General features: G+C 71.5%; 47 protein-coding genes (2 of these 47 only partly in view). 20 read left to right on the top strand and 27 right to left on the bottom strand.

Annotated features, from left to right (window positions below):
• The 3 genes in view from ACIBQ8_RS38540 to ACIBQ8_RS38550 are tightly spaced (at most 50 nt apart) and all read right to left on the bottom strand, a layout consistent with a single transcriptional unit that may run on beyond the window.
• Positions 1-181, bottom strand: partial view of a phosphotransferase gene (locus ACIBQ8_RS38540; RefSeq protein WP_397194515.1) — the 5' end (the start) only. 788 nt of this gene lie to the left of the window's left edge; 181 of the gene's 969 nt are visible here — the first part of the coding sequence; its start codon is at positions 179-181; the stop codon falls past the left edge of the window.
• A gap of 9 nt (positions 182-190) precedes the next feature.
• Positions 191-841, bottom strand: a complete 651-nt coding sequence (locus ACIBQ8_RS38545) for an HAD family hydrolase (RefSeq protein ID WP_397194516.1) — start codon at positions 839-841, stop codon at positions 191-193.
• A 50-nt stretch (positions 842-891) separates the two neighbouring features.
• The gene (locus ACIBQ8_RS38550; RefSeq protein WP_397178091.1) at positions 892-2,427 is read right to left on the bottom strand and encodes a long-chain fatty acid--CoA ligase; all 1,536 of its coding nucleotides are present in this window, start codon (positions 2,425-2,427) and stop codon (positions 892-894) included.
• A 199-nt stretch (positions 2,428-2,626) separates the two neighbouring features.
• On the opposite strand from ACIBQ8_RS38550, the gene ACIBQ8_RS38555 reads away from it, so the two are divergent.
• A complete protein-coding gene (locus ACIBQ8_RS38555) occupies positions 2,627-4,171 on the top strand; it encodes a GMC family oxidoreductase (RefSeq protein ID WP_397194517.1) in 1,545 nt (514 codons plus the stop codon).
• A gap of 61 nt (positions 4,172-4,232) precedes the next feature.
• Positions 4,233-5,486: a cytochrome P450 gene (locus ACIBQ8_RS38560; RefSeq protein ID WP_397194518.1), complete on the top strand. Its 1,254-nt coding sequence runs from the start codon at positions 4,233-4,235 to the stop codon at positions 5,484-5,486.
• On the opposite strand, the gene ACIBQ8_RS38565 is transcribed toward ACIBQ8_RS38560, so the two are convergent.
• Complete coding sequence (locus tag ACIBQ8_RS38565) at positions 5,461-6,942, bottom strand: FAD-dependent oxidoreductase (RefSeq protein WP_397194519.1); 1,482 nt, start codon at positions 6,940-6,942, stop codon at positions 5,461-5,463. The genes ACIBQ8_RS38560 and ACIBQ8_RS38565 overlap by 26 nt on opposite strands.
• 50 nt (positions 6,943-6,992) lie before the next feature.
• Here ACIBQ8_RS38565 and ACIBQ8_RS38570 point away from each other — a divergent pair, with 50 nt between their 5' ends.
• A complete protein-coding gene (locus ACIBQ8_RS38570; RefSeq protein ID WP_397178087.1) occupies positions 6,993-7,679 on the top strand; it encodes a TetR/AcrR family transcriptional regulator C-terminal domain-containing protein in 687 nt (228 codons plus the stop codon).
• Here the strand turns inward: ACIBQ8_RS38570 and ACIBQ8_RS38575 are convergent.
• Positions 7,609-8,250 carry a TetR/AcrR family transcriptional regulator C-terminal domain-containing protein gene (locus ACIBQ8_RS38575; RefSeq protein ID WP_397178086.1) on the bottom strand — a complete coding sequence of 214 codons (642 nt, stop codon included), beginning with the start codon at positions 8,248-8,250 and terminating at the stop codon, positions 7,609-7,611. The two genes, ACIBQ8_RS38570 and ACIBQ8_RS38575, sit on opposite strands and share 71 nt — an antisense overlap.
• A 48-nt stretch (positions 8,251-8,298) precedes the next feature.
• Here ACIBQ8_RS38575 and ACIBQ8_RS38580 point away from each other — a divergent pair, with 48 nt between their 5' ends.
• Both ACIBQ8_RS38580 and ACIBQ8_RS38585 read left to right on the top strand, forming a co-directional pair.
• Entirely contained in the window at positions 8,299-8,703 is a 405-nt protein-coding gene (locus ACIBQ8_RS38580) for an ester cyclase (RefSeq protein WP_397178085.1), read from the top strand.
• A 150-nt stretch (positions 8,704-8,853) separates the two neighbouring features.
• Positions 8,854-9,711, top strand: coding sequence for an alpha/beta fold hydrolase (locus ACIBQ8_RS38585; RefSeq protein WP_397194520.1), 858 nt, complete (start codon positions 8,854-8,856; stop codon positions 9,709-9,711).
• Between the two features lie 114 nt (positions 9,712-9,825).
• Here ACIBQ8_RS38585 and ACIBQ8_RS38590 read toward each other — a convergent pair whose 3' ends face one another.
• Positions 9,826-10,944 carry an RNA methyltransferase gene (locus ACIBQ8_RS38590; protein ID WP_397194521.1) on the bottom strand — a complete coding sequence of 373 codons (1,119 nt, stop codon included), beginning with the start codon at positions 10,942-10,944 and terminating at the stop codon, positions 9,826-9,828.
• 229 nt (positions 10,945-11,173) lie between these two features.
• On the opposite strand from ACIBQ8_RS38590, the gene ACIBQ8_RS38595 reads away from it, so the two are divergent.
• The gene (locus ACIBQ8_RS38595) at positions 11,174-12,415 is read left to right on the top strand and encodes a cytochrome P450 (RefSeq protein ID WP_397178082.1); all 1,242 of its coding nucleotides are present in this window, start codon (positions 11,174-11,176) and stop codon (positions 12,413-12,415) included.
• A gap of 24 nt (positions 12,416-12,439) precedes the next feature.
• Here ACIBQ8_RS38595 and ACIBQ8_RS38600 read toward each other — a convergent pair whose 3' ends face one another.
• A complete protein-coding gene (locus ACIBQ8_RS38600; protein WP_397194522.1) occupies positions 12,440-14,107 on the bottom strand; it encodes a hypothetical protein in 1,668 nt (555 codons plus the stop codon).
• A gap of 504 nt (positions 14,108-14,611) precedes the next feature.
• Here ACIBQ8_RS38600 and leuS point away from each other — a divergent pair.
• Positions 14,612-17,092 carry a leucine--tRNA ligase gene (gene leuS / locus ACIBQ8_RS38605; RefSeq protein ID WP_397194523.1) on the top strand — a complete coding sequence of 827 codons (2,481 nt, stop codon included), beginning with the start codon at positions 14,612-14,614 and terminating at the stop codon, positions 17,090-17,092.
• A gap of 4 nt (positions 17,093-17,096) precedes the next feature.
• Here the strand turns inward: leuS and ACIBQ8_RS38610 are convergent, their stop codons facing one another.
• Together ACIBQ8_RS38610 and ACIBQ8_RS38615 are read right to left on the bottom strand one after the other, a co-directional pair.
• Positions 17,097-18,065, bottom strand: coding sequence for a TIGR03557 family F420-dependent LLM class oxidoreductase (locus tag ACIBQ8_RS38610; RefSeq protein WP_352357816.1), 969 nt, complete (start codon positions 18,063-18,065; stop codon positions 17,097-17,099).
• 49 nt (positions 18,066-18,114) lie between these two features.
• A complete protein-coding gene (locus ACIBQ8_RS38615; RefSeq protein ID WP_397178079.1) occupies positions 18,115-18,537 on the bottom strand; it encodes a hypothetical protein in 423 nt (140 codons plus the stop codon).
• Positions 18,538-18,693: 156 nt separating this feature from the next.
• On the opposite strand from ACIBQ8_RS38615, the gene ACIBQ8_RS38620 reads away from it, so the two are divergent.
• A complete protein-coding gene (locus ACIBQ8_RS38620; RefSeq protein ID WP_397194524.1) occupies positions 18,694-21,840 on the top strand; it encodes a PDZ domain-containing protein in 3,147 nt (1,048 codons plus the stop codon).
• A 114-nt stretch (positions 21,841-21,954) separates the two neighbouring features.
• Here the strand turns inward: ACIBQ8_RS38620 and ACIBQ8_RS38625 are convergent, their stop codons facing one another.
• A complete protein-coding gene (locus tag ACIBQ8_RS38625; RefSeq protein ID WP_397194525.1) occupies positions 21,955-23,082 on the bottom strand; it encodes a MalY/PatB family protein in 1,128 nt (375 codons plus the stop codon).
• 363 nt (positions 23,083-23,445) lie between these two features.
• Positions 23,446-24,153, bottom strand: a complete 708-nt coding sequence (gene lexA / locus ACIBQ8_RS38630) for a transcriptional repressor LexA (RefSeq protein WP_352357808.1) — start codon at positions 24,151-24,153, stop codon at positions 23,446-23,448.
• Between the two features lie 1,338 nt (positions 24,154-25,491).
• Here lexA and ACIBQ8_RS38635 point away from each other — a divergent pair.
• From ACIBQ8_RS38635 to ACIBQ8_RS38650, 4 genes are all read left to right on the top strand, one after another.
• Positions 25,492-25,743, top strand: a complete 252-nt coding sequence (locus ACIBQ8_RS38635) for a hypothetical protein (RefSeq protein ID WP_397178076.1) — start codon at positions 25,492-25,494, stop codon at positions 25,741-25,743.
• 121 nt (positions 25,744-25,864) lie between these two features.
• Positions 25,865-26,323, top strand: coding sequence for a hypothetical protein (locus ACIBQ8_RS38640; protein WP_397194526.1), 459 nt, complete (start codon positions 25,865-25,867; stop codon positions 26,321-26,323).
• Between the two features lie 1,011 nt (positions 26,324-27,334).
• Positions 27,335-27,790, top strand: a complete 456-nt coding sequence (gene nrdR, locus ACIBQ8_RS38645; RefSeq protein WP_103955744.1) for a transcriptional regulator NrdR — start codon at positions 27,335-27,337, stop codon at positions 27,788-27,790.
• Positions 27,787-30,606, top strand: coding sequence for a vitamin B12-dependent ribonucleotide reductase (locus ACIBQ8_RS38650; RefSeq protein ID WP_397194527.1), 2,820 nt, complete (start codon positions 27,787-27,789; stop codon positions 30,604-30,606). The genes nrdR and ACIBQ8_RS38650 overlap by 4 nt, the downstream gene beginning before the upstream one ends.
• Before the next feature lie 73 nt (positions 30,607-30,679).
• Here ACIBQ8_RS38650 and ACIBQ8_RS38655 read toward each other — a convergent pair whose 3' ends face one another.
• Positions 30,680-31,540, bottom strand: coding sequence for a glycerophosphodiester phosphodiesterase (locus ACIBQ8_RS38655; RefSeq protein WP_397194528.1), 861 nt, complete (start codon positions 31,538-31,540; stop codon positions 30,680-30,682).
• A 165-nt stretch (positions 31,541-31,705) separates the two neighbouring features.
• Positions 31,706-34,267, bottom strand: a complete 2,562-nt coding sequence (locus ACIBQ8_RS38660) for a glycosyl hydrolase family 18 protein (protein WP_397194529.1) — start codon at positions 34,265-34,267, stop codon at positions 31,706-31,708.
• 99 nt (positions 34,268-34,366) lie between these two features.
• On the opposite strand from ACIBQ8_RS38660, the gene ACIBQ8_RS38665 reads away from it, so the two are divergent.
• The gene (locus ACIBQ8_RS38665; protein WP_397194530.1) at positions 34,367-35,770 is read left to right on the top strand and encodes an MFS transporter; all 1,404 of its coding nucleotides are present in this window, start codon (positions 34,367-34,369) and stop codon (positions 35,768-35,770) included.
• Here the strand turns inward: ACIBQ8_RS38665 and ACIBQ8_RS38670 are convergent.
• From ACIBQ8_RS38670 to ACIBQ8_RS38680, 3 genes are read right to left on the bottom strand one after another with little or no spacing between them, the layout of a single operon-like run.
• Positions 35,718-36,203 (bottom strand): TIGR03618 family F420-dependent PPOX class oxidoreductase, encoded by a 486-nt coding sequence (locus tag ACIBQ8_RS38670; protein ID WP_397178070.1) that lies wholly within the window; start codon positions 36,201-36,203, stop codon positions 35,718-35,720. The genes ACIBQ8_RS38665 and ACIBQ8_RS38670 overlap by 53 nt on opposite strands.
• 29 nt (positions 36,204-36,232) lie before the next feature.
• Positions 36,233-36,631, bottom strand: a complete 399-nt coding sequence (locus ACIBQ8_RS38675) for an ester cyclase (RefSeq protein ID WP_397194531.1) — start codon at positions 36,629-36,631, stop codon at positions 36,233-36,235.
• A 29-nt stretch (positions 36,632-36,660) separates the two neighbouring features.
• Entirely contained in the window at positions 36,661-37,125 is a 465-nt protein-coding gene (locus ACIBQ8_RS38680; protein WP_397178068.1) for a hypothetical protein, read from the bottom strand.
• A gap of 117 nt (positions 37,126-37,242) precedes the next feature.
• On the opposite strand from ACIBQ8_RS38680, the gene ACIBQ8_RS38685 reads away from it, so the two are divergent.
• Entirely contained in the window at positions 37,243-38,448 is a 1,206-nt protein-coding gene (locus tag ACIBQ8_RS38685) for an amidohydrolase (RefSeq protein WP_397178067.1), read from the top strand.
• Between the two features lie 75 nt (positions 38,449-38,523).
• Entirely contained in the window at positions 38,524-39,609 is a 1,086-nt protein-coding gene (locus ACIBQ8_RS38690; RefSeq protein WP_397178066.1) for a PrsW family intramembrane metalloprotease, read from the top strand.
• 72 nt (positions 39,610-39,681) lie between these two features.
• On the opposite strand, the gene ACIBQ8_RS38695 is transcribed toward ACIBQ8_RS38690, so the two are convergent.
• Positions 39,682-41,016, bottom strand: a complete 1,335-nt coding sequence (locus tag ACIBQ8_RS38695; protein ID WP_397194532.1) for an MFS transporter — start codon at positions 41,014-41,016, stop codon at positions 39,682-39,684.
• Positions 41,017-41,071: 55 nt separating this feature from the next.
• Here ACIBQ8_RS38695 and ACIBQ8_RS38700 point away from each other — a divergent pair, with 55 nt between their 5' ends.
• Both ACIBQ8_RS38700 and ACIBQ8_RS38705 read left to right on the top strand, forming a co-directional pair.
• Positions 41,072-41,590 carry a winged helix-turn-helix transcriptional regulator gene (locus ACIBQ8_RS38700; protein WP_397178064.1) on the top strand — a complete coding sequence of 173 codons (519 nt, stop codon included), beginning with the start codon at positions 41,072-41,074 and terminating at the stop codon, positions 41,588-41,590.
• 34 nt (positions 41,591-41,624) lie between these two features.
• Entirely contained in the window at positions 41,625-42,245 is a 621-nt protein-coding gene (locus ACIBQ8_RS38705) for a pyridoxamine 5'-phosphate oxidase family protein (RefSeq protein WP_397194533.1), read from the top strand.
• A gap of 95 nt (positions 42,246-42,340) precedes the next feature.
• Here the strand turns inward: ACIBQ8_RS38705 and ACIBQ8_RS38710 are convergent, their stop codons facing one another.
• The 3 genes from ACIBQ8_RS38710 to ACIBQ8_RS38720 form a co-directional block, all read right to left on the bottom strand.
• On the bottom strand, positions 42,341-42,514 hold the full coding sequence (locus ACIBQ8_RS38710; protein WP_352357779.1) for a hypothetical protein: 174 nt from the start codon (positions 42,512-42,514) through the stop codon (positions 42,341-42,343).
• 297 nt (positions 42,515-42,811) lie between these two features.
• Positions 42,812-43,258, bottom strand: coding sequence for a carboxymuconolactone decarboxylase family protein (locus tag ACIBQ8_RS38715; RefSeq protein WP_397178062.1), 447 nt, complete (start codon positions 43,256-43,258; stop codon positions 42,812-42,814).
• An 86-nt stretch (positions 43,259-43,344) separates the two neighbouring features.
• The gene (locus ACIBQ8_RS38720; RefSeq protein WP_397178061.1) at positions 43,345-43,794 is read right to left on the bottom strand and encodes a hypothetical protein; all 450 of its coding nucleotides are present in this window, start codon (positions 43,792-43,794) and stop codon (positions 43,345-43,347) included.
• Between the two features lie 79 nt (positions 43,795-43,873).
• On the opposite strand from ACIBQ8_RS38720, the gene ACIBQ8_RS38725 reads away from it, so the two are divergent.
• Both ACIBQ8_RS38725 and ACIBQ8_RS38730 read left to right on the top strand, forming a co-directional pair.
• The gene (locus tag ACIBQ8_RS38725; protein WP_397194534.1) at positions 43,874-44,980 is read left to right on the top strand and encodes an MFS transporter; all 1,107 of its coding nucleotides are present in this window, start codon (positions 43,874-43,876) and stop codon (positions 44,978-44,980) included.
• 79 nt (positions 44,981-45,059) lie between these two features.
• Positions 45,060-45,311, top strand: coding sequence for a hypothetical protein (locus ACIBQ8_RS38730; protein ID WP_352326656.1), 252 nt, complete (start codon positions 45,060-45,062; stop codon positions 45,309-45,311).
• Between the two features lie 10 nt (positions 45,312-45,321).
• Here the strand turns inward: ACIBQ8_RS38730 and ACIBQ8_RS38735 are convergent, their stop codons facing one another.
• Positions 45,322-46,419, bottom strand: coding sequence for a winged helix DNA-binding domain-containing protein (locus tag ACIBQ8_RS38735; protein ID WP_397194535.1), 1,098 nt, complete (start codon positions 46,417-46,419; stop codon positions 45,322-45,324).
• A gap of 72 nt (positions 46,420-46,491) precedes the next feature.
• On the opposite strand from ACIBQ8_RS38735, the gene ACIBQ8_RS38740 reads away from it, so the two are divergent.
• Positions 46,492-47,124, top strand: a complete 633-nt coding sequence (locus tag ACIBQ8_RS38740; RefSeq protein WP_397194536.1) for a LysE family translocator — start codon at positions 46,492-46,494, stop codon at positions 47,122-47,124.
• A gap of 7 nt (positions 47,125-47,131) precedes the next feature.
• Here ACIBQ8_RS38740 and ACIBQ8_RS38745 read toward each other — a convergent pair whose 3' ends face one another.
• From ACIBQ8_RS38745 to ACIBQ8_RS38770, 6 genes are all read right to left on the bottom strand, one after another.
• On the bottom strand, positions 47,132-48,826 hold the full coding sequence (locus tag ACIBQ8_RS38745) for an ABC transporter family substrate-binding protein (protein ID WP_397178057.1): 1,695 nt from the start codon (positions 48,824-48,826) through the stop codon (positions 47,132-47,134).
• Between the two features lie 19 nt (positions 48,827-48,845).
• Positions 48,846-50,876 (bottom strand): dipeptide ABC transporter ATP-binding protein, encoded by a 2,031-nt coding sequence (locus tag ACIBQ8_RS38750; RefSeq protein ID WP_397194537.1) that lies wholly within the window; start codon positions 50,874-50,876, stop codon positions 48,846-48,848.
• A complete protein-coding gene (locus tag ACIBQ8_RS38755; protein WP_397194538.1) occupies positions 50,873-51,772 on the bottom strand; it encodes an ABC transporter permease in 900 nt (299 codons plus the stop codon). The genes ACIBQ8_RS38750 and ACIBQ8_RS38755 overlap by 4 nt, the downstream gene beginning before the upstream one ends.
• A complete protein-coding gene (locus ACIBQ8_RS38760) occupies positions 51,772-52,755 on the bottom strand; it encodes an ABC transporter permease (protein WP_397178054.1) in 984 nt (327 codons plus the stop codon). The genes ACIBQ8_RS38755 and ACIBQ8_RS38760 overlap by 1 nt, the downstream gene beginning before the upstream one ends.
• 83 nt (positions 52,756-52,838) lie before the next feature.
• Positions 52,839-55,187 (bottom strand): AAA family ATPase, encoded by a 2,349-nt coding sequence (locus tag ACIBQ8_RS38765; protein WP_397194539.1) that lies wholly within the window; start codon positions 55,185-55,187, stop codon positions 52,839-52,841.
• 64 nt (positions 55,188-55,251) lie between these two features.
• Positions 55,252-55,948, bottom strand: the 3' portion of a protein-coding gene (locus ACIBQ8_RS38770; RefSeq protein ID WP_397178052.1) for a haloalkane dehalogenase. 200 nt of this gene lie beyond the right edge of the window; only the last 697 of its 897 coding nucleotides appear in the window; its start codon lies beyond the right edge, outside the window — the gene reads right to left on this strand; it ends in the stop codon at positions 55,252-55,254.

The raw sequence follows: 55,948 nt of genomic DNA on the forward strand, positions 1-55,948 counted from the left end.
CACCCCCGTGGAGGAGGGTGGCGGCGGTGAGGAACCAGCGCCGTCCGTCGGCGCCGGTCGCGATCCAGTGGTGGTCGCCGAAGCCCACCGGCGCGTACGCCAGCTCGACGGCCTTGATCCCCCACGCCTCCAGGGCGGGCGCCAGCAGCGATTCGTCCAGATCCGCGGGTCTGTCACGCATCCGGTCACATTAGCGGCCGCTGCCGCCGCCGGGCATCCGGATTAACAGCTCCACGGCCGCGAGCACGTCGTTCACCGTGAGGTCCGCCGGGGGAGCCGCCGCGCCGGTCCCGCGGTCGATCCAGATCGTTCGCAGACCGGCCGCGCGTCCGCCCGCGATGTCCTTGTCGGGATCGTCGCCCACCATCCATCCGCCCGCCGGGACGGCTCCGCACCGGTCGGCGGCGATCCGGAACAGCCGCTCGCCGGGTTTGCACACGCCCTCCGCGCCGGAGATCGCCCACCCGTCCACCCGCTCGGCCAGCCCGGTACGCCGGATCTTGCCCGTCTGGTTGTCGGCCATCCCGTTCGTCACGATCCCGACCGCCCAGCCCGCCGCCCGCAGCCGGTCGAGCCCCGCCAGCACCTCGGCACGGCACTCCACCAGCCACGGCAGCCTGGCCCGGTAGGCCCGCCACAGCTCCTCGACGGGCTCGGTCAGCGCGAAGCGCTCACGTACGCGGGCGAAGAAGGCGTCCATCGGCACGGAGCCGTCGGCGTCCAGCCGTACCAGCCAGTCCGCGGCGTCCGGGCCCAGGCCGCGCCCCTCGGCGAACTCGGCCGCCCACAGCCGGAACGCGGCCAGCCGGTCGATCAGCGTGTTGTCCAGGTCGAACAGCACGAGCGGGCGGTCGTCGGGAAGGCGCGGGCCGGAGCCCGCGCCGCGGCCGGTCAGCGAAGCTCGCGCTTGAGGATCTTGCCCGTGGCCGTCATCGGCAGGGCGTCGCGGAACTCGACGATCCTCGGGTACTTGTAGGCCGCCATGTTCTCCTTGGCCCAGGCGATCAGCTCGTCCTCGGTGACCGACGAGCCGGGCGTGCGGATGACGTACGCCTTGACCTCCTCGCCGTGCGACTCGTGCGGGACGCCCACGACCGCCGCCAGCGACACCGCCTCGTGGGTCATGAGCACCTCCTCCAGCTCGCGCGGGTAGACGTTGAAGCCGCCCCGGATGATCATGTCCTTGGCCCGGTCGATGATGGCGTAGTAGCCGTCGGCGTCGCGGGTGGCGATGTCGCCGGTGCGGAACCAGCCGTCCTTGAGCACCTCGGCGGTCGCCTCGGGGCGGCCGTAGTAGCCCTTCATGACGTTGTGGCCGCGGATGGCGATCTCGCCGGGGCCCTCGCCCTCGACCGTCTTCCAGTCGCCCTCGATCAGCTTCATCTCCACGCCCCAGATGGGCGTGCCGATCGTGCCGGGCTTGGTGGGCCGTCCGAGCTGGTTGAAGCTGGCCACGGGGGAGGTCTCGGACAGGCCGTACCCCTCCAGGATGCCGATGCCGAAGGTCTGCTCGAAGTCCTTCAGCACCTCCACCGGCGAGGACGCGCCGCCGGCCACGGCCACCTTCAGGCTGCGCGGCACCTCGACGCCGTCGGCGTGGATCTTCGTGAGCATGCCCCAGTACATCGTCGGGACGCCGGCGAAGGTCGTCACGTTCTCCCTGCGCATGAGCTCCAGGGCCTCGCCCGGCTCGAAGCGCGGCATCAGCACGACCGTCGCGCCGCGCATGAAGGCGGTGTTCATGACGGTCGTCTGGCCGAAGGAGTGGAACAGCGGCAGCACCGCGAGGTAGGTGTCGCCGCCCTCGCTGCGCGGGAACATCCGGTCGCTGATCAGGGCGTTCATCAGCATGTTCTGGTGGCTGAGCTCGGCGCCCTTGGGCTGGCCGGTGGTGCCCGAGGTGTAGAGGATCACGGCGGTGTCCTCGGGGTCGGTCTGCACCGTCTCGAAGTCGGCCGGCACGCCGTTGAGCGCCGCCCACACCGTCTCGCCGTACGGGGACTCGGTGGCCAGCGGGGTGGCGGGCAGCACGAAGAAGTGCTCGCAGCCGTCCGCGGCCTCGAAGCCGGCCTTGCCGCGCTCGCCCAGCGGCAGCTCCGGCGAGCCCTCGAAGCAGAACAGCGCCTTGGCATCGCTGTCGTCGAGGTGGTAGGCGATCTCGCGGCCCTGCAGCAGCACGTTCAGCGGCACCACCGTGGCGCCGGCCTTGAGGATGCCGAAGTAGACGAACGGGAAGTACGGCAGGTTGGGACAGGCCAGCGCCACCTTGTCGCCCTTGCCGATGCCGCGCGACACCAGCAGGTTCGCCACCTGGCGGGCGACAGTGTCGATCATGCCGTACGGCAGGCGCATGTCGCCGAAGACGATCGCCGTGCCGTCGGGGTTGTTTCTGGCGCTGTCCTCCAGGACGACCGACAAGTTGAGCATGAACGCCTTCCTCCTCTGTACGCGCTTGCCCGCCATCTTGGCACCAGCCCATACCGACCGGTAGGGCGAATTTCATTCGGCCCTGCTGCGGCCCGCTGAACGCGGGCCGCAGTAGGTAACAGAGGTTACAGATGCATATGGACGCGCCAGCTCACCTGGAGTAAGCAAGTGACAGGTTACTTAGCCCCCTGGAGTGCTCATGCAGTACGACTACGTGATCGTCGGAGCGGGGTCCGCCGGGTGCGTGCTGGCCAACCGGCTGTCGGCGGACCCGTCGGTGTCGGTGGCGCTGGTCGAGGCGGGCGGGCATGACGACAAGCTGGAGATCCGCATGCCCGCGGGCTTCGCCAAGCTGTTCAAGACCGACTACGACTGGAACTTCACGACGGCCAAGCAGGGCGAGATGTCCGGCCGCGAGCTCTACTGGCCGCGCGGCCGGGTGATCGGCGGCTCGTCCTCGCTCAACGCGCAGATGTGGGTGCGCGGCTGCCAGGAGGACTACGACCAGTGGGGGGTGCCCGGCTGGACGTACGAGGAGGTCCTGCCGTACTTCACCAGGGCCGAGCAGCGCGTCGGCAGCAACCACGGCGGCGTCTACGGCACCTCCGGCCCGCTCTACGTCTCCGAGCTGCGCAGCCCCAACGTCACCACGGCGGCCTTCCTGCGGGCCTGCGAGGAGCTGGGCCTGACCCGGCTGGCGGAGCTGAACGGCCGCTCCAACGAGGGCTACTGCCCCACCCCCGTCACCCAGAACCGCGGCCGCAGGTGGAGCGCCGCGGACGCCTACCTGCGCCCGGCCGCCGCCCGGCCGAACCTCACCGTGCTCACCGGCGCGACCGTGGACCGCGTGGTGTTCGAGGGCAACCGGGCCGTCGGCATCGAGCACAGCGGCGGCACCCTGGTCAGAGCGGCCAAGGAGGTCGTCCTGTCGGCGGGGACGATCGGCTCGCCGTACCTGCTGATGCGCTCCGGGGTGGGCGCGGCCGACGAGCTGCGCGACGCGGGGGTGCCGCTCGTGCGCGAGCTGCCCGAGGTCGGCAAGAACCTCCAGGACCACCTCGCCTCCGGCGTGTACGTCGAGTGCAAGGAGCCGGTGACGCTGACCAAGGCCGAGTCCCTGGTGAACCTGCTGCGCTACATCGTGCTGCGCTCGGGCATGCTGACCACGAACGTCGGCGAGGCGGTCGCCTTCGTCAGGACCTCGGCCGAGGAGCCCGCCCCCGACATCGAGCTGGTCTTCGCCCCCGGCCCGTTCGTCGACCACGGGCTCACCCCGCCGACCGGCCACGGCCTGACCGTCGGGGTCGTGCTGCTGCAGCCGGAGAGCCGCGGCCGGGTCGGGCTGAGCGGGCGCGACGTGCTGATCGACCCCGGCTACCTGAGCGCGGAGGCCGACGTCAAGCGCCTGGTCGCCGGGCTGAAGACGGCCAAGCAGGTGTTCGCGACGAGCGCGATGAAGCGGTACGCGGGCGGCCCGATGGCGCCGTACTGGGGGCCGGAGAGCGACGAGGAGCTGGCCCAGTGGGTGCGCGAACGCGGCGAGACGCTCTATCACCCGGTCGGCACCTGCCGGATGGGCGTCGATGAGGGGTCGGTCGTGGACCCGTCGCTGCGGGTGCGCGGCCTCGACGGGCTCAGGGTGGTGGACGTGTCCGTCATGCCGACGCTCAACCGCGGCCACACGCACGCCCCGGCGATCATGATCGGCGAGAAGGGCTCAGAGCTGATCCTGGGGAGCCGGTAGCCGGGCGCCGCGACGCGGCGGACCTTGACGTAAGTGAGCACTTGCCCAAGGCTTGTACGGTATGACGCTCTCCGCGGATCGGGACATCTCGCAGATACCGTTCTGGGGGCTGCCGCAGGAAGACCGCATGGAGGCCTTCCGCCGCCTGCGCCGGCTCGAACGGCCCCTCTTCGTGCCGGAGCAGAGGGTGCCGTTCATCGGCGGCGGCCCCGGCTACCACGCCCTCGTCCGCCACGCCGACGTGACCGAGGCCAGCAGGAACGCGGCCGTCTTCAGCAGCGAGCCGTGCTCCAACAGCATCCCCGACATGCCGCGCTGGCTCAGCGTCTACTTCGGCTCGATGATCAACATGGACGACCCGCGCCACGCCCGCCTGCGCCGGATCGTCTCCAGGGCCTTCACCCCGCGCATCCTGTCCAAGATGGAGGAGGACCTGGCCAGGGCCGCCGCCGAGATCGTGGACGAGGCGATCGAGCAGGGTCCGGGGGACTTCGTGGCGCAGGTCGCCGCCCGGCTCCCGGTACGGGTCATCTGCGACATGATGGGGATTCCACCGAAATTTCATGACCTGGTGTTGCGGCGGACCAACGTCATCCTCGGCAACGCCGACCCCGAGTACACCGGCATCGACCCGAGCTTCAGCCGCGTCAACGTCGCCCGCGGCCTGGCCAAGCTGCTGCGCGCCGGCTACTCGCTGAACCGGATGGCCGCCCGCCTCGGCGACGAGCGCCGCAAGCGCCCGACCGGCGACCTGGTCAGCCTGCTCGTGGGCGGCGAGGAGCGGCTCAGCCCGCAGGAGCTGGGGTCGTTCTTCATCCTGCTGGTGGTGGCCGGCAGCGAGACCACCCGCAACGCCATCGCCTACGGGCTGAAGCTGTTCACCGACCATCCCGGCCAGCGGGAACTGCTGCTGGCCGACTTCGACGCGCGCGTCGGCCGGGCGTGCGACGAGATCGTGCGCTACGCGACCCCGGTGATCCAGTTCCGCCGCACGCTGACCCGGGACCACGAGATGAACGGCGTGCCGTACAAGAAGGGCGACAAGGTGCTGCTCTTCTACAACTCGGCCAACCGCGACGAGTCCGTCTTCACCGACCCGGACGTCTTCGACATCACCCGCGACCCCAACCCGCACGTCGGCTTCGGCGGCCCGGGGCCGCACTACTGCCTGGGCGCCCACCTGGCACGCCGGGAGATGAGCGTGATGTTCCGCGAGCTGTTCACCCGCCTGCCCGGCATCAGGACGACCGGCGAGCCCGACTTCCTGCTGTCGAACTTCATCAACGGCATCAAGCACCTGCCGTACACGTTCTGACCGCCTCGGCCAGGCCGTCGTCCGGGCCGCGCCAGGCCACGAACCCGTCGGGCCGCACCAGCACGGTCCCGTACGGCCAGCCGTCCACCACGTGCACCGGGACGCCCGGGTCGGGCACCGGCGCGCCGGTGAACACGCTGAAATCGGGCCCGACCAGGTCGAGGCTGGACCGCTCGCCGATCCACACGTGCGGCAGCCGCGAGCCGGGCGAGCCGTCGAGGCAGAGCGTCACGTCCTCGGTGGAGGGCAGGCCGTCGACCGCCGAGGCGCCGCCGTACCGGTAGCCGACGTGCACGATCGGGGCGTTCACCGCGCCCGCCGCCGCCCTGAGCCGGACGGCCTCGGGGCCGGAGTCGAAATGCATCCGCAGGTCACGCATCCGCAGCCGCGACTGCTCCAGCGCCAGCAGCGCGACCGGCCGCCGCTCGTCGTGGTAGGTGTCCAGCAGCGCGGGCGCCGACCGGCCGGCCAGCACGCGGGCCAGCTTCCAGGCCAGGTTGTGGGCGTCGGCGACGCCCGTGTTCAGCCCGAACGCGCCGGTCGGCGGCACGGCGTGCGCCGCGTCGCCGGCCAGGAAGACGCGCCCCTCGCCGAACCGGTCGGCCACCTGGCCGCGGGCCCGCCAGCCGAGCACGCTGACGATCTCGACCTTCAGCCCGGGGTCGCCGATCGCGGTCCTGATCAGGTCGGGGCTCGGTTCCTGGGCGGTGTGGAAGACCCATTCGCTCTCGCCGTCGATCGCCATGAGCATGCCGGGGGCGTCGGGGGTGGTGATCTCGGCGAGCGCGAAGCAGTACCCGTCGGTCAGGTGGCTCAGGTCGGCGTGGAACATGACGTTGTGCAGCTCGGGGCCGAGCGTGCCGGGGCCGGTCACGCCGATGCCGAGCGCCGCGCGCACCCCGCTGCGCACGCCGTCCGCGGCGATCACGTAGCGGGCGCGCAGGGTGCGGGTCCCGTCCGGGCGGGACACGACCGCGGTCACGCCGTCGGCGTCCTGCTCCAGGGAGAGCAGTTCGGTGTCGTACGCGACGTGCGCGCCGCGCTCGCGGGCGGCGTCGAGCAGCACCCGGTCCAGCCGGTTCTGCGGACATATGCCGCGCAGCCGGGCCGGGCTGTAGGCCGCCGTGTCGAACATCCGCGTCCGGGCGGGCAGGCCGGCCGCGATCGCGGCGAGGTCGGCGCCGGCCAACGTGTCAACGGTGATCTTGCCGAGGGTCGCGTTCGTCATGTCGATGGCCACCTCGTCCACCGCCCGTTCAAGACCGGCCTCGCGGAGCAGCTCGACCGTGCGCGGGCCGATGCCGGTGGCGCGGGGGTGCGCCCGCGGGCCGGGCTCGCGCTCGACGACCAGGGCGGGCACGCCGTGGCGGGCGAGGAACACGGCTCCGCTCAGCCCGACGCTGCCGCCGCCGACGATCACGACGTCGGCACCTTGTGGGAACACTGTTTCCGTCATGGGAACACTGTAACCACAGGCGTACGATGAAGGCCAGAGGGGGGAGCCGGATGTCACTGGTGTGGAGTCGCGAGCCGTACGCGCCGAAGCGTCACGCCCTGAGCGTCGAGGCGATCGTGCGGGCCGCGATCGCGGTGGCCGACGCCGAGGGCCTCGGCGCTGTGTCCATGCGCCGGGTGGCGAACGAGGTCAAGTCGGGCACCACCTCGCTCTACCGCTACCTGGAGAACCGCGACGAGCTGCTCGACCTCATGGTCGACGCGGTGTGGGGCGAGGGCGAGCCCGGCCCGCTCACCGGGGACTGGCGGGCCGATCTCGCCGGGGTGGCCCGCGACCAGCGCGCGGGCCTGCTGCGCCATCCGTGGCTGGCCGCGCTGATGACGAGCAGGCCGGTGCTCGGGCCCAACTCGCTGCGGCGGGTGGAGCACGCGCTGTCCGCGGCCCGGCCGCTGACCTCCGACATCACCCGGGCCGCCGCCGTGATCGGGGTGATCGGCGACTACGTGCTCGGCGCGGTGGCCAAGGAGCTGGCCGAGCAGGAGGCGCTGCGCCGTACCGGGCTGTCGGAGCAGGAGTGGCGGGTCTCGATCGGCCCCTACATCCGCCAGGTGATGGCCACCGGCGCCTACCCGGAGTTCAACCGCCGGGTGGTGGAGGCCGACGACCTCAGCTTCGCCGACCAGTTCGAGTTCGGGCTGGAGTGCCTCCTTCGGGGGCTCGCGGAGCGAACCCGCTGAGCAGCGCCGCCACGGCCAGGTCGAAGCGCTCCCGGTGGTCCTGCGGCGTGCCGAGGCCGTCGGCGACCGCCCGCGCCAGCACCGGATAGTCCGCCAGGTCCAGGTCGGGCTGCCGCGGGCTGTCCGGCCCCGCCTCGGCCAGGGTGTGCCCGATCACGAACGTCGACACCGCGTTGATGACGTGCAGCGCCTCCTTGGCGGTGAAGCCCGCCCGGGTCAGCGCGGCGGCGGCGCCTTCGACCATGCCCAGGGCTCCGGGCGTGGCCACCGGCCGGATCGCGACCACCGGCATCAGCGCGGGATGCCGTAGCAGCTCGGCCCTGATCGACTCGGCGAACGCCCGCATCCAGGCCCGCCAGTCGCCGGAGGGCTCGATCGTGACGCGGGAGAGCACCAGCTCGACCAGCCCGTCGAGGACCGCGTCCTTGTTCGGCACGTAGTAGTAGAGCGTCATCGCCTCGACGCCCAGCTCCTTGCCCAGCTTGCGCATGGACAGCCCGGCCGCGCCCTCGCGGTCGAGGAGTTCGAGCGCCGCCTCCAGCACCCGCTCCCTTGACATCCGCTCTCTCATACACCGTAAGATACTCCCGTCTTACACCGTAAGAGAGAGGGTCCGACCGTGATCGCCGACTTCTTCGCCGCCGTCAACGAACGCCGCCTCGACGATCTGGGCGCTTACCTGGCACCCGACGTCGTCGACCACAACAAGATCATTTTTGGCGAGCCGGACGAGCCCGGCGCCGCCTTCGAGGGCATCCGGATGCAGCTCGACGCGTTCGACCCGTTCCACATCGAGGTCGAGGAGGTCGTCGCCGAGGGGGACAAGCTGGTCGCCCGGATCCGCATGACCGGCACGCACTCCGGCACCCACCCGCGCATGCCCACGCCCACCGGGCGCAGCTTCGAGGTCGAGGCGATCTTCCTGGTCACCCTGCGGGAGGGGCGGATCAGCGAGATCCGCGCGGTCAGCGACCGGCTGGGCCTGTTCCTCCAGCTGGGCTGGGACTGGCCGGAGACCGACTGACTCGCCTGCCCGGCAGGACGGCGGGACGATCGTCACGGCGGTCAGGTCCACCACCGCGAGCACGATGGTCGGTGAGGCGGGAGCGAGGACCATGCCTGGTCCTCACGATGAAAGGGCCCCTTGCGCAGTGGTGCTCCCGGAAGGGGGCGAATGCTAGGTTTCGCAGTCATGGAGATCAGGACGATCCACGCCAACGGTGTGGAGTTCGCGTATCTGACCGTGGGGGAGGGGCCGCTGGCGTTGTGCCTGCACGGGTTCCCCGACACCGCGCACACCTGGCGGCACCTGATGCCCGAGCTGGCCGGACGCGGCTACCGCGCGGTCGCGCCGTTCAGCCGCGGCTACGCGCCCACCGAGATCCCGGCCGACGGCGCGTACGAGGAGGCGGCCCTGGTCGCCGACGTGCGCGCGCTGCACGAGGAGCTCGGCGGCGACGAGAACGCGGTGATCGTCGGGCACGACTGGGGGGCCTTCCCCGCCTACGCCCTGGCCGGGCGCTTCCGCCGGGCGGTCGCGCTCGCGGTGCCGCCGCCGGGTGCGCAGCTTCCCGGGCTGCTGGCGTACGAGCAGCTCAAGCGGTCGTTCTACATCTTCCTGTTCCAGACCGTGCTGGCCGAGCCGGCCGCCGCCGACCCGGCCTTCCTCGACCGGCTGTGGCGGGACTGGTCGCCCGGCCACGACCCGGCCGAGGACCTGGCGTTCGTCCGGCGCAGCCTGGGGGAGCCCGCCAACATGGCGGCGGCCATCGGGTACTACCGCGCCGCGCTCGGCACCACGCCCCCCTCGGGCCGCTACCCGGACGTCGACCCCGCCACCGCGGGCCCGGTCCTGTACCTGCACGGCGAGCGGGACGGGTGCATGGGCGCGGAGATGGCCAAGGACGCGGCCGGCAGCCTGCCGCCGGGGTCGCGGGTCGAGCTGGTGGCGGACGCGGGCCACTTCCTGCACCTGGAGCGACCCGCGGAGGTCAACCGCCTCATCCTCGACTGGCTCGGCCCCGCCACCTGACCGCATCGATCACGGTGAGCCGACCGGCTCGGCCCTCCTGACCAGGGCGATCACCGGGAGCCGGCCGGCTGCCGTCCTTCCTCCTGATTGCGGGGATCATCGGGTGGTGCCTCGTCAGATCCGGCCCCGCCGGCTGAGCACGGTGATCAGCGGGTGGCGGCCGGACAGGCTCACCCGGATCGCCTGCTCGACCGCGAACCCGCGTGGCGTGCCCGCCGGTGTCCCGCCGGCGCCGGGATCGTCGTGGAGCAGTGCGACGGCCAGGCCGCCGGGTTCCAGCACCCGCCGCACCTCCCGCCACAACGGGTCCAGGCCGGGCCCGAGCAGGCCGCGCGGCGGCACCTGACGTCCCCAGGGCGGGTTCACCAGCACCCGCCGCACGCTTCCGTCCGCCACCGGGAGCCGTCCGGCGTCGGCGAGCCCCCAGCGGAACGGGCCCGGCGCGCCCGGCGGAAGGGCGGCCCGCGCGTTCGCGGCGGCCGCGGCGACGGCGGCCGGGTCCCGATCGAACCCCACAAACCCGACAAATCCGGAAAGCCCCACGGATCCGGCGAAGCCGGTGGAGTCGGGGTGTGGTGGGAGTGTCAGGGCGTGGGCCTCGATGAGGGGGGTGCCCGCACCGCAGCAGGGGTCGAGCACGACGCCGTGGAAGCCCTCCGCGCCCACCCCGGCGAGCTGGGCCATCGCGGCGGCCAGCGGCGGGTGCAGCGTGCCCGGGATCGAGGCCGTCTTGTACGGCCTGCGGTGCAGCGGACGGTCACCGGCCCGCCGGGCGATGACCGCCTGGTCGCCCTCGATCGTCACCCGCCACGCCGTCGCCCCCGCGGGCGGCCGGCCGCCGTCGCGCCGGGAGTGGTAGCGCAGCCGCCAGGACCGGGCCAGCTCGGTCCCGACGGCGTCCTCGATCTCGTGCCTGGTGTAGTTGCGGCGTCCCACGAACGAGGCCGAGACCTCGACGTCGGGGCCGCCGGGCGGGCCGAGGTCGAGCCCGCGGGCCGCCCGCGCCAGCCGGGCGAGCGCGGAGCGGCCGTGGCCGACCCCGTCCACCACGGCCGCGGCCAGCAGTACGTCGTCCGCGGTGCGCAATCCCAGGAGCCCGGCGCCGGGCCGGACCTCGAACCACACCTCCCGATGGCGGACGCCGACGACGGCCCCGAGACGGGCACGCCGGATCTCCGCCGCGACCAGGGGTTCGGTGCCACGCACCGCCCTGGCCACCGCCAAGGTGAGCAACTGTCCTTCTCCCACGTAGCGACCCGGGACGGCGGCAGGCCGCCCCGCATCGCCGGCGGTGGGTCAGCCCACGGCCCGCCGGCGGATCGCTAGCCGAGCAGGAAGAAGAACGTCATGCGCGGCACCCTACAAAAGCCCCGACCGCACGGGCCACCGGTTTTCCCGGCAACCACGTACGGTGTACGTCGAACCCATTGACGTAAGTGGTCGCTTTCCCAATGATTGCCCTATGACCGTCCTGGACTTCGACCTTTCGGACCGGAACTTCTGGGCCAGGCCCATGAGCGAGCGCGAGGCGGCGTTCGACCGGTTGCGCGCCCGCGAGACGCCGGCCTTCTTCGAGGAGATGGAGATGGCCGTCGCGCCCAAGGGGCCCGGCTACTACGCGCTGGCCAGGCACGCCGACATCCTGGAGGCGAGCCGCAACCCCGAGGTCTTCTGCTCCGGCGACGGCGGCGCGACGAACATCCCCGACATGCCCGCCGAGTTCACCGAGTACTTCGGCTCCATGATCAACATGGACGACCCCCGGCACGCCCGGCTGCGCAGGATCGTCTCCCGCGCGTTCACCCCCAAGATGATCAAACAGTTCGAGTCGGACGTCGATGCCGCCGCCGTGCGCATCGTCGACGACCTGGTGGCCGCCGGTCCGGGCGGCGACTTCGTCACCGACGTGGCCGCGCGCCTTCCGCTCAAGATCATCTGCGACATGATGGGCATCCCCGAGCGCGACTACCGGTTCGTCTTCGACCGCTCGAACATCATCCTCGGCGGCTTCGACCCCGAGTACACCGGCGGCGACCTCGACCAGCTCGCCACCCGTCTGCTCACCGCCGGGATGGAGCTGCAGCAGCTCGTCCAGGACCTCGCCGCCCACCGCACCGCCAACCCCACCAACGACCTGACGTCCTCGCTGGTCAACGCCAACATCGACGGCGAGCGGCTGACGATGCAGGAGCTGGGGTCGTTCTTCATCCTGCTGGTGGTCGCGGGCAACGAGACGACCAGGAACGCCATCTCCTACGGCCTGCGCCTGCTCACCAAGAACCCCGACCAGCGCGCCCTGTGGCTGGAGGACGTCGAGGGCCGGGCCCCCGGAGCCGTGGAGGAGATCGTCCGGCTGGCCTCGCCGGTGAACTTCATGCGCCGCAAGGTCACCCGCGACCACGAGATGAACGGCCACCTCTACCGCGCCGGCGAGAAGGTGGTGCTGTTCTACTGGGCGGCGAACCGGGACGAGCGGGTGTTCGCCGACCCGTACCGCTTCGACATCACCCGCCACCCCAACCCGCACGTCGGCTTCGGCGGGCCGGGGCCGCACTTCTGCCTCGGCGCCCACCTGGCCCGGCGGGAGATCACGGTGATGTTCCGCGAGCTGCTGCGCCGGGTGCCGCACATCGAGGGCGGCAGGCCCGACCGCCTGCACTCCTCGTTCATCAACGGGATCAAGCACATGGAGTGCACGTTCTGAGCCGGGCGCGGCGGCGCCCGGGGCTCAGGACTGCGTGGTCAGCTTGAGCTGGTTCATCACGGTACGGATGTCCGGCAGGAGCTGCTTGCCCTCGTCCGGGATCGACACGAACACGATGGCGGGCACGCTGCCGCCGGTGTTGACCGCCATCGTGACGATCGTGGCCTTCTCCGTGCCGGCGGTCATGGCGTACGCGATGAGCCGGCCGGTGGAGGCGCCCACCTTGATCGGCTGCTGGGCGATCTTCCTGACCTTGTTGCCGTCGGGGTAGAAGTCCTTGCGGGCCTGGAGCACCATGCGCCGGATGACCGGCTCCAGGTCGTCCTCCTGGTAGAGGGAGGACAGGTTCGCCGGCAGCGGGCCCGACATGACCTGGGCGTACTTGTCGGGCGCGACCTCCGTGTACTGGCGGGTGTCGTAGCCGAACGTGGACTTGACCGTGGCCCGCTGGTCGAGCTGCCAGCTGCCGCCCAGGCGGGGCAGCGAGACCCCGGCCGCCGCGTCCTCGACCCGGCCGGTCACCGGGGACGCCTTGCCCGGGTACTTGGGCAGGGCGGGGATCGTGGTGGAGCGCTTGCCCGTGCCCGCCTTGGTGGGGCCGGCCGAGGCCGCCGGGGAGGCGGCGGTCTTGCCCTCAGGGGGGTCCTCGCCGGCCAGCGGGCCCGCGAGGAAGGCCCACAGCAGCGCCGCGATCAAGGCGATCACGACCGAGCCGCCGAGCGCGTAGATCCAGATGGGCTTGCCCGGCTCGTCGTCCAGGGAGTCGTGGTCGCCGCCCTGGTACTCGTCGCCGAAGACGTTGTTCCAGAGCTCCTGCTGACGGTCGGGGGGCGGGGTGCGCGAGCCGCTGATCTGGCCGGCCGTCACGAAGCGGCGGTCGGGGTCGGAGGGGTCGCGGTTCAGGTTCGAGCCGGGGCGCGGCTGGTCGGGGTGGCCGTCGCCGGGCAGGCCCGGTCCGGCAGGGGGCGCGCCGACGTGGGCCGCCGCGAGCGGGCCCGGGGGCGTCGCGGGGTCGCCCACCATGGTGTCGGCCTGCCGGCCGCCGTACATGACGGTGTGCTCGTCGGCCGGGGCGCCGGGCCCGCCGGGCCCGTCGAGCGGCGACGGCGCGGGCTGGACGGGGGCGTCGAGCGGGCCGGACGCGCGGCCCAGCGTGACCGTGCGGTCCAGCGGGTCGGCGGCGGACGCCGACGGGGCGGGGGCCGGGGCAGGGCTGTTGGGCCAGGGCGCCGGCGTGGACAGGTTGGACCACGCGCCGGGGGACGGCGTCGGCGGCTGCGACCAGGCGGGCACCGGGTCCTGCGGCTGGACCGGCTGCTGCTGCTCCGGCCAGGAGACGGGGACCTCCTGGCGGGTGGCCTCGGGCCGGCCCTGCTCCTGCCGGGGCGCCTCGGGCCAGCCCTGCTCCTGCCGGGGCGGGTCGGGCCAGGACGGCCGCGCCGGCTCCGGCCAGGACGCGTCGCCGCCGCGCTGCCGCCCGCGGGGCTCGTCGTGAGAGGAGCCGCGGGACGAGCCGTCGCGAGCGGAGCCGTTGCGCGGGACGTCGGGCCAGGAGGCGTCGGGACGCGGCGGCTCGGGCCAGGACGGCGCCTGCGGGGCCTCGGGCCAGGACGGCTGGGCCGGGGCGGCCTCCGGCCACGACATCGGCACGCCGGAGGACTCCTGCCCGCTGGACGGCCAGGAGGAAGGCACGTCGTTGCGGACCTCCGGCCAGGACGGTGGCAGGTGCGACGCTCCGGAGCTCGCGGAATTCTCCGTTGCCATTGCTGCCGGCCCTCCCGAGGTTGTGTCCGGATGTGCCGCTATATCCGGATTTGACGTACCAGGCATGATCTCATGGGATTTTCCAGGAGATACGGCTGGTTTCGCAGCGAAACGAGCGAAGCCGTGCGGATCGGTTGGCGGATCCTGCAGTGGCAGGTCGCCCTCCGGTCGATCTGGCTCAGCTGGGTACACCACGCGACGACAGTATTCTAATGGGACATATGAGGTCACAACGGATACATCACCATCAGGTCTCGCTGGACCTGAAGGGTCTATTGTGCCTGCGCCGGTCGCCGGAGTATCTGCATTCCGTCGAAGACGTGCGCTAGGCTTGACACATGCGTTCCGCGACCCTGCTTCTTAGCGGGCCGCGACGGCCCTGAGAGGTCTCGCCGTCGCGGCTACCCCTCGTTGTGCACGAGGGGTTTTCTTATGGGTCCGAGTCAAGCCAGAAGGACAGTAGCCGTGAGTGAGTACGACCCGCAGGCGCTGCAGGCCAAGTGGCAGCAGCGATGGGAGGAACAGGAGCCCTACCGGGCCGGCGAGGACGCGACCGACTCCCGGGAGCGGCGCTACATGCTCGACATGTTCCCCTACCCGTCGGGCGACCTCCACATGGGCCACGGCGAGGTGTTCGCCATCGGCGACGTCGTCGCGCGCTACTGGATGCAGCAGGGCTACAACGTCCTGCACCCGATCGGCTGGGACTCCTTCGGCCTGCCCGCCGAGAACGCCGCGATCAAGCGCAACGCCCATCCCGCCGAGTGGACCTACGCCAACATCGAGACGCAGGCCCACTCCTTCCGGCGCTACGGCATCTCCTTCGACTGGTCGCGCCGCCTGCACACCAGCGACCCGGAGTACTACCGCTGGAACCAGTGGCTGTTCAACCGCTTCTTCGAGCGCGGCCTGGCCTACCGCAAGGGCGGCCTGGTCAACTGGTGCCCGAACGACCAGACGGTGCTGGCCAACGAGCAGGTCGTGGCCGGCAAGTGCGAGCGCTGCGGCGCCGACGTCATCCGCCGCGAGCTGACGCAGTGGTACTTCAAGATCACTGACTACGCCCAGCGCCTGCTGGACGACATGGAGCAGCTCGACGGCTGGCCCGAGCGCCTGCTGACCATGCAGCGCAACTGGATCGGCCGCTCCGAGGGCGCCGACGTGCTGTTCGAGATCGAGGGCCGCGACGAGCCGGTCCACGTCTACACCACGCGCCCCGACACCCTGTACGGCGCCACGTTCTTCGTGGTCGCGGTCGACGCCGCGCTGGCCGACGAGATCGTCACCGACGAGCAGCGCCCGGCGTTCGAGGCCTACCGCGCCGAGGTCGCCAAGCTGAGCGACATCGAGCGCCTGTCCACCGACAAGGAGAAGACCGGCGTCTTCCTGGGCCGCCACGCGGTCAACCCGGTCAGCGGCGAGCGCATCCCGGTCTGGGCGGCCGACTACGTGCTGTCCGACTACGGCCACGGCGCGATCATGGCGGTGCCCGCCCACGACCAGCGCGACCTCGACTTCGCCAGGAAGTTCGAGCTGCCGGTCAGGGTCGTCGTCCACACCGGTCTGGCCGACCCCGGCGAGACCGGCGAGGCCACGCCCGGCGAGGGCACGCTGGTCAACTCCGGCCCCCTCGACGGGCTGACCAAGACCGAGGCCATCGCCAAGATCATCGAGATCCTGGAGGTCGAGGGCCGGGGCGCCGGCGCGGTCAACTTCCGGCTGCGCGACTGGCTGCTGTCCCGTCAGCGCTTCTGGGGCACGCCGATCCCGATCATCCACTGCGCCGACTGCGGCGAGGTGCCCGTCCCCGACGAGCAGCTGCCCGTCACGCTGCCCGACCTGCGCGGCGAGGCGCTGGCGCCCAAGGGCGTCTCCCCGCTGGCCAGCGCCACCGAGTGGGTCAACGTCGAGTGCCCCAAGTGCGGCGGTCCGGCCAAACGCGACACCGACACGATGGACACGTTCGTCGACTCGTCCTGGTACTTCCTGCGGTACACCTCGCCCGGCTACACCGACGGGCCGTTCGACCCCGAGCAGGTGCGCAAGTGGGGCCCGATCGACCAGTACGTCGGCGGCATCGAGCACGCCGTGCTCCACCTGCTGTACTCGCGCTTCTTCACCAAGGTCCTGCACGACATGGGCATGGTGAGCTTCACCGAGCCGTTCCTGCGCATGCTCAACCAGGGGCAGGTGATCAACGGCGGCAAGGCGATGTCGAAGTCCCTGGGCAACGGCATCGACCTGGGCCAGCAGATCGACGCCTACGGCGTCGACGCCGTGCGCCTGACGATGATCTTCGCCGGTCCGCCGGAGGACGACATCGACTGGGCCGACGTCTCGCCGGCCGCCTCGCAGAAGTTCCTGGCCCGCGCGCTGCGCGTGATGTCGGAGGCGACCGCCGAGCCCGGCGTGCCGTTCGAGGGCGGCGACGCCGAGCTGCGCAAGGTCACCCACCGCACGATCGACGAGGTCACCAAGCTGGTCGAGTCGCAGCGCTTCAACGTCGCGGTGGCCCGCATGATGGAGCTGACCTCGGCCGCCCGCAAGGCCATCGACTCCGGTCCCGGCGCGGCCGACCCGGCGGTGCGCGAGGCCGCCGAGTCGCTGGCCGTCATGCTGTCGCTGGTGGCGCCCTACGTCGCCGAGGAGGGCTGGGAGCGCCTGGGCCGCACCGGTCCGGTCGCCTTCGCCGGCTGGCCCGTCGCCGACCCCGCGCTGCTGGTGCGGGAGTCGGTCACGTGCGTGGTGCAGGTGGCGGGCAAGGTGCGCGACCGGCTGGAGGTCGCCCCCGACATCTCCGAGGACGAGCTGCGGGCCCTGGCCCTGGCCTCCGACAAGGTGACCGCCTACCTCCAGGGCACGCCGCGCAAGGTGATCGTGCGCGCGCCCAAGCTGGTCAACATCGTCCCGTAGGCGGCTAGATCCGGCGCAGGGCCGGCAGGAGCTCCTTCTCCGCCCAGTCGAAGAACGGCTCCTGCTGGTCGTGCCCGATCTGCACGAGCGCCACGTGCGTGTACCCGGCGTCGGCGAACTTCTTGACGCCCTGCACGACCGCGTCCAGGTCGTCGCCGCAGGGCACGCTCTCGGCGACGTCCTCGGGGCGTACCGAGCCGGCCGCGGCGGCGAAGTTCACCGGGCCGGGCAGCTCGGCCATGACCTTCCAGCCGCCGACGCCCGACCAGCGCCACAGCCGGTGGGCCCGCTCCTTGGCGGCCTCGGGGTCGGTGTCGTAGGCGATGGGGAGCTGGCCGTAGACCGGCTTGCCCTGCCCGCCCGCGGCGTGGAACTGCTGCACCACCTCGGGCATCGGGTCGTTGATGACCAGCACGTCGCCCAGCTCCGCGGCGATCTCGGCCGACCGGCCGCCGGAGGCGGCGATGCCGATCGGCACCTGCTCGTCCGGCAGGTCGTAGAGCTTGGCGGAGTCGACGTCGAAGAACTCGCCCTGGTAGGTGACGTACTCGCCGCTGAACAGCTCCTTGATGATCTGCACGGCCTCGGCGAACATCCGGTGCCTGGTGTCCACCGGCGGCCAGCCCTCGCCGACGACGTGCTCGTTGAGGTTCTCGCCGGCGCCCAGGCCCAGGGTGAACCTGCCCTCGCTCAGCACCCCCATCGTGGCCGCCTTCTGCGCCACCACGGCCGGGTGGTAGCGCATGATGGGGCAGGTCACGTACGTCATGAGCGGCAGCCGCTCGGTCACCTGCGCCGCCGCGCCCAGCACCGACCAGCAGTACGGCGAGTGGCCCATCTCCTCGATCCACGGGAAGTAGTGGTCGGAGATGACCGCGTAGTCGAAGCCGACGCGCTCGGCGGTGGCGGCGTAGTCCACCAGTTCGCGGGCCGGCGTCTGCTCGGACATCAAGGTGTAGCCGATTTGTACCATGTGGTCGGGCTACCCAGGTTTGTCCGGATTAGGGTCGGGCGTCCGGAGATCAATCGTCACTGCGGAGCTCCTCGATCACCAGCCCCAGGCCGATGGCCAGCAGCCAGAGGTCCTTGGACAGGCCGATGCCCTGCTGGGTCGGGCGCAGGCTGCCCTCCTCGCGCATGCCCGGCGTCCTGAGATAGAGCCCGAGCAGGCCCGCGGCGAACGCGGTCAGCCCCGCGCCGGCCAGCAGCGACGGCACGAACGGCAGGACGAGCGCGGCCCCGAGGGCGAGCTCGCCCTTCGACAGCAACCGGGTGAAGGCCACCGGGTCCTGGCCGCGCAGGAACGGGTACGTGCCCGCGGCCATGCCGTGCAGGCCGGCCGCCGTCTGCTCGTCGGCCTTGCTCTTGCCGATCCCGGAGTTGAGGATGATGGCGGCGGCGGCCAGGCGGCCAGGGAGCTGGTGCGGCCGGACGAAAATTCGCATGATTCCTCACAGTGTGTGATTTGTGGGCGTTTGGCTCCTTCCCTGCCGCTCTCCGCACATCCGGGACATCGGACGGTCTTGGCTGTTCGCGGACGGTGGACCCCGCTGTGAGAGAAAATCTTTAGCTGGTTTGGTGTCTCGCATTAGTGTCTAGCTGTGACATATGGCGCATACCTGAGATATCCACATCTGTCCGGTGACCTGGTCACCTTCGTCGCCGACGACGATGTCTGGCTCGCCCCCGTCGCCGGCGGCCGGGCCTGGCGCTTCACCGCCGACCGCGTGCCGGTCTCCTCCCCGCGGTTCTCGCCCGACGGCTCGCGCATCGCGTGGACCAGCGGCAAGGAAGGCGCCCCCGAGGTGTTCGCGGCCGAGCTCGACGGCGCGGAAGGCACCCGGCTGACGCACTGGGGCAACGCCATGACCGGCGTCCGCGGCTGGACCGCGGACGGGGCCGTGCTCGCGGTCAGCTCCACCGGGGAGGCGTCGCGCACCCGGCTGTGGGCGTACGCCGTCCCGCTCGACGGGGGGCCGGCCGGGCGGCTGCCGTACGGGTGGGTCAGCGACGCGGCCGTCAGCGGCGCGAAGGTGGCCACGGTGTCGCCGGTCTGGCGCGAGCCGTCCCAGTGGAAGCGCTACCGGGGCGGCACGGCGGCCAAGATCTGGGTCGACGCCGACGGCGACGGGGAGTTCGTCAGGCTGTTCGCCGACAGCCCCGCCCAGTACTGGGCGGTGAACTGGGTCGGCGACCGGATCGTCTACCTGTCCGACGCGGACGGCGTGGGGAACCTCTACTCGGCCCTTCCCGACGGGTCCGACGTGCGCCGGCACACCAGCCACGACGAGTTCTACGCCCGTCACGCCACGAGCGACGGCGAGCGGGTGATCTACAGCCACGCGGGGGACCTGTGGCTGCTGGAGAGCCTGGACGCCGAGCCGTACAAGCTGGAGGTGAAGCTCGGCGGCCCGCGGCCGGGACGCGCGCGCCGGCCCGCGCCCACGCGCGTCGGCGGCTTCTCCCCGGACGCGACCGGGCGGGCCAGCGCGGTCGAGATCCGCGGCACCGCGCACTGGGTGACCCACCGCGACGGTCCCGCCGGCGCGCTCCGGGTGGAACCCGGCGTGCGGGTCCGCCTGCCGCGCGCCCTCGGCGCCGACGGCCGGGCCGTGTGGGTCTCCGACTCCGGCGGCGAGGACGGCCTGGAGATCGGCGTCCCCGGCGGCGAGATCAGGAGCCTGGCCGGCGGGCAGCTCGGCAGGGTGCTCGAACTGACCGCCGCCCCCGACGGCAAGCACGCGGCCGTGGCCACGCACGACGGGCGGCTGCTGGTCGTGGACCTCGAATCGGGCGACCTGCGGGAGCTCGACCGCACCACCCAGGGCGACATCAGCGGGGTCTCCTTCTCGCCGGACTCCGGCTGGCTGGCCTGGGTGCACCCCGACCACGAGCCGCTGTCGCAGATCAAGATGGGCCGCGTGGACGGCACGTCGGTGATCGACGTGACGCCGCTGCGCTTCTCCGACTACGACCCGGTGTTCACCAAGGACGGCAAGCACCTGGCCTTCCTGTCGGTGCGCACGTTCGACCCGGTGTACGACGCGCACGTGTTCGACCTGTCGTTCCCGGCGGGCTGCCGGCCGTACATCGTGCCGCTGCAGGCCGCCACGCCGTCGCCGTTCGACCCCTCGTTGCAGGGACGCGGGTTCAACGGGGAGGACGACAAGCCCGGCAAGGACGACAAGAAGGACGACGCGCCGCCGCGTACCGAGGTGGACCCGGAGGCGCTGGCCTCCCGCGTGGTGCCCGTACCCGTGCCGGCGGGCCGCTACGGCAACCTCAGGACCGCCAAGGACGCGCTTCTCTGGCTCCGCCACCCCCTGACGGGCCAGCTCGGCGACGGCACCGAGCCGGTGAGCGAGACCGTGCTCGAACGCTACGACCTCAAGAAGCGCGCCAAGGCCGAGCTGGGCAAGGAGGTGCGGGCCTTCGAGGTCAGCGGCGACGGCACCAGGCTCGTCACCAACGGCAAGAACGGCCTCCAGACGCGGGCGGCCGGCGAGGGCGACGAGGTCGTCACGATCGACCTCGACCGGATCACCGTCCAGATCGATCCGGTCGCCGAATGGCGCCAGGGCTACCGCGAGGCCGGGCGGCTCATGCGCGACCACTTCTGGCGCGAGGACATGGGCGGCGTCGACTGGCAGGCCACGCTCGACCGGTACGAGCCGCTGGTCGACCGCCTCGGCTGCCACTCCGAGCTGATCGACCTGCTGTGGGAGGTGCAGGGCGAGCTGGGCACCTCGCACGCCTACGCCAGGGGCCACGACGGCGTCAGCGACCCGCGCCGCCGCCAGGGCCTGCTCGGCGCCGACCTGGCCAAGGACGAGGACGGGACCTGGCGCGTCGAGCGCATCCTGCCGGGCGAGACCTCCGACCACGCGGCCCGCTCGCCGCTGCTCGCGCCCGGCGTCGCGATCCGTCCCGGCGACGCGATCGTGGCGGTGGGCGGGCGTCCGGTCGATCCGGTACGCGGCCCGCTCGCGCTGCTGTCCGGCACCGCCGACCGGCCCGTGGAGCTGACCGTGCGGCCCGCGGCCGGCGGCTCGACGCGCCGGGTCGTCGTCACCCCGCTCGCCGACGACAGCCAGCTCCGCTACCACGACTGGGTGGAGAGCCGGCGGGCCTTCGTCCGCGAGTCGTCCGGCGGGCGGCTCGGTTACCTGCACGTCCCGGACATGGTGGCCTCGGGGTGGGCGCAGTTCCACCGCGACCTGCGTACCGAGATGGCCTTCGACGGGCTGGTCGTGGACGTGCGCGAGAACGGCGGCGGGCACCTGTCCGAGCTGGTGCTGGAGAAGCTGTCGCGCAAGGTCACCGGCTGGGCGCGGGCCCGCGGCTACGAGCCGATGCGCTACCCCGAGGACTCGCCCCGCGGGCCCATCGTGGCCGTCGCCGACGAGTTCGCCGGGTCCGACGGCGACATCGTCAGCGCCGGGATCAAGAACCGCGCCCTCGGCCCGCTCGTCGGCACCAGGACCTGGGGCGGCGTCATCGGCATCGACTCGCGCTACTCCCTGGTGGACGGGACCGTGGTGACCCAGCCGCGGTACGCGTTCTGGCTGGAGGGGCCGGGCTGGGGCGTGGAGAACCACGGCGTCGATCCGGACGTCGAGGTCGTGATCACGCCGCAGGACCGGGTGGCGGGCCGCGACCCGCAGCTGGCGAAGGCCGTCGAGCTGGCGCTCGCCGCGCTGGAGGAACGTCCGGCCGCCACCCCGCCGGAACTGCCGCCGCTGACCTGATCGCGCTGAAGGGGCGGCCCATCGGGGCCGCCCCTTCGGTCCGGCGTTCAGCCCGGCCTTCAGGCCGCCGTTCCGTCCGGCGGGGCCTCGGAGCCCGTCGGGTCGGCCGCCCTCTCAGCTCAGCCTGGTGAGGATCTCCGAGAGCACAGGTTCCGTCGTCGCGAAGTTCAGCCGTACGTAGTCCGCGCCGCCCGGCCCGAACGACGCGCCGTCGTTGAGCCGCACCCGGGCCTCCCGCTCGATGACCTCGGCCATGCCCGGCTGCCCGGTGTGCAGCCACGCCAGGTAGGTGGCCTGGGGCATCCGGTACCCGAACCGGTCCGGCAGCCGCTCGGCGATCAGCCGGCGGTTGCGGTCGAGCAGCGCCCGCGTCCGGTCCAGCCAGGCGTCGCCGTGCCGCCAGGCCGCGACCGTGGCCTCCACCCCGAACAGGTGCGTCGACCCGAAGAGGAACGGCGGCTGCGCGGCCAGGGCCGCGCGCACCCCGGCGTGCCCGATGTGGGCGACCGAGCAGCGGATGCCGCCCAGGTTGAACGCCTTCGTGGCGGAGGTGAGGGTGACCGTGCGCTCGGGCAGGATCGTCGCGAAGGGGATGTGCCGGTGGGGCTCGTAGGCGAGGTCGGCGTGGATCTCGTCGGCCAGCACCAGCAGGTCGTGGCGCTCGGCCTGCTCGGCCAGCGCCTCCAGCTCGGCGTGGGTGAACACGCGGCCCGTCGGGTTCTGCGGGTTGACCAGCAGGAGCACCCGGCAGCCGGACAGGTCGGGCACCTCGAACCGCCACGCGTCGCCGTCCGGTTCGAGCTGGATGGGGACGAGCGGACGTTCCATGACATCGAGGGTCGTCAGGAACGGGTGGTAGGCCGGGGTGTGCAGCGCGATGCCGTCCCCCGGCTTGGTCCAGAGGTGCAGCAGCACCTGGAGGGCCTGGTTGATGTCGCTGAACGTGTGGACGTGCGAGGGGTCGGCCGTCCAGCCGTGGCGGGCGGCCATGCGCTCGGCGAACGCCTCGGCCAGGGGGCCGGCCTGCGGCTTGTCCAGCCAAGTCGGGTAGCCGAGGTCGCCGGCGGCGCGACGGGTCAGGGCCTCGATCACCTCGGGGGCGGTGGACAGGTCCATGTCGGCGATCCAGGCGGGGATGACACCGGGGGCGGTGATTGCCCATTTGAGACCGTCATGCGTCTCTTTGAGGTCCTTCATCTCTTTGGAGGCGGGGGTCTCTTTTGGGGCATTCGTGTCGGTCACGGGCACAGTTTAGGAGTGCGCGGTGTGGCGGTATGAGGGGGCCTTACGCCGGTTCGTGCGGACAGTGGGCGTTGCGAAGGCGTCGAACCGGGGATGGGACGTCCGGGTCGGGGCGGTGCGCGGGGCCGGCCGCGTTCTGTTCCGGGGCCCGAAGGAACGTCCCGGGAGAAGGGTGAACCGACGCCGCCCCCCACGCGAGGCCGATAAGGGCCTCGACGTCGGAGGGCGGCGTTCGGTGCGTGCGACGTGCGAGGAATCGCCACATGGCGCCGGCGATCACAGCTCCCCGTGCGAGGGGGGCCGGATCGCGGGAAGTCGAACGGCGGCCGCGGCCTCTTAAAGGGCGGCCGACCGGCGGATGGACTAGAGGCGGCGGAGGACGGCCACCACCTTGCCCAGAACGCTGGCCTCGTCACCGGGGATGGGCTCGTAGTTCGAGTTGTGAGGCACCAGCCACACGTGCCCGTCCTTGCGCTTGAAAGTCTTGACCGTGGCCTCGCCCTCGATCATGGCGGCCACGATGTCACCGCTCTCGGCGACCGGCTGCTGGCGGACGACCACCCAGTCGCCGTCGGCGATGGCGGCCTCGATCATCGAGTCACCGGCCACCTGGAGCAGGAAGAGCGTGCCCTCGCCGACGAGCTGCTTGGGAAGGGCGAAGACGTCCTCCACGCTCTCCTCGGCCAGGATCGGGCCACCGGCGGCGATGCGGCCCACGAGCGGGACGTAGGCGGCGGTCGGCCGGCTCACCGGGGCCTCGTCGTCGGTGGCGTCGGGGTCGACCCACAGCACGGGCTCGCCGGGCAGGCGCACCTCCAGCGCGCGCGGCCGGTGCGGGTCGCGGCGCAGGTATCCCTTGCGCTGCAGGGCGGTCAACTGGTGCGACACGCTGGACGTGCTCGTCAGCTGCACGGCCTCGCCGATCTCGCGCATCGAGGGCGGGTAGCCGCGCTGCTGAACCGAATCGCGGATCACTTCGAGGATCTTGCGCTGCCTGGGTGTCAGGCCCAGGGAGTCGCGCCGGCGCACCGCGAGGTCTGTGACCCCGTTAGCGTCTTCCCGCTCGCTCATGCTCTTCCTCCTCGCCTGGCGGCGGCCCGCCTCACCGGCGAACCTCCCGGTCCGTGGTCTTGATGTCGCACACAGCGACCGTATCGCTGTTGAAGATCATCTTCAAACAATTGTTCGAGTCTTCCTCGAAATTGTCGCCAGCGTGGTGTACAACATCGTACGGGAGTTCGATCGACACCGTGTTCGATTTGCTGATCTTATTTTGGCCGTTTCCTCGGGCCAGACGGCGGGAGGCCAATCGTGCGAACGACCCCGAGCACCGACCCGACCAGCGAAGACGCCAACCGGCTCACCCTCATCGCCGACGCCACCCGGGGCGGCGGCCGACGTGGAGACGACCCCCAAACCGGCTCCGGCCGCCGTGAGAATCAGGGAAGACGACCGGCTCCCGATTCGAACACCCGGCGACGCCGCGTGGGCGGCCCCGGGGGTGCCGCCCATGGCTCGGGCCGCCCCCGGCTGTGGCTGGTTCCCTCCCCGCGTCCGGACGAGGACACGGAGGCTGAACGGACGCTGTCCCAGGAGCGCGGTGGACAGTCTCTCACCGACGACACCCGCGCCGCTCGCCGCCGGGTCGAAGGCACACAGGGCATGCCCGGCACGGACGTGACCAAGCCTCCCGCCCGCCCACCCGAGCCCTCCACCCGGCGCCGCCGGCCACCCGAAGCGGCCGGACAACGTCCGGAGGAACTGGGAAGCCGACGTCCGGCGGAGGGGTCGGGTATGCGCGGCGAGGAGGAGGCGTCAGGAGGCCGAGGTTTGGCGGAGGCGTCGGGGAGGCGAGGTCAGGGAGGCCGTGCGGCGCGACCGGCGGGCCGGAGCTCGGCGATCCCGCCGGAAGGAGAGCGGGAGCGCAGGGCGGAGACCCGAGCGGACCGCCCTTGGGAACGACGGCGTCCAGGGGAGGCCACGAGCCGGCCTGAGCTTCGCAGGCGGCGCTCCGGTGAGCCCACGGCCTCGCCCGAGACGCGAAGGCGGCGCTTGGGCGACTCGCCCGAGCAGCCCGAGACAGAGGGGCGACGCCGCAAGAGGGGCGAGCGGCTGGGCGGGCAGGGGCGGCGCTCGGGACGGACGGCGGAGCGGTTGATTGCACGGGGGTCGCGCTCCGGGGAGGCCATGGGCCGGGATCGGGGGCAAGTGGTGAGCGGGCCGGGGGGCTCGCGGCGCCGGGGGGCGCGGAGGAACGGGGGTTCTGGTGACGATGAGGCTCGCAGGGGGCGGGAGATGTTGGGACGTGTTGTGGGGGCGGAAAGTGCTCCGGCCGGTGACGGTGCGGGGCTTGTGCGGAGTCGTCGTACGTCGCGGCGACGGCGGGGGCGGGGTGCCGGGGTGGCTTCTGTGGGGACTGGCGTAAAGGCTCCGGCTCCTCCGGTGCGGCTGACCCGCCGGGGGCGGATCGTGCTGCTGGTGGTGGTGATGGTGTCGCTGTCCCTGGGCGGCTTCTGGCTCGGGACGCGGGCGGCCGGGCACGCGGCTGCGGGCGTCGGGGTGTCCGGCGATTCCACGGTGGGCGCCGAGGTGCCTGGCCGCGCGGCCGTCAGTGCCGGGCTGCCCGGCCGGGCGAGCTCGCCGTGGGCGGCGGTCGGCTGAGGGAGCAGTCGCGCCGAAGGACACCTGGCCGAGCGGTCGCTCAACAGGCACTCCACAGGTTCTCAACATCGGCCTGGCTACCTTCGCGGTGTCCAGTACGACGAGCACCAAGGAGAACTCGATGCGAACGTTCAACACGATGGTCGTCGGTGCGGCGGTCGCCGCCGCGGCTCTGACGGCGGGCGCCCCTGCGCAGGCCTCCGTCCAGACCGGCGCCCAGACCTCCGCCGCCACCGTCACCACGGCTGGCGCGGCGGCCGGCTCGGCGACGATGTCCTGCCGTGAGGTGCGTGTGTACCGTCCGGAGATGCGCAAGGGACACGTGGCCGCGACGGGCTGGGCGATTGGCTGCTCCAGCAACCAGCGCGTCAAGATCATGCTGCAGCGCAAGCGCTGGTGGGGCTGGCAGAACATCTCCAGCGCCTCCTGGTACGGGGCCGGCAAGAGGACGTTGTACAAGGGCTGCAAGCGGGGGGACACCTTCACCTACCGCCTGCAGGGCCAGGTCAGCTACTACGCGGGAAGCAAGTACGTCGTCCACAACGGCTGGAGCCCCACGATGCGCGCGAAGTGCCCGTGACGCGCTCGGTCCGCCACCGCGTGGGGTGACCATCCAGAGCGTCAGTGACGCTCGGCGATCTTGAGGCGTAGGGGGGCGCATGGAGACGGCCACCGCGCGATCATTCGGAGTCCGTGAAGACACCCGAAGATCGTGCGGTGGCCGCTGCCGCAGCGCTGCCCCTGGCGGCTGGTTGGGTACTTTCAACGAACTGGCCTCCTGTCGCCATTAGGCAACTGCTCGACACTGCCTCTACAAGCCGCGCGGCGGCGCCGGTGCGGCGGCTCAGGGGCACCGGGCGATGGGTGGTCGGCGAGGGGCAGATCCCAACCGTGATCGTGATGTGGCGCGCGCATTGGAGTGCTGAGAAGCGGGGCCTCTGGGGACAGGGGTTGGCTCAAAGGGGTGAGCCGTCTGGGGGGGCCAAAGGGAGCAGGACCCAGTGGGCGAGGGGTTAGGGCGAACTCAAGGATGCGGGCCGTCCGGTGGCGACGGGGTCGGATCGGGTCAAAGGAGCAGGACCTAGAGGGTGGGGGCAAGGGGGCGCCAGGGCGAGGCGCTGCGTTCCGCGCGCGTCGGCGCCCTGCGTTCCGCGCGCGTCGGTGAGAAGGGGGGCTGCTGCGGGGTTCTGGGGTGAGTTGTGGGGGTAGGGGAGGGGGCTTCGGGGGTGGTGGGAGGTGGGGGGAGGCCGTGGGCTCCGGTACCTTTGTGGGGCCTGTTTGGGCTGGTCGCCGTCGGGGGCGACGGGGCCGGTCGGGTGAGGCGCGCGAGGGGCCGGCCGGGGCGACACGCCCGGGGCCCGTGTGACTGAGGGGCTGATCAGCGACTTCAGCTCCACGGTGTTGCTCAACTTGCGTTCATGGTCGCGCGCTTCTACGGTTGGACCACAACATCTAGTAGTTACACCGATGTCGGTTCACCACACCTTGTGTTTCCGTGACCGCACCATGGCGAGCCGTGGGGCGTGCGCGAGCGTACCGCGGCGAGGGTTTTACGCGTGTGGTGGGCCGGGCGGGTCGAGGAGGCGAAGCCGTGCACTGTCCGTTCTGTCGCCACCCTGACACCAGGGTCATCGACAGCCGGTCCACGGACGACGGCGCGGCCATCAGGCGCCGCCGCACCTGTCCCGAGTGCGGGCGCAGGTTCACCACGCAGGAGACCGTCCTGCTGATGGTGAGCAAGCGTAGCGGGGTGACGGAGCCGTTCTCGCGGGACAAGGTCGTCGCGGGCGTGCGGCGGGCCTGTCAGGGCAGGCCGGTCAGCGAGGACTCGCTGGCGCAGCTCGGGCAGCGGGTAGAGGAGGCCATCCGGGCCAAGGGCGCGGCCGAGCTGCCGTCGAACGAGGTGGGCCTGGCGATCCTCGGCCCGCTCCGGGAGCTCGACGAGGTGGCCTACCTGCGATTCGCGTCGGTTTATCGCGGTTTCGAGAGCCTGGCGGACTTCGAGGCCGAGATCTCACAGTTGAAGGCGGAGAAGGGGGAGTCATGACGGACACGGCCAGCGGTTCAGTGGCGCGCGGGGGTAAGCGGCCGCGTAAGGGGCTGAGGATGAAGCGGATCTTCACGAAGCCCGGCGTGCACCCGTATGACGAGGTCCAGTGGGAGCGCCGTGACGTCGTGATGACGAACTGGCGCGACGGCTCGATCAACTTCGAGCAGCGGGGTGTCGAGTTCCCCGAGTTCTGGTCGGTGAACGCGGCCAACATCGTGACGACCAAGTACTTCCGCGGCGCGGTCGGCACGCCGCAGCGCGAGTGGAGCCTCAAGCAGCTCGTCGACCGGGTGGTCGGCGTCTACACCCGCACGGGCGTCGAGCACGGCTACTTCGCCAGCGACGAGGACGCCGAGATCTTCGACCACGAGCTCAAGCACGCGCTGGTCCACCAGGTCTTCGCGTTCAACTCGCCGGTCTGGTTCAACGTGGGCACCGCCTCGCCGCAGCAGGTCAGCGCCTGTTTCATCCTCTCCGTGGACGACCAGATGGAGTCGATCCTGGAGTGGTACAAGGAAGAGGGCGTGATCTTCAAGGGCGGTTCGGGGTCGGGCGTCAACCTGTCCCGCATCCGTTCGTCCAAGGAACTGCTCTCCAGCGGCGGCACGGCCAGCGGGCCGGTCAGCTTCATGCGCGGCGCGGACGCCTCGGCGGGCACGATCAAGTCGGGCGGCGCGACGCGCCGGGCGGCCAAGATGGTCGTGCTCGACGTCGACCACCCCGACATCGAGGAGTTCATCGAGACCAAGGCGCGCGAAGAGGACAAGATCCGCGCCCTGCGTGACGCCGGTTTCGACATGGACCTGGGCGGCAAGGACATCGTCTCCGTCCAGTACCAGAACGCCAACAACTCGGTGCGGGTCTCCGACGAGTTCATGCGCGCGGTGGAGAAGGGCGACCAGTTCGGCCTGCGCGCCCGCCTGACCGGCGAGGTCATCGAGAAGATCGAGGCCAAGGACCTCTTCCGCAAGATGGCCAAGGCCGCCTGGGAGTGCGCCGACCCGGGTGTGCAGTACGACGACACGATCAACGACTGGCACACCACGCCGGAGACCGGCCGGATCACCGCCAGCAACCCGTGCTCGGAGTACGTGCACCTGGACAACTCCTCGTGCAACCTGGCCAGCATCAACCTGCTGAAGTTCCTGAAGGACGACAACACCTTCAACGTCGCCGACTTCGTCAAGCTGACCGAGCTGATCATCACCGCGATGGACATCTCGATCACCTTCGCCGACTTCCCGACCGAGCGCATCGGCGAGACCACGCGGGCCTACCGCCAGCTCGGCATCGGCTACGCCAACCTGGGCGCGCTGCTCATGGCCACGGGCCACGCCTACGACTCCGACGGCGGCCGCGCTGTGGCCGGGGCGATCACGTCGCTGATGACCGGTGTGTCCTACCGGCGCAGCGCCGAGCTGGCCGGGGTGGTGGGCGCGTACGACGGCTATGCCCGCAACGCCGAGCCGCACAAGCGGGTCATGCGCAAGCACGCCGCCGCCAACGACAACCTGCGCACGGTCGGCACCATGGACGCGAAGATCCACGCCGAGGCGTCGCGCCAGTGGTCGGAGTGCCTGAAGGTCGGCGAGAAGAACGGCTACCGCAACGCCCAGGCCAGCCTGCTCGCCCCCACGGGCACCATCGGCCTGATGATGGACTGCGACACCACCGGCATCGAGCCCGACCTCGCGCTGGTCAAGTTCAAGAAGCTGGTCGGCGGCGGCTCGATGCAGATCGTCAACCAGACGATCCCGCGGGCGCTCAGGCAGCTCGGCTACCAGCAGGAGCAGATCGAGGCCATCGTCGAGTACATCGCCGAGCACGGCCACGTCGTCGACGCCCCCGGCCTGCGCACCGAGCACTACGAGGTGTTCGACTGCGCGATGGGCGAGCGGGCCATCGCGCCCATGGGCCACGTGCGGATGATGGCGGCGACCCAGCCGTTCCTGTCCGGCGCGATCTCCAAGACGGTCAACCTGCCGGAGTCGGCCACGATCGACGACATCGAGCAGGTCTACCTGGAGGGCTGGAAGCTCGGCCTGAAGGCGCTGGCCGTCTACCGCGACAACTGCAAGGTCGGCCAGCCGCTGTCGGCCGGCAACGGCGCCAAGAAGGACGAGCCGAAGGCCGTCGAGGCCGAGCCCGAGGTCAAGGTCATCGAGGTCAACCGGCCGACCCGGCGGCGCATGCCCAACCAGCGTCCCAGCATGACCACCCGCTTCACCGTGGGCGGCGCCAAGGGCTACATGACCGCTTCGTCCTACCCTGACGACGGGCTCGGCGAGGTCTTCCTCAAGATGTCCAAGCAGGGCTCGACGCTGGCGGGCGTCATGGACGCCTTCTCGGTGGCGATCTCCATCGGCCTCCAGTACGGGGTGCCGCTGGAGACGTACATGAGCAAGTTCGTGAACATGCGGTTCGAGCCGGCAGGCATGACGGACGACCCGGACATCCGGATGGCCACGTCGGTGATGGACTACATCTTCCGCCGCCTGGCCCTCGACCACCTGCCCTACGACGAGCGGGCGGCGCTGGGCATCTTCTCGGCGGCCGAGCGCGCCGCGCAGCAGCGCGGCGAGGACCCGGCGGCGCTGCCGGAGGCGGTCGACCGGGAGGCGCTGGCCCAGTCGGCGCCCATCGAGAAGCCCAAGGAGGAGCCGAAGGAGGAGCCGGTCCGGGAGCTGACGCTGGAGAGCCACCAGCGCTTCACCGCCGACGCGCCGCTCTGCATGACCTGCGGCACCAAGATGCGGCCGGCCGGAAGCTGCTACGTGTGCGAGGGCTGCGGCTCGACCAGCGGCTGCAGCTGATCGTCCGCTTGGTTCGACGCTGAACTGAGATGAGGGGGCCCGGGAACGGGCCCCCTCATCGGCGTTCCGGGGGTCAGGCTCCGGTCAGCAGGTCGCGCAGGACGTCGGGTTTGTCGGTGATGATGCCGTCCACCTGGTACGTCACCAGGCGTTGCATGACGTCGGGGCTGTCGACCGTCCAGGCGAAGACCTTCATGCCGTGCTCGTGGGCCAGCTTCACGTACGAAGGCGTGAGCGCGGCGTACGGCGGGTTGACGTGGTCGGCGAACCGGGCCAGGCCGGGCAGCGCGGCGGCGCCCGGCGTGCCGAGCAGCCCGATCGGCACGCCGGGCAGCAGCCGGTGGAAGGCGCGCATCGAGTCCCAGTCGAACGACTGCACCACCAGCCGCCCCGGCGCGAGCCAGGAGGGCTCGGCGCGCAGCGCGCGGACGATGCGGGCCTCGATGCCCGGGTAGAGCTTCGGCTCCTTGACCTCCAGCAGCATCCCGGCGCGGGATCCGGCCGTCGCGCGCAGCGCCTCCTGAAGGGTCGGCACCCGCTCGCCGGTGTACTCCCGGTCGAACCAGGAGCCCGCGTCCAGCCTGCGGATCTGCGCGAGCGTGAGGTCGCGCACCCGCCAGGGCGCCAGGCCCGGCAGGGCGCGCTCGGCGTCGGTGGTGCGGGCGAGGGTGGTGTCGTGCATCAGGACCAGCTCGTGGTCCTTGGTCTCCTGGACGTCCAGCTCGAACAGGTCGGCCCCCTGGCGGGCGGCGAGCTGGAAGGCTGCGACGGTGTTCTCCGGCGCGTACGCCGACGCGCCCCGATGGGCGACGTTGAGCACCGCGCCGACCGCAGTGTCGACGGCAGTGTCGACCGCAGTGTCGACGGCGGCGGCGGGCGGGGAGGCCAGGGGGAGGAGGGCGAGGGGCAGGAACAGGGCGAGTCGCCGCAACATGGATCTCCTCGGTGGGGGAGAGACCGACAACCCCGACCATGACCAGCAAGGATGACCGTGAGTTGAGGGCAGAGTAACGCAGCGGTGCCCAACCGATGAGACTTCGACACGCGGACATGCGTGAGGGCGGGCCGCCCGCGGCGGCCCGCCCTCAGCTGACACCGGCTACTTCAGTCCGGCGTCCAGCGCGGTGGTGAGGACGCCCGGGTCGCCGGACATCTCCCAGATCATCGCGCCCAGCAGGCCCTTGCTCTTCAGCCAGGCCGTCTTCTTGCCGATCGACCAGGCGTCGTCGAACGTCCACCACTGCCCGTTGTTGCCGGTGTAGCAGTAGGTGGCGACGGCGGCCTCGTCGTGCCGGACCGTGCAGCCGGGCACCATGGCCAGCAGGTTGCTGTAGCCGCGGGTGCCCGCCTCCTCCTGGAACTGGCCGGGAGCCGCGCCGTGCGCGTCCTGCCACTCGCCGGCCTTGCCGCCGTCGGTCACCTGCTGCCAGCCGCGGCCGTAGTAGGCCAGGCCGATGGTCAGCTTGCGGGGGTTGACGCCGGCCTGGAGGTAGACGTCCACGGCCTTCTCGACGCTGAAGTCCGGGTTGTACGGACTGTCCGCGTCGAGGTACAGGTTGCCCTGGTGGCCGGTGCGGTTCGGCTCCCAGGAGTTGTCGCTGCCCGCGCCGTGGAAGTCGTAGCCCTGGATGTTGAAGATGTCCAGCGACTTGGCGACCTCGGGCAGGTCCCAGCCGGCGGCGATCTTGGCCGGGTCGGCCGGGGTGAACGCCGTGAGCTGGTACCGCTTGCCGGTCGTCGTCGTCAGCGCGTCGAGCTGGCGGCGGAACTCGGCGATCAGCAGCGTGTTGTTGGCCTTGTCGTTCTGGCCGATGTGGTTGCCCGCGTGCCCTTCGGCGCCCGGCCACTCCCAGTCGAGGTCGATGCCGTCGAAGATGCCCGCGGCCGTGCCCGGACCGCCCTTGCCGTTGTAGTCGGGCAGGTTGCCCTTGATGTAGGTGTCGATGCAGGAGGCGACGAACTTCTTGCGGGAGGCGTCGGTCGCCGCCACGTCGGAGAAGTACTTGGAGTACGTCCAGCCGCCGAGCGAGATCAGCACCTTGAGGTTCGGATACTTCGCCTTGAGCTTCTTGAGCTGGTTGAAGTTGCCCTGGAGCTTCTCCCAGCCGGTGTCGGCGACCCCGTCGACCGACTGGGCGGAGCTGAACGGCCTGCCGTAGTCGGCCTCGGCGTCACCGGCGCCGTCGCCCTGGCTCGGGTCCTGCGGGTCGGACGTGGTGCCCTTGGTGACGCCCTGCAGGCAGGTCAGGTTCTTGGGGTCGATGTTGGCGAAGGCGTAGTTGATGTGGGTCAGCTTCGCCGCGGCCCCGGTGGTGTCCAGGTTGCGGACGAAGTACTGGCGGCCGTAGATGCCCCACTGGACGAAGTAGCCGACGCGGGCGTACCCGGTCTCGACGATGTCCGACGTCGTCACCTTCACCGGGGCGGAGGCGGCGGAGAGGTTGTCGTACAGGTCGCGGGCCTTGACCGTGAAGGAGTACTCGGTCGAGGGGGACAGGCCGGAGACGACCGCCGTCGTGCCCGTGACGGTCGTGGCCAGGGTCGAGCCGGTGAAGACGTCGTAGTTGGCCACGCCGGTGTTGTCGGTGGAGGCCGTCCAGGACAGCGTGACGCTGCTGGACGTCTTGGCCGTGCTGCGCAGGCCCGACGGCACCGACGGCGCCTGGGAGTCGTCGGCCGGGTTGCGGGTGGTCACCTTCATCGGCGCCGAGGCGGCCGACAGGGTGCCCTTGCGGTCCTTGGCCTTGACGGTGAACGTGTACTCGGTGTTCGGCGTCAGGCCGGAGACCGTGCCGGAGGTCTCGGTGACCGAGGCGGCCAGGGCGGAGCCGTTGTAGATCTCGTACCCGACGATGGGCAGGCTGCCCTGGGTGGCGGCGTCCCAGGCGAGCGAGACGGTCTTGGTGGTCTTGACCGGCGAGCGCAGGTTCCCGGGGGCGCCGGGCGGCGCGTCGGGGGTGCCGTCACAGTTGACGTCGTTGATCCGGCAGCTCGTCGGCTCGGCGTTGGCCGTGCTCACCGTGAAGCTCGGGCTGTAGGGCTCGGTGGTCGCGCCCGCGTTCACGGTGGTGTTGTAGTGGACGGGGGTCAGGGTGACGGTCCGCCCGCTCTGGGTGAGTGAGCCGTTCTGGGCGTTGCTCGCGGTGACGCCCGCGGGCAGCTCGAACACGATCGACCAGCCGTTCAGCGCGGTGGTGCTGTTGTTGGCGACGATGAACTTGGCCGAGGTGCCGCTGACGTCGTAGGTGGCGCTGACCGGCGGCTTCGTGGGCGGGTCGCCGCCGGTGCCGTCGCAGTTGGCGCCGTTGATCAGGCAACTCGTCGGCTGGACGGCCGAGCTCAGCGTCACCTTGGGGCTGTAGGGTTCGGTGTTCTTCCCCGCCTGCACGGTGTTGATGTAGAAAGCGGGGGTGAGCGTCACCTTGGTGCCGTTCTGGCGGATGGTGGCGTTCTGGGGGTTGCTCGCGGTGACCCCGGACGGCAGCTCGAAGACGATCGACCAGCCGCTGACGGCGGTCGTGCCCGGGTTGCTCACCAGGAAGGTGCCGGTGTTCCCGGAGAGGGAGAACGTGGCGATGAGGCGGCTCGCAGCCTGTGCGGGAAGGGTGCACATGCCGATGATCACGAGAACGGCGATCAGGGGGGTGACTAATCGGCGCACGTCAAGGACCTTTCTTTAAAGAAAGTTTCCTAACAATTACGCGGATCGTAAGCCCCTCCCACTCAACTTGCAAGAGCCTGTCTGATCTAGCCTGACAAGATGCGAGGGGTGCTGCCGGTCCTGCTGTCGGCGTGGTTCATGGCCCAGTTCGACTTCTTCGTGGTCAACGTGGCCGCGCCGGCCATCGAGCACGACCTGAGCGCCGGTCCGGCGGCCCTGGAGCTGATCGTGGCCGGGTACGCGTTCACGTACGCGGCCGGCATGATCACCGGCGGCCGGCTCGGCGACCGTCACGGCTACCGGCGGCTGTTCGTCCTCGGCGTGGCCGGGTTCACCGTCGCCTCGGTGTTGTGCGGCCTCGCGCCCGGCGCCGCCTGGCTGGTCGCCGCCCGCCTGCTCCAGGGCCTGGCGGGAGCCGTCATGGTGCCCCAGGTGCTGGCCATGATCTCGGCCGTCTACCCGCCGGAGCGCCGCGGCCGCGCCCTCGGCTGGTACGGCGCCGCCGGCGGCCTCGGCTCCATCGCCGGCCAGGTGCTCGGCGGCCTGCTGCTCACCGCCGACGTGTTCGGCCTCGGCTGGCGGGTGATCTTCCTGATCAACCTGCCGGTCGGCCTGGTCGTCGTGCCGCTGGCCCGGTGGCTGCTGCCCGAGGCCGACCGGCGCGAGCCCGTCGCGTTCGATCTGCCGGGCGCGGCGGGGCTGGCCGCCGGGCTGGCGCTGCTGCTGGTGCCGCTCGGCCTCGGCAACAGCCTGGGCTGGCCCGCCTGGACGTGGGCCGCCATGGCCGCGAGCGCGCCGGTGTTCGCGCTGACCTGGTGGTGGCAGCGGACGCTGGCCGCCAGGGGCGGGCAGCCGGTGCTCGACCTCGGCCTGCTCAAGGTCCACTCCTACCTGGCGGGCGTCGGGGCGATCGTCGCGTTCATGGCGTACTTCGCCTCGTTCATGTTCACGCTGACGCTGCTGCTGCAGAACGGGCTCGGGCTCACCGCGTTCCAGGCGGGCCTGGCCTTCGCGCCGATGGGCGTGCTGTTCACCGTGACCTCGCTGCTGGGCACCCGCCTGGTCGGCCGGTACGGGCTGGTAGTCGTCATGATCGGCGGCCTGGTCACCGCCCTGGGGCTGGCGCTGCTGGTGGCCGGGGCCGGGTGGGGGCTGCCGTACGTCATGGTCGCGCTCGTGCTCGTGGGCTCGGGCAACGGACTGGTCCTGCCGCGGCTCATCGGTGCGGCGCTGGTGGAGGTCGCGCCGTACCAGGCCGGCATCGGGTCGGGCGTGCTCAGCACGGCGCAGCAGTTCGCCGGCGCGGGCGGCGTCGCGGTGATCGGGGCGGTCTACTTCGCGGTCGCCGAGGGCGGCCACCACGCGCGGGCCATGCGCTGGTCGGCCGCCATCGATCTGGCGCTGATCCTGCTGGTGGTGGCGATGGTGGCCTACAACCGGCGGCGCGCGATCAGGAAGGCGCCGGGAGCAGGGCCCCGTAGAGCCGTCTCGCCCGGATCCTGACCACCAGCCGGCGGTCGGCGACCATCCGGTGCAGGAACGCCAGCTCGCCCGCGGCGTCACCGAAGGACGGCTGCATGGCCAGCAGCTCCAGCCCCACCTCGTCACCCGGCCGGTCGCTCACGGGGGACAGCTCGGCCTCGCCCTCGGCGACGGCGTAGGAGCCGAAGTCGTCGCTGGTGACGTAGAGCGCGCAGCGGGGATCCTGGTGCAGGCGGCGCGCGGTGAGCCGGTCGGCGACGGTCGAGATGCGCACCACCCGCCGCGGCGGGTCCCAGGTGTAGACGACCGTGGACAACTGCGGACGGCCGCCGCCGCCGTTGGTGGCGAGCGCGCCGAAGCGCTGGCCGGCGAGCAGCGCTGACAGGTCCTCCTCGGGCAGCTCCAGCGGCTGTGCGCCCATCGCCCCCATCGACCCCATGGCCTCCTGTGACATCCTTCGACCCCCGTCGTGATGCGAAGATGTCAGCCTATCCCGAGTTGTCGGGACAACGACTGGACGTCGGAGATCACCCAGTATTCGGAGAATCGTCCGTCCGTGGCACGCAGGAGGTCGTGCCCGGAGAAGGAGACGGGGGTGCCCGTCGGGGCGCTCGCGCCGGGCAGGCCGCCCCGGTAGGCGCCGGTGAACGTCCAGCGGGCGGCGACCAGGTCGCCGTCGACGGCCGGGCCCACGTCGAGCGTGAGCCGGACGTCGTCGAACGGCTCGTGGCCCTGCCGGATCGCCTCGATCAGCCCGTCGGGGCCGTGCACGTCCGCGCCGGGCCAGTGGCCGACGAACCCGGGGGTCACCAGGTCGTGCGCCAGGGGGAGGTCGCCGTTCCACAGTTCGAGCAGCCAGCGCTCGTACAGTTCGGTCAGCATGGCGGCACGACTACCCGCGCGGGAGGCCGCTAGCCGCAGTTGCCCCAGCTGGTACGGCCGCCGCCGGCGATGGACCCGTCGGTGCCCTGGATCGTGCCCCAGAACTTCACGCAGGCGCCCTTGGCCCAGTACTTGACCGGCCCGGCGTACTGCCCGAACTTGCCGGCGTCGATGCGCATGATCGGGTCCTCCTTCTCGTCCTTGTGCGGCTTGGGCATGACGGTGAGCCTGGCGCTCATCTGCGTCTTCGAGCCGATGAAGCTGGACTTGATGGTGACCACGCAGTTCTGGCCGGTGCCGCGGTTGTACAGGAGGTAGACGGTGCCGTAGCGCTTGCCGCCCTGGGTCTTGACGGGCTTCGCGCCGCCGGAGACGAGCCCGAAGCCCGATCCGCAGACGCCCTGCGGGGTGCTCGCGGCCGTGGCGTTCGCCGGGGTCGCCAGAACGCCGCTGAGACCGATCGCCGCCGTCAGAAGGATTGCCTTTGCGGGCATGCGCACCAGTACGTCCCTTTCGATTGGCCTTGACTGAAGATCTCGACAAGCATGCCCGAAATCTGGTTATCGGTCCAGGCTTTACGGGGGAAAGCGTGGCACCGGTAGGTTGCCGTCATGACTCTCGCCATCATCAACGGATATGTCGTACCGGTCGACGGAGATCCCATCGAGGGCGGCGCCGTCCTGGTCGAGGACGGGAAGATCGTCGCCGTGGGGCGGGACGTGACCATCCCCGGCTCCGCCACCGTCGTGGACGCGGACGGCGGCTGGGTGCTGCCCGGTTTCGTCGAGGCGCACGGCCATCTCGGCGTGTACGAGGAGGCCGAGGGCTGGGCGGGCAACGACACCAACGAGATGACCGACCCCAACGGGGCCCGGCTGCGCGCCCTCGACGCCATCAACCCGGCCGACCAGGGCTTCGCCGACGCGCTGTCCGGCGGCGTCACCACGGTCGTGATCAAGCCGGGCTCGGGCAACCCGATCGGCGGCCAGACGGTCGCGGTCAAGTGCTGGGGCAGGTCGGTCGACGAGATGCTGGTCAGAGAGCCGGTGAGCGTCAAGAGCGCGCTGGGGGAGAACCCCAAGCGCGTCTACGGCGACCAGAAGAAGCTGCCCTCCACCCGGCAGGGCGTGGCCGCGGTGATCCGCGACGCCCTCATGAAGGCGCAGGACTACAAGGCCAGGAAGGCCGCGGCCGAGCGCGAGGACAAGCCGTTCGACCGCGACGGCACGCTGGAGATCCTGGTCCGGGTGCTCGACGGCGAGCTGCCGTGGTGCCAGCACGCGCACCGCGCCGACGACATCGCCACCGCGCTGCGCCTGGCCGACGAGTTCGGCCACCGGCTGATCCTCAACCACGGCACCGAGGGCCACCTGCTGGCCGACACGCTGGCCGAGCGGAACGTGCCGGTCATCATCGGCCCGCTGTTCACCAGCCGGTCGAAGGTCGAGCTGCGGCAGCGCGCCCTGCGCAACCCGGGCATCCTCGCGCGGGCCGGGGTCGAGCTGGCGATCACCACCGACCATCCGGTGGTGCCCATCCACTTCCTCGTCCACCAGGCCACGCTCGCCGTCAAGGAAGGGCTCGACCGGGACACCGCGCTGCGCTCGATCACCGTCAACCCGGCCCGGATCATGGGCCTCGACGACCGGGTGGGCTCGCTGCGTCCCGGCCTCGACGGCGACGTGGTGATCTGGTCGGGCGACCCGCTCGACGTGATGAGCCGGGCGCTGAGGGTGTTCATCGCCGGGCGTGAGGTGTACTCCTACGTGGACGGGGAATCCGTCGTGGCCGATCCCTATTACCGCGAGTCACGGTGATGTAGGCGACTGTCAAGTGCGCGACGGCCGGGAACGCTCATAGTAGGTGCACTGAGTCGGAGAAAGGCGCCCCCCATGACAGCTCCGCTGCCCGCCAAGAGACCCAGCAAGGCGCTCCTGATCGGACTGGTGGTCTCAGGCGTCCTCGCGCTGATCGTCCTTGGTCTCATGCTGCACAAGGGCGGGCCGGTCGGGTTCGGGCTGTCGGCGGTGCTCGGGCTGGCGCCGCTGCCGGTGCTGCTGGCAGCGGTGCTCTCGCTCGACCGGCTGGAGCCGGAGCCGAAGCTGCACCTCGCCTTCGCCTTCGCCTGGGGCGCGGGCCTGGCGATCGTGCTCGGCGTCGGGCTGACGCTGGCCGGACAGGCGCTGTTCCTGCGGGCCGGGTACGGCGCCCAGCTCGTCAACGACGTCGGCACCGTGTTCCTGGCCCCGGTGATCGAGGAGGCGCTGAAGGGGTCGGCGCTGCTGCTGCTCCTGCGCAGGAAGCAGGAGATCGACGGCCTGACCGACGGCATCGTCTACGCCTCCATGGCGGGGCTCGGCTTCGCCGCCGTGGAGAACATCGGCTACTACCTGATCGCCTTCGGCCAGGACGGCACCGGCGCCGCGGTCCGGCTGTTCGTGCTCAGAGGGCTGATCGACCCGCTCGGCCACCCCATCTACACCTCGATGATCGGGCTCGGCGTCGCCTACGCGCTCACGCGCCGCACGCCCGCCAGGTTCGCCGCGATCCCGCTCGGCTACCTGGGCGCGGTCGTCCTGCACGGGCTCTGGAACGGCGCCGCCTCCACCCAGTCGCTGGCCTGGCTGGGCACGGCGTACCTGGTGATCATGGTGGCGCTGGTGCTGCTCATCGTGGTCACCGTCGTCGAACGCCGTCAGCTCGTCTCGAAGATGGGCGTCTACCTGCCCGGCTACGGCAGCACCGGCCTGGTCACGGCGGAGGACCTGAGGATGCTCAGCACGCTCAAGGCCCGCAAGGCGGCCCGCAAGTGGGCCAGGGGCGCCGGGCTCGGCCGCGCGATGAGCGACTACCAGCAGGCGGCGACCGAGCTGACCGTGCTGCACCTGCGGGCCGAGCGACAGGGCATGGACCCGGCCAGGTTCGCCATGGAACGCGACGCCCTGCTCACCTCCATGGCCCACGCCCGCCGCTGGTAGCCGGGGCCGCCCTCAGCGCCGCCCTCAGCGCCGCCCTCAGCGCTGCCCTCAGCGGTGGGCTCACGGGCGGGCTCACGGGCGGGTGAGCACGGCGGCCAGGGCCGTCACCGCCGCCAGCACGATGCAGGCCGCCACCGCGACCGTCGCCCCCCGCTCCACGCCGAACGCGCCGACGACCGCGGCCACGCCGGCCGCGCCCAGGGAGGAGCCGACGTAGCGGGCGGTGTTGTTGGCGCCCGACCCCATGCTGACCCGGTGGGCCGGCACGCTCTCGATCGCCAGGTGGGTGATCGAGGAGTTGATCAGCCCGGACCCGGCGCCGCTCACCACCAGCCCGGCCATGACCAGCGGCAGGTCCAGCGAGCCGCCCACGCCCAGCAGGCCGGCGAACCCGAGCGCGGTCAGGCCGAGCCCGAGGGCCAGCCGGGCGGCGGTGCGCAGGCGTACCAGCCGGGACGTCAGCGACACCGCGAACGACGTGCTCGACCAGAGGCAGAACAGCAGGCCGGTCTGCAGCGGCGTCAGCGCGTGCGCGGTCTGGAGCACGGTCGGCAGGTAGCTGAGCAGGCCCACCACCGCCGCCCCGACGACCAGCGCGCCGCCGGTGGCGACCAGGAACACCGGCCGCCGGAACAGCTCCAGGTCGAGCAGCGGCTCCGGACGCCGGCGTTCCACCGTCACGAACGCCGCCACCAGCACCGCCGCCAGCGCGAACGCCCCGACCACCACCGGACGCCCCCACCCGGCACGCCCTTCGGTGACCCCCGCGACCAGCGCGCCCACGCCCAGGCTGAGCAGCACCACGCCGGGCACGTCGAACCGGCGCGGCGCGGGGGAGCGCGACTCGGCCAGCAGCCGCGCCGAGGCCACCGCCAGGGCGAGCGCGGCGGCCGACAGCACCCAGTAGACCGCCCGCCAGCTCACCGCCGTGGCCAGCACGCCGGAGGCCAGCGGGCCGACCGCGGTGCCCAGCCCGATCATGGCGCCGTACAGCCCGGTGGCGCGCACCCGCTCGGCGCCGGAGGGGAAGGCGTGGCCGACGATGCCCAGGCTGGCGGCCAGCATCGCCGCGCTCGCCCCGCCCTGCGCCAGCCTGGCCAGCACGAACACCGGCACCGACGTGCTCAGCGCGGCCGCCACCCCGGCGGCGGCCAGCACGGCCGACCCCCAGACCAGCACCCGCCGGCGCCCGTGGTCGTCGGCCAGCCCGCCGGAGACCAGCAGCAGCGCCGACAGCCCGAGCGAGATGCCGCCCAGCATCCACACCGGCCCCGTCGGCCCGGCGCCCAGGGACGCGGCCGTCTGCGGCAACGTCACCATCGGCACGGTGTAGTTCGTCAGCACCAGCAGGGGCGCCGAGGACGCCACGGCGAGCGTGCCCGGCCGGACCCGAGTCAGTTCGGTCATTGAACTCATGCGGCGCAAAGTATCACGGTTCGGTGAATGAACTAACATGGGCCCCATGGCGCTCGGCAAGAACTACGAAGGCCAGGACTGCTCGCTGGCCAAGGCCCTGGAAGTGATCGGCGAACGGTGGACGCTCCTGGTCGTCCGCGACGCCATGTACGGCGTGCGCCGCTACGGCGACTTCCTGGCCCACCTCGACATCCCGAGGGCGGTGCTGTCACAGCGGCTCGGGGCCCTGGTCGAGGCAGGCGTGCTGGCCAGAAGCCGCTACCAGGACAACCCGCCCCGCGACGAATACGTCCTGACCGCCACGGGCCGCGAGTTGTGGGTGCCGATGCTGGCCCTGTCGCAGTGGGGCGAGCGCAACCTCGGCGGGGACGGCCCGCGCCGCCTGTTCCACCACGCCACCTGCGGCGCCCGGCTCGACCCCGTGTCCCGGTGCCCGTCGTGCGGCACGGCCGTCGGGCTGGAGGAGATCGAGGTGCGCCCCGGCCCCGGCCTGACGGACAACCGGGATGACCCGGTCAGCGTGCTACTCAGGGCACCCCACAGGATGCTTGATCCGATCTCCTGACAAAATCGGGCGGTACCCCTCGAAAGGAGATCGCATGAGCTGGGCGGAGATCGGGTCCGAGGAGGAGCTGCGGGAACTGCTGGGCGAGGTGATGCCGAGGGCCGTGACCAAGGACCGGGTCCGGCTGCACGCGCGTGATCGCGATTGGCTGGCGGCCTCCCCGTTCTGCCTGATCGCCACGTCCGACGCCGAGGGCAACTGCGACGTCTCGCCCAAGGGCGACCCGGCCGGGTTCGTCCACGTCATCGACGACACCACGATCGCCATTCCCGACCGTCCGGGCAACCGCCGGGCCGACGGGTTCCGCAACGTGCTGAAGAACCCGCACGTCGGCCTGATCTTCCTGATCCCGGGCCGCAACGAGACCCTGCGCGTGAACGGCCGCGCCCGGCTCGTGCGCGAGGCGCCGTTCTTCGACGAGATGGTCGTCAAGGGTCACCGGCCGCGGCTGGCCCTGGTGGTGGAGATCGAGCAGATCTTCTTCCACTGCGCCAAGGCGTTCCTGCGCTCGCAGCTGTGGACGCCCGACTCCTGGAACCCCTCCGTCCTGCCCTCGCACGCCAGCCTGATCAAGGAGGTGCAGGTGGTCGAGGAGAGCCTGGAGCAGTTGGAGTCGTACTACGGCGAGTCCTACGCCAAGAGGCTCTACGGCTGAAACCGGACGGCCGGCGGGGGGAGCCGGTCACGTCGAGCCTCAGCGGTGCGGTGGATTCGTGCGGATTCGGGCGGGTTCGTGCGGGTTCGCGCGGGTCAGGCGGCCGGCGTCGGTCCGCCGGGGAAGCGGATCACGTTCCGGCCGCTGTAGGCCCGCAGGTCGACCACCTTGGGGTCGGTGGCCTCGGTCCTTCTGCGGCGGACCGCCGCCCGGATGTCGCGGATCTTGTGCCTGGCGATGTGCGGCGGCACCACCGCAAGCCTCTTCATGTGAGCCCCCCGTGATGTTTCTGTTACCTCTGTTATCTACCGATACAGCCGTAAGTTCGCTGTAAAGGGTAGCTAATAGGGCAACTTTCGCCCCGACGGGGTGCGTAGATCCGGTTCTGCCGACGGCTGCGGACGCCTGATGGCCGTCGATCTCGGGACTCTGACACGTTTCACGGTCTTCCCCCTTCCGGGCCGCCGCCGGCTGACGGCGGCTCGGCGGGTGCCGCCACCCGCCTTGCGCGCCAACCTAACCGGGGCTCCCGGGGCCGCTCAACGCATTTCTACCGCTTCACGCGGTCACGTCCCCGGAACCAGGCGAGCGGTCACGCCGATCCGATTCCAGGCGTTGATCATCGCGACGGAGACGACGAGGGCGGCGAGCTGCTTGTCGTCATAGTGCTCGGCCGCCTGCTTCCACACCTCGTCCGGCACGGCCTCGCCGCGGTCGGCCAGGCGGGTCGCCTCCTCGGTCAGCGCCAGCGCCGCCCGCTCGGCCGGGGTGAAGACCGTGGCCTCCCGCCAGGCGGCGACCGACCACAGCCGCTCGTCGCTCTCCCCGGCCTTCTTCATGTCGCCGCTGTGCATGTGCACGCAGTAGCCGCAGCCGTTGATCTGGCTGGCCCGTAGCTTGACCAGCTCGATCGTGGCCGCGGGCAGGTCGCTGCCGTGCATGTACGCCTCCACCGCCAGGAACCCCCGGTACGCCTCCGGGGCGAGCTTGGCGATGTCGATGCGCTGGGTCATGGTGTTCCTCCCTGTGTCGGTCGCTTCCATGACACAGGACGAGGCGGCCCGGCGCGATGTGACAGCTCCGGGCGAGCGGATTCCTCTCAGCCCCGGCAGTTGCCCCACGAGCCGCGGCCGCCCCACGCCTCGACACGGTTGTCCGGGGTGCGCGTCCAGCCCGCGTACTTCACGCACTTCCAGCTACCGTCGATATGGCCGGTCTCGGCGTAGAAGCGGTAACGCTGCACGTCCTCGCTGCGGCCGCCGCCGCGGACCTCGATGGAGGCGCCGGTGACCGTAGGGGTGCCGCGGAAGGCGGTCTTGATCGCCGCCACGCAGTTCTTCCCGGCGCGCTTGTCGTACATGAGGTAGACGTGCCCGAGCACCTTCCCGTCGCGCGTCTTCATCGCGCGGTGGCCGTCCTGCACCCGGTGGTAGCCCGCGCCGCAGACGCGCTCGGGCGTCTCGGGGGCAGCGGCGGCGGAGGCGGAGGAGGGGGTGGCGGCGATACCGGCGGCGACCAGTCCGGCCGCGATGACCGTGCGCGTCAGCACGATATTCCCTTCGGCGGGGGATATTAAGGACGTCGTCGATCTTTACCGAGACTTGACCGCAATTCAAGGGGGTTGGTGAATGCCGCTCATCGCGGTCTCCGCCGTCTGGGCGGTGTTCTGGGGGTCCTGGGCGGCTCTGCTGCCCGCCGTGAAGCAGGAGCTGGGCGTCTCGGCGGCGCAGCTCGGCACGGCGCTGGGCGCGGTGCCCGTCGGGGCCCTGCCCGCCATGGCGCTGACCGGCCGGCTGGCCCGCGGGCGCGAGCGCCGTGCCCTCATGGCGGCGACCGTCCTGTTCGGGCTGGCCGTGGCGGGGCTGGCCGCGGTCACCGCGTACTGGCCGCTCGTGGCCGGGCTGCTGCTGCTCGGCGCGGCCAGCGGGGCACTCGAGGTGGCGCTCAACCTGACCACGGGACGCGTCGAGCGCGAGAGCGGCCGGCGGCTCTTCCAGGTGGTGCACGCGGCCTTCCCGCTCACGGTCATCGTGGCCGCCCCGCTCACCGGCCTGGCCCGCTCGCTCGGCATGGACGTCCGGACCGTGCTGCTGGTGATCGCGGTGCTGGTGGCGGCGACGTCCCTGTCGCTGCCCGCCCTGACCGTGGGCCGCGGCCGGGCCGCCCCCTCCGGCGACCACCGCGCCTGGCGCCGGTTGTGGGGCGTCGCGCTGCTGCTCGGGACGCTGGCCGGATGCGTGCTGGTGATCGAGAACGCGGTCGAGCAGTGGTCGGTGCTGCTGCTGGAGGAGCACCGGGCCGCCACGCCACTCATGGCGAGCCTGGCCCCCGCGGTCTACATGGCCGCGCTCACGGCCGGCCGGATCGCCGCCCATACGCTGCCGCCGGTGTCCCTGCGCGCGCTCTACCTGGTCGCCGGGGCGGGCGGCGCGGCCGGGATCGGCCTGGCCGGGCTCGGTGACGGCGTCCCGCTGTCGATGGCGGGCTTCGCCCTGACCGGGCTGGCGCTCGGGCCGCTGGTGCCCGCGCTGCTCAGCCGCTCGGCCGCCGACGACCCGACCGGGACGCTGGTGTGGGGCGTCTCGACGGTCTCCTATGCCGGGTTCGTCGTCAGCCCGCTGCTGGTGGCGGGGCTGAGCGGACCGTTCGGGCTGCCCGTCGCGCTCGCCGCGCTCGGCCTCCTGGGGCTGCCACTGCTCGTACGTTTCGTCATCATCGATGGTGACTCGGCCTGAATATGGCGTTTCGTTGGGGAAAGCGGGCCATGGTTCGGGGTATTGCCCCAGGTGATTCGGACGTGAAGAGGGGATCACCATGGCCGTCTGCGACAACTGCGGCAACGACTACGACATGGCCTTCGAGGTGCACGCGCAGGGAGCCGTGCACACCTTCGACTGCTTCCAGTGCGCGATCGAGGCCATGGCGCCGATCTGCGAGCACTGCGGCACCAAGGTCATCGGGCACGGCGTCCAGTCGGGCGAGCACTGGTACTGCTGCGCCCACTGCGCCCGCGAGGAGGGCAACAAGGGCATCGTGGACCGCGTGATGGCGAGCTCCTCCGCCTGACCGGACGGCGTCAGGCCGGGCCCAGCAGCGACCGCATGCGGCTCAGGGCACGGTCGAGCGCGTCCTGAGGCACCGGCTCGGCCAGGTCGAGGGTGATGGCGCCGTTCTTGGCCTCCCACACGCCGGCCACCCGCCCCTCGTGCACCACGACGGGCGAGATCCAGCCCGCCTGGCGGCTGACCTTGGGCTTGAGCGGCGGCGGGACGAGCGGGGCGAGCGTCCGCGGCGCCCCCAGGATGAACTGGTCGAAGCCCGGCAGCAGGTGGACCTCCTGCGAGGGCCGGGTGGCGGCCAGGTCGTCGGCGTGCTCGGCCAGGGCGTACAAGGTCGTGCCGTCGTCGGCCCTGACCTCCACCAGCTCCGGGGCCAGCCCCTTGACCCACGCCTTGAGCACCGCCTTCCTGGCCACGCCGCCGAACAGCCAGGTGTCGAACATCTCCGGCGTGGCCGGCCCGTGGGCCCCCAGGAACGCCCGCAGCACCCGCACGCCCGCCTCCTCCTGGTCGGGCAGCACGCCCGGCCAGCCCGGCACCCACGACCGCGGCGCGGTGAAGGTCACCTTGCCCTCGCGGGGCGGCCCGTAGCACAGCTCGCCCAGGCGGCTCAGCGGCTTGAGCAGCGCCCCCCACCCGGACGTCAGCGCCTCGCGGAGATGGGCGTCGCCGGTCAGCGCCACGATCGCCTCGACCAGCTCCTCGCGGGTCAGCGGCGCTCCCTTCAGCGCCTCGGGGACGGCCTCGATGACGGCCTCGATCTCCGCGGCCGTCACGCCGTGCCCGCGCTGCCAGGAGCCCTTCTCCCAGAAGCGCAGCGTGCTCAGCGCCGCGCACAGGCCGGCCAGCTCGTCGGCGGGCACCAGGTGCAGGGTGCCGCGCATGAGCCAGGTCTTGACCAGGACGCGATCGCTCCACAGAGCCTGGTCGATCTCACCGGGGTCGTGCCGGGCGCTCCTGACCGCCACCGCGAGCTGGGCCGAGGAGGCGACCTGCGCCTGCACCCCGCACAGCCGGCGGGTGACCGACACGGCGTCCGGCCCGTCGGCCGCCGCCACGAACTGCCGGCGCAGCCGCCAGGCGAGGATCTGCGGCCAGGTGAGCTCCATCGTCATGCGTCACTTTTTACCGCTTCCCACCGACATTCCGCACACCGGGCGAAAAATGGGGATATGGGAGGATCAGGCATGCCTCTCGACGGCCACCTCCTCGCGCTGTTCGCCGTCACCACCATCGTGGCGATGATCACACCCGGGCCCGACATGCTGTTCGTCCTGGGCTGCGGGATGCGGGGCGGCCCCCGGGCCGGGCTGCTGGCCACGGCCGGGGTGGCGACCAGCGAGGCGATCCACGTCGCCGTGGCCGCCGCGGGGCTGGCCGCGCTCTTCGCGGCCGTGCCGGTCGCCTTCGCCGTCGTACGGATCGCCGGCGCCGCGTACCTGATCTACCTGGGGGTGCGGATGTTGCGGGACCGCAAGGGCGGGGTGAGCGACATGCCCGAGCCGGGCACCGGGATGCCGGGCCGCCGCGCCTACCTGAGCGGCCTGCTGACGAACCTGCTCAACCCCAAGATGGTCACCTTCACCGTCGCCTTCCTCCCGCAGTTCGTCGATCCGGGGCTGGGACGGATGTGGCTGCAGTTCGCCGTGCTCGGCGCCGTCCTGATCGCCTTCGAGTTCGTCGTGGACGGCGCGGTGGGCGTGCTGGCCGGGCGCATCGGCGGATGGCTGCGCCGCAGCGCCGTCGCCCGCCGCCGGGTGAACACGGCGACGGGCGGCATCTTCGTCGGGCTCGGCGTGAAGCTCGCCGTGGAGCGTTGAGCGCCGGTCAGCCGGTGAAGCCGATGTCCTCGTAGCGCAGGTCGTAGAAGCCGCGCGCGCCGACGTTGGCCAGCGTCTGCTTGGCCGCCACGTTCTGCGGACGCTGGTAGAGCGGCAGGACGTTGACCAGCTTCCAGATCAGCCCGTCGGCCTCGTTCGTCTGGGTGCGGGCCGCGGCCGGGTCGAGGTTCTGGGCCGCCTTGTCCATGGCCTGGTCGATCTCCGGCGAGCCGGTACGGCCGAAGTTGGCGTTCCAGGTCTTGCCGTCCGCCGAGTTCGCGTAGATCCCGTAGCTGCTCGAGATCGGGTAAGGCGTCCCGATGTAGGCGAATGGCGTGATGTCGAAGTTGCCGGGGATGACGTACTTGGTGAAGAAGTCGTCGCTCGGCACCGCCTTGATGGTGAGCTTCACCCCGATCTGGGCCAGCATGTTCTGGGCCAGCTCACCCTCCGACTTGCTGAGCTGCACCCCGGACGGCACCACGAACCGCAGGTCGAGCGGCTGCCCGTTCTTCTGCCTGACGGCCCCGTTCAGCTTCCAGCCGGCCGCGTCGAGCATCTGCTTGGCGCGTTCGGGGTTGTAGACGCCGAGACTTCCGGCGTTGTCCAGGTAACCCTCCTGGGTGTTCATGAAGAAGTGGTTGTTCAGCAGCGCGATCGGCCAGTCGAGCCCCTGCAGGTCGGACTGCGCGATGGCCTGCCGGTTGATGCCGAGCTGGATGGCCTGGCGCACGTTCACGTCCTTGAGCGGCTCGCTGGACCCGTTGAAGGTGAAGTGCCGGAAGTCGGGCCCGGCGGCCTGGCGCACCTGGGCGCCCTGCGTGGCCCTGGCCCGCGCGTAGTCGGGCGCCGACGGCCCGACGTCGATGAGGTCGAGCTCCCCGTTGCTGAACGCGCCGATCAGCGAGTCCTGCTCCGAGGCCCGGTAGATGATCTGGTCGAGCTTGGCCCGGTTGCCCCACCAGGCGTCGTCGCGGACGATGGTGATCGTCTTGGCCGTCTGGTCGAAGCCCTTGAACTTGAACGGCCCGGCGGTCACCGGGATCTTGTTCAGCCACGCGGTGTTGAAGGCCTGCGGGGTCCGGTTCGTGGCGGCCGGCAGCAGCGGCCCGAACAGCGACTGCCAGTCGCCGAACGGCTTGGCGAAGGTGACCTTCACCTCGTGGTCGTCCTTGCCCCGCTCGACCTTCTCGATGTCCTGGTAGCCGGTGGCCGAGACGATGTGGAACTCGGGGTTGCGGCCGTTGAGCGCCTGCCACTGGGCCTGGTAGTCGGCCCAGGTGATCGGCTGCCCGTCCGACCACTTGGCCTTGGGGTTGAGCGTGTAGGTGACGACCTGCTTGGGGCTCTGGTCGGTGACCTTGGCGTCGAGCACGTAGTCGGTGTCGACGGTGATCTCCGCCTTCTCGTCGGAGACGAACGGCGAGGGCAGCAACGCGTTGCTGATCACGGCCGCCATCGCCAGGTTGCCGTCGACGTGGTTCCTGTTCCACTGGGTGGGGAACTCGTTGATGCCCCAGCGCAGCGTGCCGCCGTCCTTGACCTTGTCGCGCGGCTGCGGGTTGATGTCGAAGGCCTTGATGGTCTTGTGCGCGCCTTCCGTGCCGCTCGCCGAGCCGCCCCCCGAGCCGCCGCCGCCACAGCTCACCAGCGACAGCGAGCCGGTCACGGCGACGGCCACGACAAGACGTGAAGCTTTCATCGAGCGCATTCCTCCTGATCTAGACGACGTCGAGCCTCTCGGCGTAATGGCAGGCCGCGCCCTGGTCGTCGCCCACCGGCAGCACCTCGGGCTCGACGTCCACGCACAGCGCGCGCTCGTCGTGGGTGAGCACCGAGCGGAACTTCGGGCAGCGGGTGCGGAAGCGGCAGCCGGTCGGAGGGTGGGCCGGGCTGGGCAGGTCGCCTTCGAGCAGGATGCGCTCGCGTACGCGCTCGCGCGCCGGGTCGGGCAGCGGGATCGCCGACAGCAGAGCCTGCGTGTACGGATGCGCCGGAGCCCCGTAGACCGCCTCGACCTGCCCGATCTCGGCGATCCTGCCCAGGTACATGACCGCCACCCGGTCGGCGATGTACCGCACCACCGCCAGGTCGTGCGCGACGAACAGGTACGACAGCCCGAGCCTGGACCGCAGCGAGGCGAGCAGGTTGATGATCCCGGCCTGGATCGACACGTCGAGCGCCGAGACCGGCTCGTCCAGCACCAGCAGCCGGGGCTCCAGCGCCAGCGCCCTGGCGATGCCGATGCGCTGGCGCTGGCCGCCGGAGAAGTCCTGGGGGTAGCGGGCGGCGTGCGCCGGGTCGAGGCCCACCAGGGCCAGCAGCTCGCCCACCCGCCGGCCCGGCCGGCGTTCCCCGTGGGTGCGCAGCGGCTCGGCCAGGATGTCGTAGACCGTCATGCGCGGGTCGAGCGAGGCCATCGGGTCCTGGAAGACGACCTGCATGTCGCGCCGGATCGCGGTGCGCCCGGCGCCGTCCAGCCCGGCGGTGTCGCGGCCGAGCACGACCACCCGCCCCTCCTGCGGCGGGACCAGCTCCAGGATCTGGGTGAGCGTGGTGGTCTTGCCGCTGCCCGACTCGCCGACCAGGCCCAGCGTCTCGCCCCGGCGGATGTCGAAGCTGACGCCCGCCACCGCGTGCACCGTGCCGACCCGGCGCTTGAACAGCGCCCCCTTGAGCAGCGGGAAGTCCTTGACCAGGCCGTCGACCTCCAGCACCGGCTGCTCGGCGCGGACCGCGGGGGCCACGGGCTCGCCGGCCGCGTGCCGCCCGGGGCCCTGGGGGCGGACGATCTCCCAGCGGATGCACGCCGCCCGGTGGCCCGTCGCCACGTCGAACAGCGGCGGCTCAGCCGCGTCGCACTCGTGGATCTTCAGCGGGCAGCGCGGCGCGAACGGGCAGCCCGGCGGCAGCGCCGCGGGGGAGGGCGGGTTCCCGGCGATCGGCAGCAGCGGCTGACGGCCGCCGCGGTCGACCCGCGGGATCGAGGCCAGCAACCCGGCCGTGTACGGCATGCGCATCCGGTAGTAGATGTCGTCGACGTCGCCCACCTCGACCGGGCGCCCGGCGTACATGACCAGGACGCGGTCGGCGAAGCCGGCCACCACGCCGAGATCGTGCGTGATCATGATGATCGCCGCGCCGGTCTTGCGCTGGGCCTTCTTCAGCACCTCCAGCACCTGCGCCTGGATGGTCACGTCGAGCGCGGTGGTGGGCTCGTCGCAGATGATCACGTCGGGGTCGTTGGCGATGGCCATCGCGATCATCACGCGCTGCCGCATGCCGCCGGAGAACTCGTGCGGGAAGGCGAGCGCGCGCTCGCTCGGCGACGGGATGCCGACCAGCTCCAGCAGCTCGACGGCCTTGACCGCGGCGTTCTCCTTGCTCACCCGCTGGTGGATGCGGACGGCCTCGGCGATCTGGTCGCCGACCCGGTAGACGGGCGTGAGCGCCGACAGCGGGTCCTGGAACACCATCGACACCGTCTTGCCGCGGAAGCGGGTCAGCTCCCGCTCGGAGGCGCCGATCAGCTCCTTGCCGTGCAGGCGTACCGACCCGGTGACCCGGGCGCTCGGCGGCAGCAGGCCCATGACCGCGGCCGAGGTGACCGACTTGCCCGACCCGGACTCGCCCACGATGCCCAGCACCTCACCCGGGCACACCGAGTAGCTGACCCCGCGCACCGCGCGGACGTCGCCGAAGGACACGTGGAGGTCGCTGACCTCCAGGACGGGGTTCGCCGCCGGCCTCATCGCCGCGCCGCCGGGTCGAAGGCGTCGCGCAGCGCGTCGCCGATGAGGTTGACCGCCAGCACGGTGACCACCAGCAGCCCGGCCACGAACCAGAACGTCCAGGGCGCGTAGACCGCCGTGCGCGAGCCGTCGGCGATCAGCGTGCCGAAGGAGACGTCGGGCGGCTGGATGCCGAACCCGAAGTACGACAGCGAGGTCTCGGTCAGGATGGCCGCGCTGACGTTGAGCGTGGCGTCGACGATGAGCAGCGAGGACAGGTTGGGGATCACGTGCCGGAAGATGATCCGCACCGGCGGCACCCCCATGAACCGGGCGGCCTGGATGTACTCGCGCTCCTTCAGCGAGATCGTCATCCCCCGGACGATCTTCGAGGTCACCATCCACAGGAACAGCGCCAGCATGACCACGAACAGCACCCACTGCCCGGCCCCGAACAGCGGCGACATGATCGCCAGGATGAGGAACGCGGGCAGCACGAGCAGCAGGTCGGTCACCCAGCTCAGCGCCCGGTCGGTCCAGCCCAGGAAGTAGCCGGAGAAGGCGCCCACCACGGCCGCCACGGCCGTGGACACCAGCGCCGCCAGCAGGCCCACGATCAGCGACTTCTGCATGCCGCGCAGGGTCACCGCGTAGACGTCGGCGCCGGTCTGGAGCGTTCCGAACCAGTGCCGCGGCGAGGGCGGCTGGAGGAACGCAGTGAAGTCCTTGTCGGTGTAGGACCACGGGCTGAACAGCGGCCCCGCGAACGCCAGCAGGAACATCAGCGTCAGCACGGCGAAGCCGATGATCCCCTGCGGCGAGCGGAAGAAGCGCCCGGCCACCACCCGCAGCCGCGACGGCGCCCGGCCCAGGTCGGCGGTCAGCTCCTCCGCCAGCTCCTCGTCGGAGAGCGTCATCACGCCCGCACCCTGGGGTCGAGCGCGGCGTGCAGCAGGTCGGAGGCGAGCGCCGCGCACAGCACGGCCACCGCGGCCAGGAAGGAGATCGCCGCCACGGTGTTGACGTCGTTGGTGAAGATCGAGTTGATCAGCTGCTCGCCCAGCCCGTGCCAGCCGAAGATCTTCTCGGTGAAGGTGGCCCCGGTCAGCAGGGTGCCGAACGTGAAGGCGAAGTAGGTGGCCACCGGGATCAGCGCGGTGCGCAGCGCGTGCCGGGTCAGCGCCCGGCCCCTGCTCAGCCCCTTGGCCCTGGCCGTGCGGACGAAGTCGGCGCCGAGCACGTCGAGCATCATGTTGCGCTGGTAGCGGCTGAAGACCGCGACCAGGCCGACCGACAGCGAGATCGTCGGCAGGATCAGGTGTTGCAGCCGGTCGAGCACGTAGCCCCAGAACCCGGCCTCCAGGCCGGCGCTGTACTCGCCGCTGACCAGCAGCACCTGGCGGCCGAAGAGGTTGTCGTTGGCCCAGGCGGCGGCCAGGATCAGCATGTTGGCCAGCACCACGACCGGCACCGCGAGCACGACGAACGACAGGCCCGTCGAGAGCCGGTCGAACCAGCCGTACTGCCGCACCGCCGCGTACGCGCCCACCAGCACCCCCAGCAGGCTGCCGAACAGCAGCCCCAGGATGACCAGCCGGAACGTGACCCCCATCCGCCGCCTGAGGTCCTCGTTCACGGGCGAGCCGGTGACGGTCCTGCCGAAGTCGCCGTGCAGCACGCCGGACGCCCAGGTGGCGTAGCGCTGGAGCAGCGGCGTCTTGTCGTTGAGGTTGAGCGCGGTGAGCTGGGCGTCGACGACGGCGGGCGGCGGTTTCGGGGTGCGGTCGGCGTAGTTGGAACGCGGGTCGAGCGCCCCGGCCGCCAGCAGGTATGCCAGGCTCGCGGCCACGCCGACCAGCACCACGTAGTTGAGCAGCCTGCGGGCCAGGAACCCCGCCATCGTCCCCCTCCCGGATGCGCACGATAGGTAGTCATACTGCTACAGGCAGCAGCATCGTGGCGCGGGGAAATGCCAAAGAGGGGTTAACGTCCGGAAAGTTCGTCCACGGCGGTGCGCACGTCGTCGCTGGTGATCGTCGTGAGGTCGGCGGCGCTGGCCGACCCGCCGCCCGACGCGTGGGCGGCCAGGCGCACGTCGCGGCGCATGGCGGCCCGTTCGAACAGCGAGCGGGCGAAGCGGCCGTTGCCCAGGCCGTCGATCAGCCGCTCCTCGCACACCCAGGCGAACACCTCGTCGAGGTCGCGCAGGGCCTGCTCGTCGAAGGTGTCGCCGGCCTTGCCGGCCAGCAGCACCGCGATCTGCGACAGCTCGCGCGGCGCGTAGCTGGGGAAGGCCACGCGCTGGTTGAACCGGCTGGCCAGGCCCGGGTTGGTGGCCAGGAAGGAGTCCATCTCGCGCGGGTAGCCGGCCAGCACGATGACCAGCCGGTCGCGGTCGTCCTCGGCCCGTTTGAGCAGGGTCTGGACGGCCTCGGAGCCGAAGGCGTCGCCGCCCGCGTAGCCGGGGTTGACCAGGCTGTAGGCCTCGTCGATGAACAGCACGCCGCCGAGCGCCCGGTCGACCAGCTCGTTGGTCTTGATCGCGGTGGCGCCGAGGTGCTGGCCGACCAGGTCGGCCCGATGGGCCTCGACGACGTCGGGCCTGGCCAGCAGGCCGAGCGCGGCGAAGACGCGGCCGAGCACCCGCGCGACGGTGGTCTTGCCGGTGCCGGGCGGCCCGGCGAAGACGAAGTGCCGCATCTGCGGCGGCGTGGGCAGCCCGCGCTCCTGCCGCATGCGGGCCACCTGGAGCTGGGCGGCGATGGCGTGCACCTGCCGCTTGACCGGCTCAAGACCGGCCATCGCGTCGAGGTCGGCCAGCGCCTCCTCCAGCGTGGGCGTGGCCACGTAGCCGCGGAAGCGGGCGGTCAGCTCCTCGAACGCCTTGGTCACGTCGGGCGTGGTGGTGGTCACCAGGTCGTGGGTGGTCGGGGTGCCGCCGGCGCCCACCACGCGCACGTCTCTGGCCTGCGCGGCGGCCTCGACCAGGCTGCGCACGAAGCGGGCGTTGCCCAGCTCGTCGACCAGCCCGCGCCGCTGGACGTCTTCGTAGAGGCCGAGCAGGGCGCGCCCGGCGTCGGGGGCCATCGTGTCGCCCCTGCGCCGCTGGAGCACCTCGGTGATCTCGGCCAGCTCGGGGGCGGAGTAGCTGGGGAAGCGCACCCGGGTGGCGAACCTGCTGGCCAGGCCCGGATTGCTGGACAGGAAGGAGGCCATCTCCTGCTCGTAGCCGGCCAGGATGATGATCAGGCGCTCACGGTCGTCCTCGGCCCGTTTGAGCAGGGTCTGGACGGCCTCGGCGCCGAACCTGTCGGGCTGGCCGTCGGAGGAGTTAATCAGGCTGTAGGCCTCGTCGACGAACAGCACGCCGCCGAGCGCCCGGTCGACCAGCTCGTTGGTCTTGATCGCGGTCGCGCCCAGGAACTCGCCCACCAGGTCGGCCCGCTGCGCCTCGACCACGTAGGGGGTCTCCAGCAGGCCGAACGCGTAGAAGATCTTGGCCAGCGCGCGGGCGACGCTGGTCTTGCCGGTGCCCGGCGGCCCGACGAAGACGAAGTGCCTGGTCGGACGTTCGGCGGTGTAGCCGGCCTCGGCCCGCAGCCGGGTGGCCTCGATGGAGGCGGCGATCGAGCGGACCTGCTCCTTGACCGGCGCCAGCCCGATCATGCCCTCCAGCTCGGCCAGCGCCTCCTCGACGGAGATCTGCGGCGGCGCGCCCGCCTTGTCGGCCTGCGGCTCGGGCCGCCCCTCGCGGGCCCGTACGCGCACCTGCTGCTCCTCGGCGGACAGCTCGGCCTTGGCCCGGCGCGCCTGGAGGAACCGCTGGACCAGCACGGCGACGGCCGCCAGGCAAGCGCCCCAGAGCGCGACGGCGGCCGACAGGAAGGAGAGCCCGAAGGCCAGCACCCCGGCCGGCGCGAGCGCGGCGAGCGTGGTCACCCACGGCGTGACCCAGCGGATGAGGTGGGCGGCGGCGGCCACGGGCAGGGCGAGGGCGACCATCGCGTGCAGCGCCATGGAGCCCGGGGGGAAGCGCCAGGAGAACAGCGGCAGCGCCAGCACGACCCAGCCGGCCACGACCAGCGCGGTCGCGGCGGCCCGCGGGAAGCGCATGGTCAGCGCCACGAAGGCGAGCGCCAGCAGGACGAGGGGGAACGTCTTCAGCAGATCCCAGCCGAGCGCCGCGCCCACGCCCATGACGACGATGAGCAGCACGGCGTAGAGCACCCGGCGCACGGCGGGGGGAATCTGGAAATAACGCAGCCTCACCTGCTCGAACAGATCCCGCGCCGCGGCCCGCCCCGCGGCCTGGGCCCTGTCGGACTCACGCATCACGCCTCCCCGGTCCGCCCCCGGTTATACCGCACCCGACCGACGATTGGGCGGGCCTGACACGCTAGGTGGAGGTCACGAAAAGGGCGATCCGACGTCCGAGTTCGGCGCCGGCGTCCTCCTGGAGGAAGTGGCCGGCGCCGGCGATCACCGGATGGGACAGCCCGGCCGTGCCCGCGACGGCCTTGAGCATGATGGGCGCCATGCCGCCGGTGATGGGGTCGCCGTCGGAGAAGGCCACCAGGAACGGGCGGTCGAGCGTGGTGAGGATCTGCCAGGCAGCGCGGTTGGCGGGCGCGGCGGGGTCGTCGGGCGTGGTCGGCACGAGCCCGGGCAGGGCACGCGGGCCCGCTTTGTACGACTCGTCCGGGAACGGCGCGTCGTAGGCCGCCCGCACCTCGTCGCTGAGACGCGTCCGGCAGCCCGCCTGGACCAGCCGGGCGATGTCCAGCGTGGGGGCGGTGGCCACGGTGTCCCTGAAGCGGTGCCAGACGTCGGGCATGGGAATGTCACCCGAGGGCAACCCCGTGTTGGCGGCCACGATCCTGGCCACGCGCTCGGGGTGCTCGGCGGCGATCCGCAGCCCGATCAGGCCGCCCCAGTCCTGGCCGACGACGGTGACGCGGTCCAGGGCCAGCGCGTCGAACAGCAGCGCGCGGGTCCACTCGACGTGCCTGGCGTAGGTGTGGTCGGCGGGGTCCACGGGCTTGTCCGAGCGGCCGAAGCCGATCAGGTCGGGGGCGATCGCGCGCAGCCCGGCC

The organism is Nonomuraea sp. NPDC049646 (assembly GCF_044465525.1).
In the GTDB taxonomy this organism is placed as follows: Bacteria; Actinomycetota; Actinomycetes; order Streptosporangiales; family Streptosporangiaceae; genus Nonomuraea.

Excerpts from the sequence above, each read along its gene's own strand:
- ACIBQ8_RS38755 (WP_397194538.1), bottom strand. The coding sequence starts at position 51,772 with ATGACGCTCTCCGACGAGGAGCTGGCGGAGGAGCTGACCGCCGACCTG.
- ACIBQ8_RS38610 (WP_352357816.1), bottom strand. The coding sequence starts at position 18,065 with ATGGTACAAATCGGCTACACCTTGATGTCCGAGCAGACGCCGGCCCGC.
- ACIBQ8_RS38615 (WP_397178079.1), bottom strand. The coding sequence starts at position 18,537 with ATGCGAATTTTCGTCCGGCCGCACCAGCTCCCTGGCCGCCTGGCCGCC.
- ACIBQ8_RS38680 (WP_397178068.1), bottom strand. The coding sequence starts at position 37,125 with ATGCCCGCAAAGGCAATCCTTCTGACGGCGGCGATCGGTCTCAGCGGC.
- ACIBQ8_RS38575 (WP_397178086.1), bottom strand. The coding sequence starts at position 8,250 with ATGAGAGAGCGGATGTCAAGGGAGCGGGTGCTGGAGGCGGCGCTCGAA.
- ACIBQ8_RS38670 (WP_397178070.1), bottom strand. The coding sequence starts at position 36,203 with ATGTCACAGGAGGCCATGGGGTCGATGGGGGCGATGGGCGCACAGCCG.
- ACIBQ8_RS38570 (WP_397178087.1), top strand. The coding sequence starts at position 6,993 with ATGTCACTGGTGTGGAGTCGCGAGCCGTACGCGCCGAAGCGTCACGCC.
- ACIBQ8_RS38585 (WP_397194520.1), top strand. The coding sequence starts at position 8,854 with ATGCTAGGTTTCGCAGTCATGGAGATCAGGACGATCCACGCCAACGGT.
- ACIBQ8_RS38765 (WP_397194539.1), bottom strand. The coding sequence starts at position 55,187 with ATGCGTGAGTCCGACAGGGCCCAGGCCGCGGGGCGGGCCGCGGCGCGG.
- ACIBQ8_RS38690 (WP_397178066.1), top strand. The coding sequence starts at position 38,524 with ATGACAGCTCCGCTGCCCGCCAAGAGACCCAGCAAGGCGCTCCTGATC.
- lexA (WP_352357808.1), bottom strand. The coding sequence starts at position 24,153 with ATGAGCGAGCGGGAAGACGCTAACGGGGTCACAGACCTCGCGGTGCGC.
- ACIBQ8_RS38715 (WP_397178062.1), bottom strand. The coding sequence starts at position 43,258 with ATGACCCAGCGCATCGACATCGCCAAGCTCGCCCCGGAGGCGTACCGG.
- ACIBQ8_RS38655 (WP_397194528.1), bottom strand. The coding sequence starts at position 31,540 with ATGTTGCGGCGACTCGCCCTGTTCCTGCCCCTCGCCCTCCTCCCCCTG.
- ACIBQ8_RS38725 (WP_397194534.1), top strand. The coding sequence starts at position 43,874 with ATGCCGCTCATCGCGGTCTCCGCCGTCTGGGCGGTGTTCTGGGGGTCC.
- ACIBQ8_RS38665 (WP_397194530.1), top strand. The coding sequence starts at position 34,367 with ATGCGAGGGGTGCTGCCGGTCCTGCTGTCGGCGTGGTTCATGGCCCAG.
- ACIBQ8_RS38730 (WP_352326656.1), top strand. The coding sequence starts at position 45,060 with ATGGCCGTCTGCGACAACTGCGGCAACGACTACGACATGGCCTTCGAG.
- ACIBQ8_RS38705 (WP_397194533.1), top strand. The coding sequence starts at position 41,625 with ATGAGCTGGGCGGAGATCGGGTCCGAGGAGGAGCTGCGGGAACTGCTG.
- ACIBQ8_RS38555 (WP_397194517.1), top strand. The coding sequence starts at position 2,627 with ATGCAGTACGACTACGTGATCGTCGGAGCGGGGTCCGCCGGGTGCGTG.
- ACIBQ8_RS38735 (WP_397194535.1), bottom strand. The coding sequence starts at position 46,419 with ATGACGATGGAGCTCACCTGGCCGCAGATCCTCGCCTGGCGGCTGCGC.
- ACIBQ8_RS38560 (WP_397194518.1), top strand. The coding sequence starts at position 4,233 with ATGACGCTCTCCGCGGATCGGGACATCTCGCAGATACCGTTCTGGGGG.
- ACIBQ8_RS38695 (WP_397194532.1), bottom strand. The coding sequence starts at position 41,016 with ATGACCGAACTGACTCGGGTCCGGCCGGGCACGCTCGCCGTGGCGTCC.
- ACIBQ8_RS38700 (WP_397178064.1), top strand. The coding sequence starts at position 41,072 with ATGGCGCTCGGCAAGAACTACGAAGGCCAGGACTGCTCGCTGGCCAAG.
- ACIBQ8_RS38740 (WP_397194536.1), top strand. The coding sequence starts at position 46,492 with ATGCCTCTCGACGGCCACCTCCTCGCGCTGTTCGCCGTCACCACCATC.
- ACIBQ8_RS38685 (WP_397178067.1), top strand. The coding sequence starts at position 37,243 with ATGACTCTCGCCATCATCAACGGATATGTCGTACCGGTCGACGGAGAT.
- leuS (WP_397194523.1), top strand. The coding sequence starts at position 14,612 with ATGGGTCCGAGTCAAGCCAGAAGGACAGTAGCCGTGAGTGAGTACGAC.
- ACIBQ8_RS38550 (WP_397178091.1), bottom strand. The coding sequence starts at position 2,427 with ATGCTCAACTTGTCGGTCGTCCTGGAGGACAGCGCCAGAAACAACCCC.
- ACIBQ8_RS38745 (WP_397178057.1), bottom strand. The coding sequence starts at position 48,826 with ATGAAAGCTTCACGTCTTGTCGTGGCCGTCGCCGTGACCGGCTCGCTG.
- ACIBQ8_RS38675 (WP_397194531.1), bottom strand. The coding sequence starts at position 36,631 with ATGCTGACCGAACTGTACGAGCGCTGGCTGCTCGAACTGTGGAACGGC.
- ACIBQ8_RS38760 (WP_397178054.1), bottom strand. The coding sequence starts at position 52,755 with ATGGCGGGGTTCCTGGCCCGCAGGCTGCTCAACTACGTGGTGCTGGTC.
- ACIBQ8_RS38750 (WP_397194537.1), bottom strand. The coding sequence starts at position 50,876 with ATGAGGCCGGCGGCGAACCCCGTCCTGGAGGTCAGCGACCTCCACGTG.
- ACIBQ8_RS38595 (WP_397178082.1), top strand. The coding sequence starts at position 11,174 with ATGACCGTCCTGGACTTCGACCTTTCGGACCGGAACTTCTGGGCCAGG.
- ACIBQ8_RS38650 (WP_397194527.1), top strand. The coding sequence starts at position 27,787 with ATGACGGACACGGCCAGCGGTTCAGTGGCGCGCGGGGGTAAGCGGCCG.
- ACIBQ8_RS38640 (WP_397194526.1), top strand. The coding sequence starts at position 25,865 with ATGCGAACGTTCAACACGATGGTCGTCGGTGCGGCGGTCGCCGCCGCG.
- ACIBQ8_RS38710 (WP_352357779.1), bottom strand. The coding sequence starts at position 42,514 with ATGAAGAGGCTTGCGGTGGTGCCGCCGCACATCGCCAGGCACAAGATC.
- ACIBQ8_RS38565 (WP_397194519.1), bottom strand. The coding sequence starts at position 6,942 with ATGACGGAAACAGTGTTCCCACAAGGTGCCGACGTCGTGATCGTCGGC.